General features: G+C 61.1%; 46 protein-coding genes (2 of these 46 only partly in view). 26 read left to right on the forward strand and 20 right to left on the reverse strand.

Annotation, left to right across the window (positions count from 1 at the left end; translation table 11 throughout):
- The 3 genes in view from AB7951_RS16590 to AB7951_RS16600 are tightly spaced (at most 45 nt apart) and all read left to right on the forward strand, a layout consistent with a single transcriptional unit that may run on beyond the window.
- Positions 1-226: the 3' portion of an ATP-binding protein gene (locus tag AB7951_RS16590; RefSeq protein WP_120290984.1), read on the forward strand. Its footprint begins 1,376 nt before the window's first position; only the last 226 of its 1,602 coding nucleotides appear in the window; its start codon lies beyond the left edge, outside the window; the stop codon is at positions 224-226.
- Positions 227-271: 45 nt separating this feature from the next.
- Positions 272-490, forward strand: a complete 219-nt coding sequence (locus tag AB7951_RS16595) for a DUF1289 domain-containing protein (protein ID WP_120290982.1) — start codon at positions 272-274, stop codon at positions 488-490.
- 10 nt (positions 491-500) lie between these two features.
- The gene (locus AB7951_RS16600; protein ID WP_093758931.1) at positions 501-1,013 is read left to right on the forward strand and encodes a TIGR02281 family clan AA aspartic protease; all 513 of its coding nucleotides are present in this window, start codon (positions 501-503) and stop codon (positions 1,011-1,013) included.
- 5 nt (positions 1,014-1,018) lie between these two features.
- Here the strand turns inward: AB7951_RS16600 and dusA are convergent, their stop codons facing one another.
- The 3 genes from dusA to serA form a co-directional block, all read right to left on the reverse strand.
- Positions 1,019-2,008 (reverse strand): tRNA dihydrouridine(20/20a) synthase DusA, encoded by a 990-nt coding sequence (dusA, locus tag AB7951_RS16605; protein WP_120290980.1) that lies wholly within the window; start codon positions 2,006-2,008, stop codon positions 1,019-1,021.
- A 185-nt stretch (positions 2,009-2,193) separates the two neighbouring features.
- Positions 2,194-4,548, reverse strand: coding sequence for a TonB-dependent receptor (locus AB7951_RS16610; protein ID WP_439061382.1), 2,355 nt, complete (start codon positions 4,546-4,548; stop codon positions 2,194-2,196).
- A 622-nt stretch (positions 4,549-5,170) separates the two neighbouring features.
- Positions 5,171-6,433: a phosphoglycerate dehydrogenase gene (gene serA / locus AB7951_RS16615; protein ID WP_089267132.1), complete on the reverse strand. Its 1,263-nt coding sequence runs from the start codon at positions 6,431-6,433 to the stop codon at positions 5,171-5,173.
- A gap of 378 nt (positions 6,434-6,811) precedes the next feature.
- On the opposite strand from serA, the gene AB7951_RS16620 reads away from it, so the two are divergent.
- The 5 genes from AB7951_RS16620 (at position 6,812) to AB7951_RS16640 (ending at position 14,141) form a co-directional block, all read left to right on the forward strand.
- Complete coding sequence (locus tag AB7951_RS16620) at positions 6,812-8,008, forward strand: FAD-dependent oxidoreductase (protein ID WP_439061381.1); 1,197 nt, start codon at positions 6,812-6,814, stop codon at positions 8,006-8,008.
- Positions 8,009-8,165: 157 nt separating this feature from the next.
- Positions 8,166-9,023 carry an FAD binding domain-containing protein gene (locus AB7951_RS16625; RefSeq protein WP_120290976.1) on the forward strand — a complete coding sequence of 286 codons (858 nt, stop codon included), beginning with the start codon at positions 8,166-8,168 and terminating at the stop codon, positions 9,021-9,023.
- On the forward strand, positions 9,020-11,356 hold the full coding sequence (locus AB7951_RS16630) for a xanthine dehydrogenase family protein molybdopterin-binding subunit (protein WP_120290974.1): 2,337 nt from the start codon (positions 9,020-9,022) through the stop codon (positions 11,354-11,356). The genes AB7951_RS16625 and AB7951_RS16630 overlap by 4 nt, the downstream gene beginning before the upstream one ends.
- A complete protein-coding gene (locus AB7951_RS16635; protein ID WP_120290972.1) occupies positions 11,353-11,832 on the forward strand; it encodes a (2Fe-2S)-binding protein in 480 nt (159 codons plus the stop codon). The genes AB7951_RS16630 and AB7951_RS16635 overlap by 4 nt, the downstream gene beginning before the upstream one ends.
- A complete protein-coding gene (locus tag AB7951_RS16640; RefSeq protein ID WP_439061380.1) occupies positions 11,829-14,141 on the forward strand; it encodes a xanthine dehydrogenase family protein molybdopterin-binding subunit in 2,313 nt (770 codons plus the stop codon). Before AB7951_RS16635 ends, AB7951_RS16640 begins: the two co-directional genes overlap by 4 nt.
- On the opposite strand, the gene AB7951_RS16645 is transcribed toward AB7951_RS16640, so the two are convergent.
- From AB7951_RS16645 to AB7951_RS16680, 8 genes are all read right to left on the reverse strand, one after another.
- A complete protein-coding gene (locus tag AB7951_RS16645; RefSeq protein WP_120290968.1) occupies positions 14,142-14,603 on the reverse strand; it encodes a MarR family winged helix-turn-helix transcriptional regulator in 462 nt (153 codons plus the stop codon).
- A 69-nt stretch (positions 14,604-14,672) separates the two neighbouring features.
- A complete protein-coding gene (locus tag AB7951_RS16650) occupies positions 14,673-15,401 on the reverse strand; it encodes an ABC transporter ATP-binding protein (protein WP_092151506.1) in 729 nt (242 codons plus the stop codon).
- Positions 15,401-16,168 (reverse strand): ABC transporter ATP-binding protein, encoded by a 768-nt coding sequence (locus AB7951_RS16655; protein WP_093758939.1) that lies wholly within the window; start codon positions 16,166-16,168, stop codon positions 15,401-15,403. Before AB7951_RS16655 ends, AB7951_RS16650 begins: the two co-directional genes overlap by 1 nt.
- Positions 16,165-18,063, reverse strand: a complete 1,899-nt coding sequence (locus tag AB7951_RS16660) for an ABC transporter permease subunit (protein ID WP_441255922.1) — start codon at positions 18,061-18,063, stop codon at positions 16,165-16,167. The genes AB7951_RS16655 and AB7951_RS16660 overlap by 4 nt, the downstream gene beginning before the upstream one ends.
- A 70-nt stretch (positions 18,064-18,133) precedes the next feature.
- A complete protein-coding gene (locus tag AB7951_RS16665) occupies positions 18,134-19,354 on the reverse strand; it encodes an ABC transporter substrate-binding protein (RefSeq protein ID WP_120291209.1) in 1,221 nt (406 codons plus the stop codon).
- 305 nt (positions 19,355-19,659) lie between these two features.
- Positions 19,660-20,469 (reverse strand): SDR family NAD(P)-dependent oxidoreductase, encoded by an 810-nt coding sequence (locus AB7951_RS16670; protein WP_089267123.1) that lies wholly within the window; start codon positions 20,467-20,469, stop codon positions 19,660-19,662.
- 52 nt (positions 20,470-20,521) lie between these two features.
- Positions 20,522-21,310, reverse strand: coding sequence for an enoyl-CoA hydratase-related protein (locus tag AB7951_RS16675; RefSeq protein WP_120290964.1), 789 nt, complete (start codon positions 21,308-21,310; stop codon positions 20,522-20,524).
- A gap of 3 nt (positions 21,311-21,313) precedes the next feature.
- On the reverse strand, positions 21,314-22,174 hold the full coding sequence (locus AB7951_RS16680) for an alpha/beta fold hydrolase (protein ID WP_120290962.1): 861 nt from the start codon (positions 22,172-22,174) through the stop codon (positions 21,314-21,316).
- Between the two features lie 186 nt (positions 22,175-22,360).
- On the opposite strand from AB7951_RS16680, the gene AB7951_RS16685 reads away from it, so the two are divergent.
- The 3 genes from AB7951_RS16685 (at position 22,361) to AB7951_RS16695 (ending at position 24,925) form a co-directional block, all read left to right on the forward strand.
- Positions 22,361-23,341, forward strand: a complete 981-nt coding sequence (locus tag AB7951_RS16685) for an ABC transporter substrate-binding protein (RefSeq protein WP_120290960.1) — start codon at positions 22,361-22,363, stop codon at positions 23,339-23,341.
- A gap of 61 nt (positions 23,342-23,402) precedes the next feature.
- A complete protein-coding gene (locus tag AB7951_RS16690; protein ID WP_158596829.1) occupies positions 23,403-24,146 on the forward strand; it encodes an ABC transporter permease in 744 nt (247 codons plus the stop codon).
- Complete coding sequence (locus AB7951_RS16695) at positions 24,143-24,925, forward strand: ABC transporter ATP-binding protein (RefSeq protein ID WP_439061379.1); 783 nt, start codon at positions 24,143-24,145, stop codon at positions 24,923-24,925. Before AB7951_RS16690 ends, AB7951_RS16695 begins: the two co-directional genes overlap by 4 nt.
- A 111-nt stretch (positions 24,926-25,036) precedes the next feature.
- On the opposite strand, the gene AB7951_RS16700 is transcribed toward AB7951_RS16695, so the two are convergent.
- Positions 25,037-25,885, reverse strand: coding sequence for a cyclase family protein (locus AB7951_RS16700; RefSeq protein WP_158596828.1), 849 nt, complete (start codon positions 25,883-25,885; stop codon positions 25,037-25,039).
- 295 nt (positions 25,886-26,180) lie between these two features.
- On the opposite strand from AB7951_RS16700, the gene pncB reads away from it, so the two are divergent.
- Positions 26,181-27,482, forward strand: coding sequence for a nicotinate phosphoribosyltransferase (pncB, locus tag AB7951_RS16705; protein WP_089267118.1), 1,302 nt, complete (start codon positions 26,181-26,183; stop codon positions 27,480-27,482).
- 75 nt (positions 27,483-27,557) lie between these two features.
- On the opposite strand, the gene AB7951_RS16710 is transcribed toward pncB, so the two are convergent.
- Positions 27,558-29,720 (reverse strand): acetate--CoA ligase family protein, encoded by a 2,163-nt coding sequence (locus AB7951_RS16710; RefSeq protein WP_093759141.1) that lies wholly within the window; start codon positions 29,718-29,720, stop codon positions 27,558-27,560.
- Positions 29,721-29,907: 187 nt separating this feature from the next.
- Between AB7951_RS16710 and AB7951_RS16715 the strand changes: the two genes are divergently transcribed.
- The 10 genes from AB7951_RS16715 (at position 29,908) to AB7951_RS16760 (ending at position 41,605) form a co-directional block, all read left to right on the forward strand.
- A complete protein-coding gene (locus AB7951_RS16715) occupies positions 29,908-30,639 on the forward strand; it encodes a GntR family transcriptional regulator (RefSeq protein WP_068730533.1) in 732 nt (243 codons plus the stop codon).
- Between the two features lie 85 nt (positions 30,640-30,724).
- Positions 30,725-32,464, forward strand: coding sequence for an oxalyl-CoA decarboxylase (gene oxc / locus AB7951_RS16720; protein WP_120290953.1), 1,740 nt, complete (start codon positions 30,725-30,727; stop codon positions 32,462-32,464).
- 79 nt (positions 32,465-32,543) lie between these two features.
- Positions 32,544-33,821: a formyl-CoA transferase gene (gene frc, locus AB7951_RS16725; protein ID WP_120290951.1), complete on the forward strand. Its 1,278-nt coding sequence runs from the start codon at positions 32,544-32,546 to the stop codon at positions 33,819-33,821.
- 233 nt (positions 33,822-34,054) lie between these two features.
- Positions 34,055-34,192 (forward strand): hypothetical protein, encoded by a 138-nt coding sequence (locus AB7951_RS16730; protein ID WP_199712085.1) that lies wholly within the window; start codon positions 34,055-34,057, stop codon positions 34,190-34,192.
- Positions 34,193-34,689: 497 nt separating this feature from the next.
- Positions 34,690-35,703: a Bug family tripartite tricarboxylate transporter substrate binding protein gene (locus AB7951_RS16735; RefSeq protein WP_120290949.1), complete on the forward strand. Its 1,014-nt coding sequence runs from the start codon at positions 34,690-34,692 to the stop codon at positions 35,701-35,703.
- Positions 35,704-35,793: 90 nt separating this feature from the next.
- Positions 35,794-36,291 (forward strand): tripartite tricarboxylate transporter TctB family protein, encoded by a 498-nt coding sequence (locus AB7951_RS16740; RefSeq protein WP_120290947.1) that lies wholly within the window; start codon positions 35,794-35,796, stop codon positions 36,289-36,291.
- Between the two features lie 57 nt (positions 36,292-36,348).
- Entirely contained in the window at positions 36,349-37,854 is a 1,506-nt protein-coding gene (locus AB7951_RS16745; protein WP_089267113.1) for a tripartite tricarboxylate transporter permease, read from the forward strand.
- A gap of 209 nt (positions 37,855-38,063) precedes the next feature.
- The gene (gene oxlT / locus AB7951_RS16750; RefSeq protein ID WP_089267112.1) at positions 38,064-39,353 is read left to right on the forward strand and encodes an oxalate/formate MFS antiporter; all 1,290 of its coding nucleotides are present in this window, start codon (positions 38,064-38,066) and stop codon (positions 39,351-39,353) included.
- A gap of 231 nt (positions 39,354-39,584) precedes the next feature.
- Positions 39,585-40,895 carry an oxalate/formate MFS antiporter gene (oxlT, locus tag AB7951_RS16755; RefSeq protein ID WP_120290945.1) on the forward strand — a complete coding sequence of 437 codons (1,311 nt, stop codon included), beginning with the start codon at positions 39,585-39,587 and terminating at the stop codon, positions 40,893-40,895.
- A 278-nt stretch (positions 40,896-41,173) separates the two neighbouring features.
- Positions 41,174-41,605, forward strand: a complete 432-nt coding sequence (locus tag AB7951_RS16760; RefSeq protein WP_089267110.1) for a CBS domain-containing protein — start codon at positions 41,174-41,176, stop codon at positions 41,603-41,605.
- Between the two features lie 111 nt (positions 41,606-41,716).
- Here the strand turns inward: AB7951_RS16760 and AB7951_RS16765 are convergent, their stop codons facing one another.
- The 4 genes from AB7951_RS16765 to AB7951_RS16780 form a co-directional block, all read right to left on the reverse strand.
- On the reverse strand, positions 41,717-43,990 hold the full coding sequence (locus AB7951_RS16765; RefSeq protein ID WP_199712092.1) for a xanthine dehydrogenase family protein molybdopterin-binding subunit: 2,274 nt from the start codon (positions 43,988-43,990) through the stop codon (positions 41,717-41,719).
- Between the two features lie 41 nt (positions 43,991-44,031).
- On the reverse strand, positions 44,032-45,018 hold the full coding sequence (locus AB7951_RS16770; RefSeq protein ID WP_120290941.1) for an FAD binding domain-containing protein: 987 nt from the start codon (positions 45,016-45,018) through the stop codon (positions 44,032-44,034).
- Entirely contained in the window at positions 45,015-45,521 is a 507-nt protein-coding gene (locus AB7951_RS16775) for a 2Fe-2S iron-sulfur cluster-binding protein (protein WP_120291205.1), read from the reverse strand. The genes AB7951_RS16770 and AB7951_RS16775 overlap by 4 nt, the downstream gene beginning before the upstream one ends.
- A 67-nt stretch (positions 45,522-45,588) precedes the next feature.
- Positions 45,589-46,263 (reverse strand): MarR family winged helix-turn-helix transcriptional regulator, encoded by a 675-nt coding sequence (locus AB7951_RS16780; protein ID WP_439061378.1) that lies wholly within the window; start codon positions 46,261-46,263, stop codon positions 45,589-45,591.
- Here AB7951_RS16780 and AB7951_RS16785 point away from each other — a divergent pair.
- From AB7951_RS16785 to AB7951_RS16800, 4 genes are all read left to right on the forward strand, one after another.
- A complete protein-coding gene (locus tag AB7951_RS16785) occupies positions 46,222-47,217 on the forward strand; it encodes an NAD(P)H-dependent flavin oxidoreductase (RefSeq protein ID WP_089267106.1) in 996 nt (331 codons plus the stop codon). The two genes, AB7951_RS16780 and AB7951_RS16785, sit on opposite strands and share 42 nt — an antisense overlap.
- 20 nt (positions 47,218-47,237) lie before the next feature.
- Entirely contained in the window at positions 47,238-48,206 is a 969-nt protein-coding gene (locus tag AB7951_RS16790; protein WP_120290939.1) for a zinc-binding dehydrogenase, read from the forward strand.
- A 244-nt stretch (positions 48,207-48,450) separates the two neighbouring features.
- Positions 48,451-50,775 carry a PAS domain-containing sensor histidine kinase gene (locus AB7951_RS16795; RefSeq protein WP_089267104.1) on the forward strand — a complete coding sequence of 775 codons (2,325 nt, stop codon included), beginning with the start codon at positions 48,451-48,453 and terminating at the stop codon, positions 50,773-50,775.
- A 368-nt stretch (positions 50,776-51,143) separates the two neighbouring features.
- Complete coding sequence (locus tag AB7951_RS16800; protein WP_439061377.1) at positions 51,144-52,115, forward strand: Bug family tripartite tricarboxylate transporter substrate binding protein; 972 nt, start codon at positions 51,144-51,146, stop codon at positions 52,113-52,115.
- 126 nt (positions 52,116-52,241) lie between these two features.
- Here AB7951_RS16800 and AB7951_RS16805 read toward each other — a convergent pair whose 3' ends face one another.
- From AB7951_RS16805 to AB7951_RS16815, 3 genes are all read right to left on the reverse strand, one after another.
- Positions 52,242-54,467, reverse strand: a complete 2,226-nt coding sequence (locus AB7951_RS16805; RefSeq protein ID WP_439066617.1) for a TonB-dependent receptor — start codon at positions 54,465-54,467, stop codon at positions 52,242-52,244.
- Between the two features lie 322 nt (positions 54,468-54,789).
- Positions 54,790-55,800 (reverse strand): virginiamycin B lyase family protein, encoded by a 1,011-nt coding sequence (locus AB7951_RS16810; protein ID WP_441255923.1) that lies wholly within the window; start codon positions 55,798-55,800, stop codon positions 54,790-54,792.
- A gap of 245 nt (positions 55,801-56,045) precedes the next feature.
- Positions 56,046-57,671: the 3' portion of a bifunctional [glutamine synthetase] adenylyltransferase/[glutamine synthetase]-adenylyl-L-tyrosine phosphorylase gene (locus AB7951_RS16815; RefSeq protein ID WP_120290933.1), read on the reverse strand. The gene runs 1,338 nt beyond the window's last position; the window shows 1,626 of its 2,964 coding nt (coding positions 1,339-2,964); its start codon lies beyond the right edge, outside the window; its stop codon occupies positions 56,046-56,048.

Consider the following 57,671-nt stretch of genomic DNA (forward strand, 5'->3'; position numbering starts at 1 on the left):
CGCCAAGAGCCTGATCGACATGCATGGCGGCACATTCACGCTGAAATCGAAACTGCGAGTCGGCACCGAGGTGATCATCACTTTCCCGCCGGAGCGTGTGATGTCTGCGCTTGCGCCGATGGCGCCCGATGGGCCACCGCTGCAGCCCGATTACGAGATGAACGTCGCCGACGAAAAGCGTCGGGCCCGTAACAAACCCATCATGAATGCAGGAACAGGGCTGTGATTTCGACGCTTGCGCAAGCGAGCCGATCCGCTTCAATATTACTGGATGAGCAAAGAAACGCCGTGCATCGCAGTCTGCTTCATCGACCCCAAGACCAAGCTCTGCCTCGGCTGCGGACGCACGCTGCCGGAGATCGCGCGCTGGGGAAAAATGGACAGCGCGGAGCGTCTGGATACGATGGCACTACTGCCGGCCCGCATGGCCGACGCGGGGCTGGAGCCTTCGTCGACATACGCGGCGAAGAGGACATCCGCGGCCACCTGAGAGGCTCGCCATGAGTCGGGTCTTTCTTCTCGTCATCGTCATTGTCGCGACGGCAGGCGCCGCCCTCGCCTATGGCGATCCCAAGCAGATCTCCAAGGCCGGCAATCTCGTCACGGAAATCTTGCGCAAGCAGAGTCCTCCGCCACTGCGGCTGGTCGATGTCCCGCGCGGCAACACCGGCGAATTTGGGCTTCAGGCCAAGATCAACGGCGTCAAGACGGCGATGGTGATCGATACCGGCGCCACATCGGTCGTGCTGACTTATGAAACCGCAAAGGCCGCGGGTCTGCCGCTCGAAATGCTCGACTACAATGTCGACGTGGAAACTGCGGGTGGCCGCACCAAGGCAGCACGATTGACGCTGGATCGCCTCGCCGTCGGCAAGCTGGTCGAGCGATCCGTCCCGGCACTGGTGGTGCCGCGCGGCCAGATGAAGACCAACCTGCTCGGCATGAGCTTTCTCGACCGCCTGGAAAGCTGGGAAGTCCGCGCCGACAGACTGATGCTGCGCGGCTATCCGTAACCAGACTATGCCGCTTCTGACACCGCCGGTTCATCCTCGACCAGCGCTATCGCATCGCGCAGTACATTGATGCCAGCGCCGTGCTTGACGCCGTTCTCCGCAAGATGGCGCCGGAACGCGCGCGCACCGCGCACGCCGTGGAATGCGCCGACAAAATGCCGGGTGATCGAATGCAGCCGGGTGCCCTGCGCGAGCTGATCCTCGATATAGGGCATCATCGCTTCGAACGCGTCCTTCATGGTCGCATGCGGCGCCGGCTCGCCGAACAATTCGGGATCGACAGATAGCAAGCGCCAAGGCTCCTGATAGGCCGCGCGGCCGAGCATCGCGCCATCCACATGCGCCAGATGTTCGGCGGCTTCAGTGATGCCGATGATGCCGCCATTGATGACGATCGGCACATCGGGCATTGCCGCCTTGAGCCGATAGACGCGGTCGTAGTTCAGCGGCGGAATGTTGCGGTTCTCTTTCGGCGACAGGCCGTTGAGCCACGCCTTGCGCGCATGCACGATCAGGCCGTCGGCACCGGCGGCGACCACCGCGCGCGCCAGCGTATCGAGAGCGACTTCGGGATCCTGATCGTCGATGCCGATACGGCACTTCACGGTGACGGGCACGTCCACGGCCTGCTTCATCGCGGCCACACCGCGCGCCACCAGATCGGGCTCCGCCATCAGACACGCCCCGAAGCGCCCGTCCTTCACCCGATCCGAGGGACAGCCGACATTGATGTTGATTTCGTCATAGCCGAAATCCGCGCCGATCTTCGCAGCCTCTGCGAGGTGTGCCGGCTCCGAACCACCAAGCTGCAGCGCCACCGGATGTTCGCTGGCGTCGCAGCCAAGCAACCGCGCACGGTCACCATGGATCACGGCGCCCGTCGTCAGCATCTCCGTATAGAGCCGCGCCCGCCGCGACAGCAGTCGATGGAAAACGCGGCAATGCCGGTCGGTCCAGTCCATCATCGGGGCAATGGAAAAGCGGCAGTCTAACATATTGTTTTCATTGAACTTTGTGATTTTAGTCCGTGTATCTGGTTTTTGGGCTGACATATGGTCAGAGCCACAGAGCTAAAGCATTTTCCTTTCTTTTCAACTGCTTGATCAGATCTCAGTCCTGTTCGCGGAGATTTCCCCTCGCCGGCACAGTATTGCGGTACCGGATGACCCAAGAGCAGCGATTACATGTCCACGGTCATCGACAGGAGATACGTACGCGGTGCTCCCAGGAAGAACGTTCCGAATGAGGCCACGCTGGACCAGTAATTCGCACCGGTCACATTCTGAACGTTCGCGCGGAAAACCGTCTTCCTGCCGTTGATTGCCGTCGTGTAACGGGTACCGAGATCGAGTCGCGTCCAGTCCGGAATCGGTTGCTTGTTCGCTGTATCGACGAACTGCTTGCCCGTGTAGATGACTGCCCCATTCAAAGTGAGCCCCCTCACCCACGGGAGATCCCACTCGGCGCCAATATTGGCCTGTACGTTCGGAACGCCGATTGGCGTGTTACCCACGTTAGCCGCGACAGCGGTCTTCGTCAGGGTGCCATCCAGCAGCGACAAGCCTCCGAGGACACGGATATCGGGCATGAGTTCGCCATAGACGTTGAATTCGAGCCCACGGACTTGCTGTTCGGCGGTCGCCGCGAAGCGTCCGCCGGACAGCTCGCCGCTCGCCTTCGATATCTCGAAGGCGCTGAAGGTGGTGGCGAACCGACCGAAGTCCAGCTTGATGCCGGCCTCGTACTGCTTGGCGATGTAGGGCGAGAGTACTTCGCCGAAATTGGAAGCGGTCTGGGGCGCGACGTCGCCTCGGCTTAGACCTTCGATATAGTTCGCGTACAGAGAGACGTTGTCCCGGGGCCGGATGACGAGACCAACCACTGGGGTAGTCGCGCTCCTGTCGTAGGACGACGTGAGCGTTCCGACATTGGAGAGATAGTTGTTCGCCTCGATGCCCTGGCGCCGGACACCCAAAGTCAACAAGACACGCTCATCGAGCACGGACAAGGTGTCAGCAATCGAGAGCCCCGTGAGTTCACTGTCCGAGAGCCGAGGGCGCTCGCTGATCTCGTTCGCGAACTGGGTCGGCGCCACCGTCGGATTATAGATGTTCGACGTGACCAGACTGCCATTGGTGAGTCGCCGGTACAGCGCGTCATGATAGACCGAAGCCTGGAAGGCGACCGCGTGGTGGACGACGCCGGTATCGAAGCGGGCGCGGACGCCACCATCATATGTGGTTCGATCGATGCTAAGCCCGAAAAATTGAGGCGTTGCGGTCGTGTCACCGCTCGTATTGATGATCGTCGGAAGACCGAAGAATCGCTCGACGTTAGTCCGAGATCCGCCCACGTCGGCGAACAGCGTAACCTGATCGCTTACATCGTATTCGGTCCGCAGCAAGGCAGATTGATCGTTGATGTGCGACCATTCCCATGGTTGCGTCATGTTCAACCGACCATCCGGCGCCTTTGATACTTGCAGGCCGGGAGCCATGAGAAAGGGACGTGACGGAGCGTCGAACCGATCGGTCTGGGCGATGAGGTAGAGCCAGGACCTGAACCGTTCGCCCTGATAGTCAAGGGCCAGCGATCCGACACCTGTCGTTTCGGACTGGCGGTCAATGGGCGTATCACCGTCGCGCAGGCTGCCGTTGACGCGCACGCCCCATTCCTTGCTGTCACCGTAACGCCTCGCAATATCCCAGTGGCCACCGAACTGTGCGGCAGAACCGTAACTTGCGGTGAAGCGGGTCAAGTCCTCTCCCGCGCGCTTGGGCACGACATTGATGACGCCGCCGACGCCGCCATTGGGCGCAATGCCCGAGAGCGCGGCTGAGGGGCCCTTGAGCACTTCGATGCGCTCGACGTAATCCGTGAAGATGCGGTATGTCGGCGCGATCCCATAAAGGCCCTCGAAGGCGAACTCACCGCTGTTGCCTTCGTTGACCGGGAAGCCGCGAATGTTGAAGGAATCGAGCACACCGCCCGTTGGGTGGGAACTGCGCACGGAAGGATCCAAGATTAAGGCATCCGCAGCCGTCGCCGCCTGCTGATCCCGGATGAACTTGTCCGTGTAACTCGTCATATTGAACGGCGACTTCATCGTATCGGTGTTTCCGAGCAGTCCCAGCCGTCCGCCTTGAGCGACCTGGCCGCCTGCAAAGGCGGGCACGACACCCGGCTGCGACGGCCGCGATTGCGCCGCGACGATTTGCGTTTGCGGGGCGTCAGACACCGTGGCACGCCGCGAAGTTGATCGGACCCCGGCGACATTTCGTTTGATTGGTGCGCGGCGGACCAACCGCTGCGTCGGAGCATCGACGGTCACAGGAGGAAGAGCGGTGGCGCCTTGCAGTGTTTGGGATTGAGCAGGCGATTCAAACCACGCCACAAACGCCACGCCACCTAGTAGTGTCACGCCAAAGCGAGCCACCGTCCGAACCCCACCTGCAAGTCGCATTCCCAGAAAGTCCTTCATCAACAGCACGTCGGCCGACGCGAAATGGTTCCGCACGTGGCCTGCAACGACCATAGCTCCGAGATCCGCTCTCCGCGTCCGAGCAGGGCCGACACTCAACGTGAATCATTTTCTCCGCAGAATCGCATTCCGCGTTAGCCGCCTGTGCCTCATCGGCAACGTCCGATTGCTCGTGATCTGCAGCGCTTCACTAGAGAGACGCCATCGTCACCGCAACGCTAATGCACGCGCTGCGATTTAGAATGCCTCGATCATCGACGAATCGAGTCAGTTGAAATCGTGTCTGGAAAGATTCCAAAGGTGCTTTGAAAGACTCAAAATCAGTGCCGTTGAAATTTGGCAGGAAGATAGACGCAGCGCTCTCGTCAGCGAGCCATGCTTTTCCTGAACGCGGCAACGTAATAGGCTGCGCTTTTCTGGAACGCTCCAGACATCGTCACGGCCGACTGTTGCGCGCAACCATTTCGTTCCTGTCGCTGTCATTACGACGACAATCTGCAGCAGCTCAAGATGCGCAAATCAAAGGGAACGTGAAGAGCTCTGGCGATGGTTCGATGGGCCGCCGTCGTCTACTAATATGGTCGCCCTGTTTTCATAGCGGCGAGCAGCCTGACTGGCGCCGCGGCCCGTGCAGAGAAATCGACTTTCGATGTCGTTCGTGGAGCCGAATTACAGCTCAGTCCTTGTATTCATACAACAAGCGGGCGCGGATCGTACCTTCCAGCGCCCGAATATCCGCCAGCACCCGCTCGCTATCCGCCGCCGATGCATCAGCATCGAGGACGACATAGCCGATGTCGTTGTTGGTCTCGTAATATTGCGCGGCAATGTTGACCGCATGGCGCGCCAGCACCTCGTTCAGCCGTCCCAGCATGCCCGGAACGTTGCGCTGGACCTGGATGAACCGGGTACCTGACGGGCGTGCCGGCAGTTGTACCTGCGGGAAGTTCACCGTGCCCATAGTCGACCCGCTGTCGCTGTAGTCGATCAGTTTACGTGCGACTTCCGCACCGATGCGCTCCTGAGCTTCTTCGGTGGAGCCGCCGACATGCGGCGTCAGGATGACGTTCTCCAGACCCTGCAGCGGGGTCACGAAGCGCTCCTGATTGGAGCTGGGCTCGACGGGGAATACGTCGACGGCCGCACCGCGCAATTTGCCCTGGCGCAGTGCATCGGCCAGCGCATCGAGATCGACCACGGTGCCGCGGCTGTTGTTGATGAAATAGGCGCCGTCCTTCATGGCGGCGAATTCGTCGCGACCGATCATCCCCTGCGTGGCCGGGGTTTCCGGCACATGCATGCTGACCACATCGCTCTGCGCCAGCAGTTCCTGCAGGCTTCCGACAGGTTCGGTGTTGCCGTGACGCAATCGATCGGTGTGATCGTAGAAGATCACGCGCATGCCCAGCGCTTCCGCCAGGTTCGAGAGCTGCGAGCCGATGCTGCCGTAACCGACGATGCCGAGCGTCTTACCGCGCACTTCATAGCTGTTATTGGCCGATTTCTCCCAACCGCCTTCATGCGCCAGGTTGGAGCGCGAGATGATCCGGCGGAACAGCATGACGATCTCGCCGATCACCAGTTCGGCAACCGAGCGCGTATTCGAGAACGGCGCATTGAACACCGGAATGCCACTACGGCGCGCCGCGTCGATATCCACCTGATTGGTGCCGACGCTGAAGCAACCGATCGCGATCAGCCGGTCCGCGGCATCGAGCACGTCCTGGGTGATCTGCGTGCGCGACCGGATACCGAGAATGTGTACGCCTTTGAGTGCTTCCTTCAGCTCATTGCCACCGAGCGCCTTGGAGAGCCGCGTCACGCTCGAATAGCCCGCTGCCTCGATCAGCTCGACCGCGCTGTCGTTCACGCCTTCGAGCAGAAGGATTTTGATCTTGTCTTTCGGGAGGGAAAGCTGCGGCAAAGGCAGGCTGTTCATGGTCACGGTCGCGGCGTCCTTTGAGCAATGAATGAGATAGAAACCACGCTGGAGCGGTAAAGCCCCGGTTGGTCCGGCTCACATCGTCTGGTTTGGTTTGGCGCCTGTTTAACGTCACCGCGGCGATCTTGCTACGGGTATCTAACCCGTTGAAATCACTTATCTCTAATCCAAGATGATGAGGGACCGGCGCGCGACCCCACCTGAGCCCGCGAGAATCTGGAGCAGTCTGCGCGCCCGCGCGCTCCCCCAGGGAACGGAACAGGACCCGGGAAATTGTCACGTGACTTCAGTACGAGGCGCGGACAGCGCCTTCCTTCCCCAGCCTCATGGTGCCCCATTTCCGATCTCGATCCCGATACCACCGAGCATGCTGATTTGCGCGGCGGACGTTCGCCGTGGTTTGCCGGCCTGCAGCATGCGCCCCGTCAGCCCCTCACCGAAGACATCACGTGCGATGCCCTGATCGTCGGCGGCGGCATCACCGGCGCCTTGATGGCCGAGCAACTGACGCGGCAGGGACTGGATGTGGTCATCGTCGATCGCGAATTGCCTGGGCGCGGCAGTACAGTAGCGAGCACGTCGATGCTGCTGTGGGAGATCGATCGTTCGCTGCAGGAGCTGACACATCTCTATGGCTATGAGCGCGCCGCGCGTGCCTATCGCGCCAGCTATGACGCCGTCCATGGATTGAAGGCGCTGGTCCGGACGCTCAACCTGCGATGTGACATGCGCGCGAAGGACTCGCTCTATCTTGCCGCAGGCGAGAGTGCCAAAGGGCTGATCGAGGAACACGCGCTTCGCGCGCGCGCCGGCCTGCCCGGCACACTCCTCGATCACAAGACCCTCCTGTCCGAATACGACATTGCCCGGGCGGGTGCCATCATCTCGCCGGACTCGGCAGATTCCGATCCGTTGCAACTGGCACTGGGGCTGATGAATGTCGCGACGGCGCGCGGCGCGCGATTATTCGAGGCGGAGACGGCCGCGTTCGACTCCGCAGGCCACGCCGTCAGCGTTCAATTGACTGACGGCCACACCATCGAGGCCCGCCACGTCGTACTGGCCACCGGCTATGTGATGCCCGATATCGTGCACACAACGGTACAGAAACCCTCTTCGAGCTGGGCGATCGCGACGAAGCCGCAGCCGGACAGACTCTGGCGCGACGGCGTGCTGATCTGGGAAGACAGCAAGGATTATCTCTACGCCCGAACCACCGCATCCGGCCGCATCATCATCGGCGGCGAAGACAGCGACGAGATCATCGATCCCGATGCACGCGATGCCCTGATCCCTGCCAAGGCACGTGCGCTGAAGGAGAAGCTCGCAGCACTCTGGCCACGTGCCGAACTTGCCATCGACTATCGCTGGGCCGGCACTTTCGACACCACGCGCGATGGCCTGCCCCTGATCAGCCCTGTCCCCGGCCATCCGCATCTCTATGCCGCCTATGGTTATGGCGGGAACGGCATCACCTTCAGTTATCTCGCAGCGCAACTGATCGGCGGGATGATCGCGGGCAAACGCTCGCCATTGCTGGATGACTTCGCGCTGCAGCGCGATATCGCCTGAAACTTAGCGCGCTCGACTCGGCGAATTCAGCTATCCCCGTGTGATCAAAACGCAGGCGGCGAACGCCCCGTTTTGCGTCAGCGACACTGATTGACTTCCAAAAGACGATTGTTAGCATACAAGTGAATTTTGGCCCTCCTGCCCGGGGTTTTTCCATATGAAGCCGGCGCCGTTCACGCGACACGTCCCACGCACCGTGGATGAAGTTGTGAGTGCATTGGCCGAGTTTGCGCCGCTCGATGGCCGCATTCTGGCGGGCGGCCAGAGCCTGGTGCCGATCATGGCGTTCCGCATGGCGCGGCCAGCACACTTGATCGATATCAATGAGGTCGAAGGGCTCGACCGCCTCGCTGTCGACGGCGACTATCTCTCGATTGGCGCGCGGGTGCGCCACGGCGCATTCCACAAGCCTGTCATCGACGGTCCACTTGGTAAGCTCCTCGCTTTCGTCGTCAGCCACATCGCGCATTATCCGATCCGGATGCGCGGCACGTTTTGCGGCAGCCTCGCCCATGCCGATCCTGCATCGGAATGGTGCCTCGTCGCGGCAACGCTGGACGCTAAGCTGGTCGTGAAGAGTGTGCGCGGCGAACGCATCGTGCCTGTCACCGATTTCCTCGAAGGCATCATGTCGACATCGCTGGCCGAGGACGAATTTCTCGCCGAAGCACGGTTGCCGCTGCTACCCGACGATACCAAATTCGGCTTCTATGAATTCAGCCGCCGTGCCGGCGATTTTGCAATGTCGGCAGCGCTCGTCACCTATCGCCTTGTTGATGGCGTGATCGCCGATGCACATGTCGGCATCGGCGGTGCCGAGGATCGTGCGCGACGCATTCTCGAAGCCGAAGATGTTTTGAACGGTAACGCGCCCTCGCCAGACCTGTTCGTGGCCGCGGGCGAAGCCGCGGCCAATGCAATCGAGCCGCTGGAGGATATCCAGACCACTGCGGAATATCGCTGCGATCTGGTCCGCGCCGTGACGCGGCGCGCGCTGGAGCGGTCGACGCAATGACGATCCACACCAAGGGCACCGGCACGACCTGGGTTGGGCGCTCGATCCGCCGGCTCGAGGATCCCGCCCTCGTCACCGGCCGCGGCCGCTTCACCGCGGATATGCCGGCCACACACTGGGTGCGCTTCGTCCGCAGCAGCGTGGCTGCCGGAACGATCGAGAATATTACTGCACCGGAGGGCGCAGGCATCGTCACGGCCAAGGACCTCGCAAAGCTGAAGCCGATCCGGCCGATGCTGAGCAAGTTCAATTATGTCGCCGTGGGTCAGCCGATCCTTGCCGATGGAGTCGTGCGGTTCACAGGTGAGTCCATCGCGGCCGTCTACGCACCGAGCAAGGATCAGGCGGAGGACATCGCCGATCAGGTCGAGGTCGAGATATCCGAAGGGGCACCGCTAATCGATGCGATGGATGCGCTTGCCGAAGACGCTCCGCTGGTTCACGCCGACACCAAGCACAACGTCATCGTCGAGGGTCGCATCGCGACACCCGGCTTCGAGGACGTCTGGAAGACCGCACACAAGGTGCTGCATGTTGAAGCGCGCTCGCACCGTCAGAATGCGACGCCGATGGAGGCCCGCGCAGGTCATGCCTCCTATGACGGATCGACCGGTCGCGTGACACTGACCTGCACCACGCAGATGCCGCATCTAACACGCACGGCGGTGTGCGACATTCTCGGCATTCCCGAATCCGATCTGCGCGTCGTCGCCCCCGATGTCGGTGGCGGCTTCGGCCAGAAGATGTCGCTCGCGCCGGAATATGTGCTGCTGGTCTGGCTGGCGCGCAAACTGCGCAGCTCGGTGGCATGGACCGAGGATCGCCGCGAAAACCTGATTGCCAGCTTCCACAGCCGCGACCAGCACGTGCAGCTCGAAGGCGCATTCGACAAGAACGGCAAGCTGCTCGCTTTGCGCGGCGATATCGCCGCCAATATCGGCGCCTATTCCTGTTTCCCGACGACCTGCGGCGTCGAGCCCTTGATGGCGCTGGCCGAACTCCCCGGCCCCTATGACGTCCGCGCCTATGATTGTCGCTCGCGCGGCGTGATGACCAATACCTGTCCGATGGCGCCCTATCGCGGCGTCTCGCGGCCGGTCATCACCTTCGTGCTCGAACGCTTGATGGACAAGGCTGCCGCCGCTTTCGGCATCGAGCCGACCGAATTGCGTCGCCGAAACCTCATCGACAAATTTCCCTATACATCAGCGACCGGTCTCGTCTTCGACGACGGCAGCTACAAGGAAACCATGGAGATGGCCATCAAGGCCATCGACCTCGACGCGTTCCGCAAGCGCCAGAAGATCGCGCGCGATTCCGGCCGCTATCTCGGTATCGGCTTTGCCACCTTCTCCGAGCGTACTGGCTATGGCAGCCCGGCTTTCGCGGCACGCGGGATGGAGATCACTCCGGGCTTCGAGACCGTGTATCTGACCATCGATCCCTCGGGCTTCGTCGAAGCGCGGATCGGCTCGTCGCCGCATGGCCAGGGACTGCGCACATCACTGGCGCAGATCATCGCAGACGAGATCGGCATCGATCCGGAATTCATCAAGGTGGTTCACGGCGACACCGATCGCTCGCCCTATGGTTGGGGCACGTTTGCCAGCCGTTCGTTGGTGCTGTCGGGCGGCGCCAGCCTGCTGGCCGCGCAAAAGATCCGCGCCAAACTGCTGAAGATGGCGAGCCATTTCCTTGAAGCCGCGCCCGAAGACATCACGCTGCAGTCCGGCTCGGCGCATGTCATCGGGACCGATCGCTCCGTCACCATCGCATCGATGGCGCGTGCGGCCTATCACCAGACCCACATCTTCAAGGGCGAGATCGAACCGGGCCTCACCGAGACCGGCACCTACGATCCGTCGGGCACCTTCTCCAACGCCTGCCATGTCGCGATTGTCGAGGTCGATATCGAGACCGGCCGCGTCGAGATGGAGAAGTTTCTGGTCGCGGAGGATGCCGGGCTGATCATCAATCCGATGATCGCCGACGGCCAGGTGCATGGCGGCGTGGCGCAGGGCATCGGCAACGCGTTGCTGGAAGAGATCATCTATGACGAGACCGGCAACATCCTGACCAGCACGCTGGCGGATTTCCTGCCGCCGACGACGCACGAAATTCCCGAAATCGAGCTGCATCACGTCGAGACCCTAACCGGTAACTCCATCACCAAGGCCAAGGGCCTCGGCGAAGGCGGCGCCATCGGCGCGCCGGCAGCGGTGATCTCCGCAATCAACGATGCGCTCTCGCCATTCGGAATCTCCATCGACGAAATGCCGGCAACGCCGCAGCGCATTCGTGCGGCCCTGCGCAGCAGCGGGAAACTCTCATGAGCGACAAGACCGACATCACCCTCACCATCAACGGCCAAGCCCACAAGATCAACGTCGAATCCCGCCGCACGCTGGCCGACGCGATCCGCGAGGATTGCGGTCAAACGGGTACGCATATCGGCTGCGAGCACGGCGTGTGCGGCGCCTGCACCGTGCTGGTGAATGGCGAACCGGTGCGCTCGTGCCTGATGTTCGCGCAGCAGGCGGACGGCAAGCAAATCCGCACCGTCGAAGGCCTCGCCGATGGCGACAAGATGCACCCGATGCAGCGCGCCTTCATGGAGAACCACGGCCTGCAATGCGGCTTCTGCACACCCGGCTTCCTGATGCTCGCCGTCGGCGTGCTGGAGCGCGAGCCGGATATTTCCGACCATGATCTGGTCGACGTGCTGTCGTCGAACCTGTGCCGCTGCACCGGCTATCAGAACATCATCAAGGCGGTCCGCGCCGCCGCGGTGGAGATGCGCCAGTCGTGACGGCTGCCGCCAAACCGGGACTGGTTGGCCAATCCGTCACTCGCAAGGAAGACGGCCCGCTGCTGCGCGGCCAGGGCAAGTTTGCCGCCGATATCAATTTCCCGAACCAACTCTATATGCGTGTGGTGCGCTCGACCTACGCGCACGGCAATATCGTCTCGGTCGATCTCGCGCCGGCTCTGGCGATTCCGGGCGTGGTCGCCGCCTGGAGCTTTGCCGATGTCTCCGAGATTCCGCCGATTGATTTCCGTCTGACGCGGCTAGAGCAACTCGCCGCCTATCGCCAGACCATTCTGGCCAAGGACAAGGTGCGCTATGTCGGCGATCCCGTCGCCGTCGTGTTCGCCGAAGACCCCTATCTTGCCGAAGATGCCGCCGAGCATGTCGAGGTCGAGATCGAGGAACTGCCGGTGATCCTGCAGGCCGATGGCGAGATCGGCGAGTTCCGCGACGGACTACCGACCGAGACCGCGCTGATCGAGAAAGGTTATGGCGACGTCGATGGAGCGTTCGCCAAAGCGCATGCCGTAGTCAGCCTTTCGCTCTCCATCGGTCGTCATTCCGGCGTTCCTCTGGAGACGCGCGGGGCCATTGGCCGTTACATCGCCGAGACAGACATGCTGGAAATGTACGGCGCTGCGAAAGTGCCGCACTGGAATCGCGACCAGCTCGCCAAGATGTTTGGCCGCACCGCTGCCAACACCAATCTGTTCGAAGGCCATGTCGGCGGCGGCTTCGGCATTCGCGGCGAGATGTATCCCGAGGACGTACTGGTGTGTCTGGCCGCGCTGCGCCTCGGCCGCCCGGTAAAATGGATCGAGGATCGCCGCGAGCATCTGATCGCGGCCAATCACTCGCGGCAGCAGACCCATCACATCCGCGCGGCGATCGATCGCGACGGCAATATTCTGGCGATCGACAACGAGTTCTTCCACGATCAGGGCGGCTATATGCGCACGCATGCCGCCACCGTGCCCGACCTCGCCGCTGCGATGCTGCCCGGTCCCTATCGCATTCCCGCCTATCGCGTGCTCGGCCATATCCGCCTGACCAACAAGACGCCTGGCGGCACCTATCGCGCGCCTGGCCGCTATGAGAGCACTTTCGTGCGCGAACGCTTGCTGGATGCGGTCGCGGCCAAAGTGGGGATCAGCGGCGTCGAGGTCCGCCGCCGCAACCTCATCGCGACCAGCGAGATGCCGGTCACGCGTGCATTGGAAACGCTCGGCACCGACATCGTGCTGGATTCAGGCGATTATCCGAAGCTGCTGGACAAGGCTCTGAATGGCATCGGCTGGGACGACCTGCAGACGCAGATTACGTCGCGTCGCATGGCGGGCGAACTGGTCGGCTCCGGTGTCGCCATGTTTGTCGAGAAAAGCGGTCTTGGCCCGTTCGACGATGTGCGGATCAATGTCGGGACCGACGGGCTCGTGGAAGTCGTCACCGGCGCCGCTTCGGTCGGCCAGGGCGTTGAAACTGTCATCGCTCAAATTTGCGCAGAGAAACTCGGCGCCAGCTATGACAATGTCAGCGTGATCCACGGCCAGACCAACCGTATCGCCAGAGGCCTCGGCGCCTTCGCCTCGCGCGTCTCCGTGATGACGGGCGAAGCGACGCGGCAGGCCGCGCTGAAACTGCGCGATAAGGCTCTGGCTGCGGCAGCCGAATTGATGCAATTGTCCGCAGATCAACTCGACATTGTCGACGGTCACATCGTCCGTCTCGATGGCAGCACCGGCCCGTCCATGACGCTTGCCGAGATCGCGAAAGCGCTCGAGCCGGGAAGCAATCTGCTCGGCGAGGACGAACCGGGCCTGTTCGCCGAAGCATCGTTCGAATCCAAGCATATGACCTACCCATACGGCGTCCATATCGCCGTCGTCTCGCTGGCGCGCGATACAGGCGGCATCAGCGTCGAGCGGTATCTTGTCGCCTATGACATCGGCAAAGCGATCAACCCGATGCTGGTCGATGGCCAAATCGTTGGCGGCGTGGCCCAAGGCATCGGTGGTGCGCTTTATGAAGAGTTCACCTATGACGACCGCGGCGAACCGCTGGCGGTAACCTTCGCCGACTATTTGATGCCGACGGCCCGCGAAGTACCTGATGTCGAAGTGATCATTTCCGAGGATGCGCCGAGCCCGCTCAATCCGATGGGGCTCAAGGGCGCCGGCGAAGGCGGCACCAATGCCGTCGGCGCGGCGATTGCAGCGGCCATCGACGACGCGCTCGGCCAGCCCGGCGCCATCACGCAGCTGCCGGTCTCGCCGCAACGGATCAAGGCGCTGCTCAATAGCAAAATGTGATCAGGTAATCTTCTTCAGCAACCGCGTCAGCGTGCGCTGCTCTTCGGCCGTCAACGGTCGCAGCGTCTTGGCGCTGACCTCCGCTGCAACGCGGATTGCCGCATCGACCACACGGGCGCCCTTCTCGGTCAGCGACACTGCACGGCGACGGCGATCCGTAGGGTCGCTACCGGTGGTGATGAATCCGCGCAGGCCCAGCCGATCCACAACCCCCTTGATGGTCGCGGCATCGAGATAGACCAGCCGCCCCAGATGGTTCTGTGAACTCGGGCCGACCTCATGCAGCTTCGCCAGCACGGCGAATTGCGTCTGGGTCAGATCCTCGATCATGTTGGACATGAAGATGGAGGTGTGGCGCTGCATCGCCACGCGCATCAGGAAGCCGACCTGGGAGTCGAGGACATAGTCCGGCGATGGCTCCGCGGTCGGAAGGGCCTTCAGCTTGGTCGGTTTCTGCGCCATGTCGTCCCCGATGATCTCTTGCTAGTTATGAACGATCTTCGGTTGCCGCGACAGTTGAAGTTTTGGTCGTTACACCGTCAAATAAGCGCGTTGAATGTCAATATTCTCCGCAAGCTCGGCCATCGTGCCATTCCATTGGATCTGGCCCTTTTCGAGGACATAGGCCCTGTCCGAGACCAGCTCGGCGAAATGCACGTTCTGCTCCGACAGCAGGATCGACACCCCGGCCTTCTTGAGCTCGAGAATGGTATTGGCCATCAGTTCGACGATCAGGGGGGCAACGCCCTCGGACGGCTCGTCCAGCAGGATCAGCAGCGGATTGCCCATCAGCGTCCGCGCCACGGTGAGCATCTGCTGTTCGCCACCGCTCATCCGCCCTCCCGGACGGTTCGGCATTTCGCCCAAGTTCGGGAACAGCGCCAGCAACTTCTCCTCGGTCCAGACCGGCGCCGGAACGCCGTCGCTGAACTTGCGCGGCGGCTGGCGGCCGATATCGAGATTTTCCAGCACCGTCAGATCGGAGAAGATACGACGGTCTTCCGGCGTGAAACCGAGGCCGAGCCGCGCAATCTCGTAAGGCTGCCGGCCGGAGATATCGTGGCCATCGAACCGGATCTTGCCGGTAGACTGCGCCATCAGGCCCATGATGGCCTTCATGGTCGTGGTCTTGCCGGCGCCGTTGCGGCCCATCAGTGCCACGACCTCGCCGCGCCCGACATTGAGGCTGAGGTCGTAAAGGATCTGCGCGGCTCCGTAGGACGCACCGAGATTTTCGACCGAGAGCATCGGGGCACTCATCAGTGAGCCTCCGATTTCTGGAAGGTCTTGCCGGTGCCGAAATACACTTCCCTCACCTGCGGATTGTCGCGGATCGATTTCGCATCGCCATCGGCAATCAGCCGTCCGCGCGCCAACACGATGATGCGATCGGCGAAGGCAAAGACAACATCCATCGAATGTTCGGTGAACAGCACGGAGATGCCCTTCTCGATCACCAGACGCTTCACCAGCGCAATCAGGTCGTTGCGCTCCTTGGGCGCCATGCCGGCAGTCGGCTCGTCCATGAGCAGCAGCCGTGGATCGTTGGCGAGCGCAATCGCCAGTTCGACGCGCTTGACGTCGCCATAAGCCAGCTCGCGGCTCGGCCGATCGGCGGCGTCCTGCATGCCGACCTGGGCCAGCAGCTCCAGCGCGCGTTCACGATGCAGCGAGGATGCCGGCTTCCACAGCCGATAGACCTGATTGGCGTGGGAGATCAGCGCCATCTGCACATTCTCGATGACCGTCATCGAATTGAAGGTGGCGGCTACCTGAAAGGTACGACCGATACCAAGGCGCCAGATATCGCGTGGCTTCTTGCCGTTGAGCTTCGCCCCTTCGAACCAGATCTCGCCGGAATCCGGCGGCAACTGGCCGTTGATCATGTTGAAGCAGGTCGACTTGCCGGCGCCATTCGGGCCGATCAGCGCAAGAAACTCGCCGCGCTTGATGTCGAACGACACTTCGTTGACGGCACGCACACCACCGAAGGATTTCGAGAGCGAACGAATGGCGAGGTCGCTCATGATGCGGCCTTCGATGTTGTCTTTCGTCGCGAGATCAGCTTGACGAGGCCGCCGACGATGCCACTCGGGAACGCAAGCACCAGCAGCAGAATGATGCCGCCGAGCAAGGCCCGCCAGTATTCTGTGGAACGCATCATGAAATCCTGCAGCACCGCATAGACCGACGCACCGACAATCGGGCCGGTCAGCGTCTGGATGCCGCCGAGAAGCACCATGACGAGACCATCAATGGAGCGGCTGACGCCGATGGTCTCCGGCGAGATCGAGCCCTTGGCGAAGGCGAACAATCCACCGGCGATGCCGCAGATGCCGCCAGCAATGGCGAAGGCCAGCCAGTGCACACGCTTGACATCAAGACCGATCGCTTCGGCGCGCAAGGGAGAGTCACGCCCTGCCCGCATCGCGTAACCGAATGGCGCGAACAGGAATTTGCGGAGCAACAATACGCCGAGCGCGGCCAGTGCGAGTGTCAGGAAATAGAATGCCCCACGGCTGTCGAATGGCGCAGTGGGCCAGACGCCGAGAACGCCGTTGGAGCCACCGGTGAGTGTCTCCCACTGGAACACAGCGGCCCAGACGATCTGGGCGAAGGCGAGCGTGAGCATCGCTAGATAGACACCAGACAGACGCACGGCGAACCAGCCGAACAGCAGCGCGCCGACCAACGCCAGCACTGGCGCGGCTGCCAGTGCGAGCCCCATCGGCGCAGCAAACCATTTCACCAGCAGCGCTGCGCCGTAAGCACCGAGGCCGAAATAGGCCGCATGGCCGAAGGAATGCATGCCACCCGGCCCCATGATGAAATGCAGGCTGGTTGCAAACAGCACGGCAATCAACACGTCGATGCCGAGCACGAGCGTATAGGGCGAGTTCTTGGCGATCAGTGGCAGGCACACGAGAACGACAAGAAGGATGAGGCCCGCGATCTTCGTGGCCGGTGTCGCAGGACGCAGCGGCTCTTCGGGCTCAGCCACGCTGCGCACAGCCACCTGCTCCCGACCGAGCAAGCCGTAGGGCCGTGCGATCAGCACCGCGGCCATCACGAGAAATTCGGCCACCAGCGTCAGTTTGGAGAAATTCACCGTGAAGCCGCCAAAATTCACGACGCCGAGGCCGATGCACAACGCCTTCACCTCGGCGATGATGACCGCCGCAAGATAGGCGCCGGAGATCGAGCCCATGCCGCCGACCACAACGACGACGAAGGCGTCGCCGATCACGATCAGGTCGGTCGCCAGCGTCGCCGGCTCGCGCGCAATCTGCAGCGCGCCGCCAAGGCCAGCGAGCAAAGCGCCGAGCGCGAACACGCCCGTGAACAGCATGGCCTGGTTGACGCCGAGCGCGCCCACCATCTCACGGTCCTGCGTGGCTGCGCGCATCAACCGGCCGAAGCGGGTCTTGGCCAGCGCCAGATGCAGCATCCACAGTACGAAGGGGCCGACGAAAATCAGGAAGATATCGTAAGTGGGCAGCCGGCGGCCGAGCACCTCGATGGAGCCGGTCAGGCCTGGCGCGCGCGGGCCAAGCAGATCCTCAGGACCCCAGATCCACAGCGTCGCGTCGTTGATAACGAGCACCAGCGCGAAAGTAGCGAGCAATTGAAACAGCTCAGGCGCGCGATAAATCCGCCGCAGCAGAAGGATCTCGATCGCACCGCCGATCAGGGCCACCAGCAATGCGGTCAGAACAATGCCGCCCCAGAAGCCGACGGCACCGCCGACCTTGGTGGCGATGCTGTAGGCGATATAGGTCCCGATCATATAGAGGGACCCGTGAGCGATATTGACGATCCGGGTGACGCCGAAAATCAGCGACAACCCGGCCGCCACGAAGAACAGGCCGGAGGCGGCCGACAGGCCGTTTAGTGCCTGAAACAGAAACGCGTTGAAACTCATCGGAGGAATCCCCCTCCCCGCGTTGAACGTGCGAGGAGAGTATCAACGGCGATCATCGTCGTACTTCCTGTTACTCGGTCGCGGGACGGAGCTTCTTAACTTCGGCGTCGCTGGGCAGCACCGATGCACCATCGACATATTTGAAGTCGGCCATGGTGCCCTTGCCGCCTTCAAGCGCGATCTTGCCCACGTAAGCGCCCATGGTCGCCTGGTGATCGCTGGCGCGATACATGAACGGACCGAACGGGCTGTCGAGCTTCAGACCTTCGAAGGCCGTAATCAGCTTGTCGGTGTCAGTCGAACCTGCCTTGGCGATACCGGCAGCCAGAGAAGTCATCGTGACATAGCCGACGATCGAACCAAGACGCGGATAGTCGTTGTACTTCTTCTGATAGGCCGTCAGGAAAGCCAGGTATTCCGGGGTCTTGATCTTGTCCCAGGGATAGCCGGTGACGATCCAGCCGACCGGCGCTTCTTCCTTCACCGGATCGAGATATTCCGGTTCGCCCGACAGAAGGCTTACGACGGTGCGATCCTTGAACACGCCACGTGTGGTGCCTTCACGGACCAGCTTGGAGAAGTCCGCGCCGAACAGCACGTTAAAGATCGCGTCCGGCTTGGCATCGTCGATGGCCTGCACCACGGCGCCGGCATCGACCTTGCCGAGCGGCGGTGCCTGCTCGGTGACGAATTCGATGTCAGGCTGCTTGGCCTTCATCATTTCCTTGAAGGTCGCGACCGCGGCCTGGCCGTATTCGAAGTTCGGATAGACCAGCGCCCAGCGCTTCTTCTTGGCAGCCAGCGCATCCGGCAGCAGCATTGCGACCTGCATATAGGTCGTGGCGCGCAGGCGGAACGTATACTTGTTGCCGTTCTGCCAGGTGATCTTGTCGGTCAGCGGCTCGGCAGCGAGGAAGAACACTTTCTTCTTGCCGGCGAATTCGGTCACCGCGAGACCGATATGCGAGAGGAACGTTCCGGCGATGATGTTGACGCCTTCGCGCGTCACCAGCTCATCGGCCACGCGCACTGCATCGCCCGGCGTCGAGCCATCGTCGCGCGAAATAACTTCAAGCTTCTTGCCAAGCACGCCGCCCTTGGCATTGATCTGTTCGATCGCCAGCTCCCAGCCCTTCTTGTAGGGATCGAGGAACGCGGTCTGTGTCTTGTAGCTGTTGAGCTCACCGATCTTGATCGTGTCCTGCGCGAGAACCGCGTGGCCGAACGACAATGTCAGTGCGCCGGCCATTGTGCCGGCAATCGCGAGTGAGTGAAGGGAACGAGCCGTCATCATGATCGAACTCCGTTGTGATCGACGTTTGCGATAGAAGTGATTCTCGCCGAAGCCTTCGCAAGAAACGGATCGACCGTTCGCCCTTGCGTCGCTTGCAGCCCCATGTTTGCAACGTGAATTAGTTTGTACGCAAATAGTCCGGCGCACTCACTTTGTTGTCAAGACTGGTCTTGGTGCAACATGCCTAGCACACCGCTGAAGTTTTGATCATCCAATGTCAGCAGATTGCGTGCGCAACTGCGGCGTAATTTCGCAGAGCCGCGCGGCGGGGTATTCCGCCGCCGCGCGTCCTGTTTTGACGACTACCGATCGCGGAAACGGTCCATCAGCGCCTTGTCCTGACCGCCATCGATTTCGATCATCGTGCCGTTGGCCATCTGCACCAGAGGCGACGCGAGCATGACAACAAGGTTTGCAACTTCCTCGACTTCGGCGATGCGGCCGAGCGGGATCGAGGCCGGCGCCAGCTTGTCGGCTTCCTCGTAGGAGATCTTCATGTCGCGCGACATGGCGTTGACGAGGCCGGCCCAGCGCTCGGTACGAACCGGACCCGGATTGACGGCGCAGAACGAGATGTTGTGACGGCCGTACTGACCGGCGAGCGACAGGGTCATGTTCTGACCAGCAGCGTTCGCAGCACCCGGTGCGATTTCCCAATAGGATGGCTTGACGCCGTCATTGCCGATCAGATTGACCACGCGGCCACCACCCTGCTTGACCATGATGGGCAGCGCGTAGCGCAAGCAGCGCACATAGCCCATGAATTTGAGCTGCAGCGCCTGTTCCCAGTCGGCTTCGGTGAGCGTCTCGATCACGCCGCCCGGCGCCGAACCGGCATTGTTGATCATCAGATCGATGCTGCCGAGTTCCTTGGCGGCCTTCTCGACGAAAGCCTTGGCATCCGCATCCTTGGTGAGGTCGGCGGTAATCGCGACCACCGTCACCCCGTAGGCGTTGCGGATTTCTTCAGCCGTTTTCTCCAGCGGCTCCATGCGACGGGCGCAGATGGCGACATTGACGCCCTCCTTTGCCAGCGTCATGGCAATCGCCTTGCCGATACCTTCGCTGCCGCCGGTGACGAGAGCGCATTTGCCTTTGAGTTGGAGATCCATGTGCGTGTCCTTCTGAGGTTGGCGGAAATGAAAACGAAAATTCTTAGGTCAATCAGCTTCCTGTAAAGCGCGGGGGTCGTTTCTCGGCAAAGGCCTTGCGGCCTTCGGCGTAGTCGGCGCTGGCGTCCGCCGCGGCATAGAACTGCTCGGCTTCAGCCAGGAGTTCGGCATTACTCGTGCTCAGCGCACGAATGGCAGCCTTGGCCGCCTTGATGGTCAGCGGCGCATTGCCCGCGATCTTCCTTGCAAGCTCGCCGGCCAGCGATTCAATGTCAGCCTTCGGTGCGATGATATGCACAGCGCCCAGCGCATGAGCGCGTATGGCAGGCAGACGATCCGCCGTGAACAAGACTTGCCGCGTCGCACCGGCGCCGAACACGCGGATAAAGCGCGCGATACCGCGCGGATCGTAGCCCAGACCAAGCTTGGCGGCGGGTACTGCGAAGAAGGCATCATCCGCAGCAACGCGCATGTCGCAACTCGCAGCAACGGATGACCCGGCACCCATGCAGCCGCCATAGATCAGGCCGATGGTCGGCTGCGGGATCGCCTCGATCGCCAGACAGGTATTCTCGACCAGATCGTCATAGGCCCGGGCATTGCCCTCGCCTGATCGAGCCGTGGCAAAGTCGGAAATGTCTGCGCCTGCGGAAAACATCAGGTCGCCCTCGCCGCGGATGACCACGACACGGATATCCTTGCGGGTGGCGACGTCGCCGGCAAAGGCGGCGATCTTGTTCCACATCGCCGTGGAGATCGCGTTACGTCGTGCCGGATTGGCCAGACGCAGCGTCGCGATGCCGTCCGCAATATCAATGACGATATCGCCGGGCGTGCTCATCGCTCAGGCCGCCGGCTTGTGCGACATCCAGCGACCGGACTCGGCCGCCGGGAAAAGCTCAGCCAGCGCTGCATTGAATGCCGCCGGCTCTTCGCTGGTGATGGTATGGCTGGCACGCGGCAATACCAGAAGACCTGCTGTCGGCACCGTACGCTTGAGAAAGATGCTGGGATCGAGGCACCAATCGTCCTCGTCGCCAACGATGATCAGCAGTGGCGGCGTGAATGTCTCGAGTTGCGGCTTCATCTCCCACAGCATCGGCCGCTTGGCCTGCAACTCGCGCATGGTCAGCGCGTGCCCGACCGGAGAATGATCTGCCAGCATGCGCGCAAACTCGGCAAAGCCGCGCGGGTCCTTGTTCTTGTGGGTCTGACGCGTTGCACCATCGGCATAGCGCGCTGCAGCGGTCGGAAAATCGACCGTCTCGAACATTTTTGCGGTTTCGCGCGAGGCTGCACGGCCCTGCTCCACAAAGGCAGGATCGGGACTGGAGCCGTAACCGCAGCTTGCAGCGGTTACCGACAAACAGCGATCCGGATAGTGAATGCCGACATGTAGCGCCGTCGACGCGCCCATGGAATGACCGACGATATGCGCCTTGTCGATCTTCAGTGCATCCATCAATGCGATGACGTCATCGCGTGCAATATCCTGGCCGTAACGCGCTGGATCGGTCGGTACATCCGATGGCGGATAACCGCGCTGACTATAAGTAACGCAGCGATAGGAGCGTGAGAAGTAACGAAGCTGCGGCTCCCAGGTGCGGTAATCTCCCGCATACTCATGAACGAAAACCACAGGACTCCCGGTACCGACTTCCTCATAATAGAGTTGCGTCCCGTCGGGCGTCGTCACGTGCGGCATCGTCGCCTCCTGCAGTCAGAGCAGATTTCATTTGCACACAAACGAAATGCTAGTAGCGTTATTTCACGACTGCAAGAGGATTTAGTGGATTCAATTTTGGCATATCATTTGCTTACAAACAAATATCGCAACGCCGCATAAACCGATCGAAAAGCCACGCGCCACAACGTTTCTTGAGGAGATGTCATGACCGGACTTTCGCGACGCGCCTTCACAATGGGCACAGCTGCTACGCTGATGAGCAGCGCGCTCGCAACAAATTCGCAGGCGCAGGCGCCGACAAAAATCCGCGTGGGTAGTCTGACACTTCCCGTCTTCGCGCCGATCATCGTCAACATCATGAAGGCGCAGAAGTTCGATACCAAGAACGGTTTCGAGGCCGAAGTTCAGGTCTACCCTTCTTTCTCCTCTTATTATGCAGGCCTCGCCACCGGCGAAATCGACACGCTGATCGGCGGCCCGACCTACTTCCAGAAGCTGCGCCTCGAAGGCGTGCCGCTGCAAATCGTCGCAACAGGTGCCACGCTCGCCGATCTCGTCATCATCACCAAGGACCCGGCCATCAAGTCGCTGGCCGACCTCAAAGGCAAGCAACTCGCCGCCGACATGGGCAGCGGGCAATTCCAGATCCTGTCGATCTACGCGAAATCCAAAAAGATGGACCTCGCCAAGGACATGACATTGGTCAACGCGAACTTCGCTGTAGCGCGTGCGCAGCTTGCCGCCGGCCGCGTCGATGCCGCGATGATCATCGAGCCGATCGCCACCATGATGATGAAGGACGATCCGTCGCTGAAGATCATCTTCAACGCCAATGACGGATGGAAAGAGATTGCGGGCACAACCGGCTGGGAGCTGGTCTATGCCATGCGCGAGGATACCATCAAGAAAGCCCCGGATGCGCCGAAGAAGTTCGTCGCGGCGCTTGCGGACGTCACCAAATATCTGCGCAGCGATCCGGATGGTGCCGACAAGATCGCAGTCGAGACCGTGAAGCTGCCGCCCGGCATCTTGAAGGAAGCCGTGCTCGCCAAGCGCTGGGACTTCGACGCCAAGCCAGCCTGGGACGCCACCGAACGCAAGAGCATCTGGGATACGTTCGAGCGCGCCGTCGCCGCCGGCTTCCATCCAAAGCTGCCTGACGAAGCGATCATCTATGCCCCCTGACGAGCCGAGACCTGCCACGCCATTCGAGGAACCGATCTTCGCAAGGTCACCGCGAAGCCTGATGATCTCCAGCCTGCCGCGCGAGACGATCATATCGATCGTGCTCTTCGCGATGGTCTGGCAGGTCATGTCCTATCTGGCACCGTCGCTGGGCATTCCCGCTTTCGCGATCCCGGGCCTCGGCCGCATTGCGCAGAGCCTTGCCAAGATCACGCCTCTCGACGTCGCGGTGACGCTCGGCCGCGTGCTGCTGTCGCTGGTCGTCTCCTTCGTCATCGGACTGCTGGTGGCAGTGCTGATGTATCTGTCCGAAAGCATCGAGAAATATCTGCGGCCGATGGTGCGGATCCTGATGGCGGTACCGGTCGTCTCCTGGATCCTGTTCGCGGTGCTGTGGTTCAAGGGCGTCGAATTCCGCATCGTCTTCGTGCTGGTTGTGGTCTGCGCACCGGTTTTCACGGTCGACGCCCTCGACAACATGCGCGAGGTGTCGCGTGACCTGAAGCAGATGATCCGCTCATTCAGGCCGACGCCGTTGCAGTTCTTTCACAAGCTGATGCTCCCGGCGATCACACCAGGGATCATCACGAGCTGGAAGATCACGCTCAGCCTCGCCATCCGCGTCGTCACCATCGCCGAACTGGTAGGTGCGGTAACCGGCATCGGGCATCAGCTCTCGGTCGCGCAGGAATTATTCTCGGTGGCCGACGTGTTTGCCTGGACGCTGGTGCTGGTCGTGCTGCTGTTCTTCCTCGAGGCATTGCTCGTCAGGCTCGAAACGCACGTATTGCGGTGGCGGGCATGACGGCAGCTTCAGCGCCCATCGAGATCGCGCAGTTGCGCAAGGTGTTTCGCCAGACCACATCCGGCCAGTCGATCACAGCCATCGACCAGTTGTCGCTGCGGATCGAGCCTGGCGAACTCATCGCCATCGTGGGCAAGACCGGTTGCGGAAAATCGACCCTGTTCGACCTGTTGATCGGGCTCGAACATCCCACCGCCGGCAGCATCACCATCGGCGGCAAGACGCCCTATGACGACTTCAATGCCTTTCGCGGCAAGATCGCGACGATCTTCCAGCAGGATAGGCTGTTTCCGTGGCGCTCCGCGCTTGATAACGTCAAGCTCCCGCTCGAACTGATCGGCATCACCGAAGATGTTCAGCAGGAGCGCGCGATGACGTGGCTGAAGCGGCTGGGGCTGGAGAAATTCGCCAATGCCTATCCGCGCGAACTTTCCGGCGGCATGCGCCAGCGTGTTGCGATTGCCCGTGCTTTCGCCGTGCAGCCGGAAATTCTGCTGGCGGATGAGTCCTTCAGCGCGTTGGATGAAGTCACCGCCAATGAGCTGCGAAAAACCTTCGTCGATCTGGCACGGGAGTTTAAATCGACCGCGATCCTGATTACGCATCAGCTCGAGGAAGCGATGGCCGTGGGTGACCGCATCGTGGTGTTCGGAAAATCAGCGACATTGCTCGCCGACATCCGGATGGCGGATTGGGACCGCGCGGACTATCCCCTGCTCCGCGAAGGCATCCAGAATACGCTGCAGGCAAACGCGCCGGATGCGCGGTTGAAACGTTGACCTCTCAGCCGTCATTGTGAGCGCAGCGAAGCAATCCAGTCATTCATTAAGAAAGAACTGGATTGCCGCGTCGCTTCGCTCCTCGCAATGACGTGGATAGGCCTTACGCCCTCACCCCATGATCGCCTTCGCCGCGTTCCCCATGGCTTCCACCGAGGCATCGCCCGTATCTGTGAAGCACAGGATACGACACGGGCATGACTCCAGCCCGTCATAGCGCCATGGGAAGGCGCCGATCAGGCAACGCTGGTTCAGCATTAGCTCGATGTCGCCGCCGATATTTTCGGCATGCAGCAAGCCTTCCTGGAAGGCGTAATTGTGGAACGGGAACATGTCGGCAGAGACATGCCGGCCCGAGAGCTTGTGTGTGTATTCGAAAGTGCCGAAGAATTCCGCCGGCGTCTTGCCGTTCTTCTTGGTGAACTGCGCCGCGATGTCCGGCCGCATATTACGGATCGAGGTGTTCATCGAGTGGTCGCAGGAGCCCGTGTCCATGCCGAACCATTTGATCTTCTTCTCCAGCATCCAGTGCAGCGTGTCGAGATTCGGACCGGGGTGATAGCAGAAGTACTTCACCAGATCCTGCTGCGCCTGACCTTCGTAATATTTATGCCAGCCGGTGTGCAGGATCAGAATGTCACCTTCGCGGATATCCGCGCCGGACTTCTCAAGCATCTCAGGCGTGATCACCGCCCAGTCGTGCATCTGGCTTGAGATGTCGACGACGACGCCGCGATTGAACAGGTAGTCCAGCGGCAGCGAGGCCATGTCGCCCTTGCGCCCGTCGGTGGCGTGCATCGCGCCGTCGAAATGCGTGCCGGCATGCAGCGCCGTCTCGATCCGCTGCGCCACGATCATCTGCGTCTGCAGGTTCTGCGCATAATACATCTTGTTGCCGGCATAGCCGACCCAGCCGGGCGTGTGGATGTTCATGACGTGGGAGAGATCGACGACTTTCATGGTGCTGTCCTTCATCGTTTCGGGGCGCCCACCGGCAGGTGGAAATCGTAAGCATGCAAACAATTCTGCGCAATGCCCGCAGATGCAGGATCAGGGCCAAAAACAGATGGACAAACGCTGGGCTGCCACGACAATCCTCGATTGTGAAAGCGCCGTTCAGCGCTTGCGTTGACATCGATAAACCCGGCGGATACGCCAATTTAATGAACTGCTGCAAAGACAGCGTCAGCGATGCGGCCACTGCCGTTTCGGTGCAGGTGCCACGATCAGGCACGTTACCAGGAGTGGCGTTGCCATGATGGATTTCGCCACCCGGGTCCACAATCACAACTACCGGCTTGATCCGATCATCCGGTCGCTGCTGGACACCGACTTCTACAAATTCCTGATGCATCAATTCATCTGGATGCTTTATCCGAAGGTGCCCGTGACCTTCGGCCTGATCAATCGGACCAAAACCGTCCGCCTTGCCGAGATCATTCCGGAAGCGGTGCTGCGCGCGCAGCTCGATCATGCCCGCACGCTTTCATTCCGAGAGAACGAACTGATCTGGCTGGCCGGCAACCGCTTCTATGGCCGCCGCGACATTTTCCGTCCGGAATATATCGAGTATCTGCGCAGCTTCAGGTTGCCTGACTACAAGCTTGAGACCATCGATGGTCAATATGTCCTCACCTTCGAAGGTGACTGGGCCGAAGTCACGATGTGGGAGATCTACGCCCTCGCCATCGTCAGCGAATTGCGGTCGCGGATCGCCATGGCCACGCTGGACAAGTTCGAGCTGGATATTCTCTACGCCCAGACCAAGACCAAGATCTGGAACAAGATCAAGAAGCTGAAATCCTATCCGGACATGCGGCTCGCGGAATTCGGCACCCGTCGCCGCCACGGCTTCCTGTGGCAGGAATGGGTGACGGACGCGATGGCCAACGAGCTTGGCCGCAGCTTCGTCGGAACGTCGAACGCCCTGCTCGCCTTCAAGCATTCATTCGAAGCCATCGGCACCAATTCGCACGAACTGCCGATGGTGTTCGCCTGCCTCGCCGAAAACGACGACCAGCTGAAGACCGCGCAATATGACGTGCTGGCGAAATGGCAGGAGGTCTATGACGGCGAATTGCTGATCATTCTGCCCGATACGTTCGGCATGACGCAGTTCCTGCGCGACGCACCGCCCTGGGCCTCACAATGGACCGGCATGCGCATGGACAGCAAGGAGCCGGTTGCGGCGGGCGAAGAGATGATCGCCTGGTACGCGATGCGCGGCGAGGATCCGCGCAAGAAGCGCGCGATGTTCAGCGACGGTCTCGAAGTCGATCTGATGATCGATCTGCATCAGCGCTTCCGCGGCCGCATCCGCGAGAGCTTCGGCTGGGGCACCATGGCCACCAACGACTTCCGAGGCGCCCATCCGCGCGGGCTCGATTCACTCGACCCGATCAGCCTGGTCTGCAAGGTCACCTATGCCAACGGCCGCTCGGCCGTGAAGCTGTCGGACAATCCGGCCAAGACCACCGGCAGCAGCCCTGCGGAGATCGAACGCTATCTGCGCATCTTCGGCCGCGAGGGCGTCGCCGAGCAGCCGGTGATCGTCTAGCCAGAACCGCAAACGCAAAAAGCGCCGCCCGGTTTCCCGGACGGCGCTTTGTTTTTGTGTATAGGTCGAAGCTGCTTACAGCAGGCCCGCTCCGCGTGCCCACTTGTACTTGGCACCAAGCACCTCGACCGGGAGTTCGGTCGAATAAGCGTAAGCCGGAATGCCGTTCTGGTAGAGATATTCGGCGGCTTCCTCGACTTCCACGTCGCCCGCAAGCGAAGCCACCATCGGCTTCTCGATGCCCTTGGCCTTCATCTCGTTCTTGATCTCGACCATGTTGCGCGCGAACACCATCGGCGGCGTCACGATCGTGTGCCAGTAGCCGAGGATCAGCGAGTGGATGCGATCATCGGTGAGACCCAGCTTCACGGTGTTGACGTAAGTGATCGGCGGTTCGCCACCGGTGATGTCGACCGGGTTGCCGGCGGCACCGAACGGCGGAATGAACTTGCGGAACGCCGCATCCAGATCCGGCGGCATCGCCATCAGCGACATGCCGTTATCGACCACCGCATCCGACAGCAGCACGCCCGACCCACCGGCACCGGTGATAATCAGCACGTTCTCGCCCTTCGGCGTCGGCAGCACGGGAATGCCACGAGCGAATTCGAGCAGCTGGCGCAGCGAGCGGGCGCGAATGACCCCCGACTGCTTCAGCACGTCCTCATAGATCTTGTCGTTGCCGGCAAGTGCGCCGGTATGCGACGAGGCCGCCTTGGCGCCGGCCGAGGTGCGGCCGGCCTTCAGGACGACAACCGGCTTGATCTTGGAGACGCGCTTGGCGGCTTCGGCGAAGGCACGGCCATCCTTCAGATCCTCGCAGTGCTGCGCGATGATCGTGGTGTTGGGATCCTGCTCGAAGAAGGCGAGCAGATCGTCCTCGTCGATATCCGACTTGTTGCCGAGACCGACGATCGCCGACACGCCCATCTTGGCAGAGCGCGAGAAGCCAATGATCGCCATACCGATGCCGCCGGACTGCGACGACAATGCCGCCGAACCCTTCACGTCATAGGCCGTACAGAAAGTCGCGCAGAGATTGGCCGGCGTATAATAGAAGCCATAGATATTCGGCCCCATCAGACGGACGTCATATTTCTTGCCGATTTCGACGATCTCTTCCTGCAATGCAGGCTCGTTGGCTTCGGCAAAGCCCGACGGGATCAGCACCGCGCCCGGAATTTTCTTCTCGCCGCATTCGATCAGCGCGCCGGCCACGAACTTGGCAGGAATCGCGAATACCGCGGTGTCGATCACGCCCGGAACATCCTTGACGCTCTTATAGGCCTTGCGGCCCATGATCTCTTCGGCCTTCGGATGGATCGGGTAGATGTCGCCCTTGTAGCCGCCGTTGATGAGGTTCTTCATCACCGAATTACCGATCTTGCCATCTTCGGCGGAAGCGCCGATCACAGCGACGGCCTTCGGCATCATGATGCGGTTCATCGCCGTGACGATTTCGGCGTTGGAGCGCGGCGCGGGGCGCGGTTTGTAGTCGAAGTCGACGACGATGCGCACGTCGGCGGCAATGGCGTCTTTCTTGGTGGCGAAGACCGGGTTGAGATCGAGTTCGACCATTTCCGGGAAATCGCTGACGAGCTGCGATACCTTGACGATGATGTCAGCCAGCGCCTCGCGGTTGGCGGGATCGCCGCCGCGCACGCCGTGCAGCATCTCTGCGGCCTGAATGCCATCGAGCATCGACAGCGCGTCATCATTGGTCGCGGGCGCGAGACGGAAAGTGACGTCCTTCAGCACTTCGACGAGCACGCCGCCGAGGCCGAAGGCCACCAGCTTGCCGAACGAACCATCGGTGATCGAACCGATGATCACTTCGGTCCCGCCCATCAGCATCTGCTGAACCTGGATACCTTCTATCTTCGCATCGGCCTTGTACTTCTTGGCATTGGCCAGAATGGTGTCGTAAGCTTTCTGCGCGTCTTCGGCGGTCTTGACGCCGACAATGACACCGCCCGCTTCGGTCTTGTGGAGAATGTCCGGCGACACGATCTTCATCACGACCGGGAAGCCCATGCCGCTTGCCATCTTGGCAGCGTCAGCGGCTGAGGTGGCCACGCCTTCTTTCGGCACGGGAATGCCGTATGCGTCACACACAAGCTTGCCCTCGGGGGCGGTCAGGCTGGTGCGCTTGTCGGCTTTGACCGCATCTAGAACTTTGCGGACGGCCTGTTTCGCCGATGGTGTTGCTTCTTTGACGGCAAGATTCGATTGGGACATGGCTTCCTCCTTCACGTCTTTTCCAATAGACGGATTGATGGCATTTGGTATGCCAGAAACTTGATTGTCAAGGCGCGTTGCAGCGCAAAATTGCTGAAATAGCTGTCATCTTGACATGCTGGCATCTGGTATGCCAAAAATTCTTGACGTTATTTCTGTGGTAGGACATCTCGACTGGAGATGATTCATGCCCACGCGAAAACAAACCAAGGCGCCGTCCGTCATGTCTGAAGCCGATATCGCGATCGTTCGGATTGCACCGGAGACCAGCTTCAAGACCAAGGCCTATGAAGCCTTGAAAGAAGCCATTCTTAAGATGGACATCTACACCTCACCCGATCCGGTGATGCTTGACGAGCGCGCTCTGTCGGAACGGCTCGGTGTCAGCCGCACACCTATCCGCGAAGCCATTGCGATGCTGGAGCAGGATGGCTTCGTAAAGACTGTGCCACGCCGCGGCATCGTCGTTGTCAGAAAGACCAAGGTCGAGATCGTCGACATGATCCGCGCCTGGGCGGCGCTGGAAAGCATGGCCGCGCGTCTGATCACGACCACCGCACGCAAAAAAGATATCTCGGCGCTGCGCGACTTCTTCAAGGACTTCAACAAGGACCGTCTGCCACAGGATCACGTTGAGGAATATTCGAAAGCGAATATCGCTTTCCACCAGGCACTGATCTCGCTCAGCGAGTCGCCAGTGCTGGTCGATATGACCAACGATATTCTGCTGCATGTGCGTGGCTATCGTCAGCTGACCATCGGACGCACGGACCGTACCGCGACGTCCCTGCCCGAACATCTGGCCATCATCGAAGCGCTTGAGGAGCGCAACACCGAGCTCGCGGAAAAGCGCGCGCGCGATCACACGCTCGGTCTGGCTTCTTATGTCGAAGCCCACGGCCAGGAATTGTTTACGTAAGCGCCGTCTCGCGACGGTTCACCACTCCGCACCACGTCCAATTGAGCAACGACCAACAGTCACAAGAAAAGTCAGGGAGAGCGGGATGTCCGCAGTAGTCCAGAGCATCGATACCAACGCAGCCGCCGAGCAGGAATTGACCGATGGCTTCCATCTGATCATCGATGCGCTCAAGCTCAATGGCCTCAACACGATCTATGGCGTGCCGGGCATTCCGATTACCGACTTCGGCCGCATGGCGCAGGCCGAGGGCATCCGGGTGCTGTCGTTCCGTCACGAACAGGCCGCCGGCTATGCCGCATCGATCGCCGGCTATCTCACCAAGAAGCCTGGCGTCTGTTTGACCGTGTCGGCACCCGGCTTCCTCAACGGCCTTACGGCGCTGGCCCATGCCACCACCAACTGCTTCCCGATGATCCTGATCTCCGGCTCGTCCGAGCGTGAGATCGTCGATCTGCAGCAGGGCGACTACGAGGAAATGGATCAGCTCGCGATCGCCAAGCCGCTGTGCAAGGCCGCGTTCCGCGTGCTGCACGCGGCCGACATCGGCATCGGCCTCGCGCGCGCGATCCGCGCCGCGGTGTCCGGCCGTCCGGGCGGCGTCTATCTCGATCTGCCCGCCAAACTGTTCGGTCAGGTGATGAATGCCGATGCGGGCAAGAAATCGCTGGTGAAGGTGATCGACGCCGCGCCGGCGCAGATCCCTGCCCCGGATTCGATCAAGCGCGCACTCGACGTGCTGAAATCGGCGAAGAAGCCGCTGATCATTCTCGGCAAAGGCGCAGCCTATGCGCAGGCCGACGATGCCGTGAAGGCACTCGTCGAGACATCCGGCATTCCGTTCCTACCCATGAGCATGGCCAAGGGGCTCCTCCCCGACACGCATCCGCAGTGCGCGGGCGCTGCGCGCTCCACCGTGCTGAAGGACTCGGACGTCGTCATGCTGATCGGCGCACGCCTCAACTGGCTGCTGTCGCACGGCAAGGGCAAGGCCTGGGGCAGCGCGCCCAAGAAGTTCATCCAGATCGACATCGAGCCGAAGGAAATGGATTCCAACGTCGAGATCGTCGCGCCCGTCGTTGGCGATATCGGCTCCTGCGTCACCGCCCTGCTCGATGGCATGGGCAAGAGCTGGCAGAAGGCATCGTCCGACTGGACATCAGCAGTCACCACGAAGCGCGACGAGAACGTCGCGAAGATGGCGCCAAAGCTGATGAACAACAACTCGCCGATGGATTACCACGGCGCGCTTGGTGTTCTGCGCACCATCATCGCCGAACGTCCCGACGCGATGCTCGTCAATGAAGGCGCCAACACGCTCGATCTCGCCCGCGGCATCGTCGACATGTATCAGCCGCGCAAGCGCATCGATGTCGGCACCTGGGGCATCATGGGCATCGGCATGGGCTATTGCATCGCCGCTGCGGTCGAGACCGGCAAGCCCGTGCTCGCGATCGAAGGCGACAGCGCCTTCGGTTTCTCCGGCATGGAGGTCGAGACGATCTGCCGCTACAATCTGCCGGTCTGCATCGTCGTCTTCAACAATGACGGCATCTATCGCGGCACCGATGTCAATCCGACCGGCGGCTCCGACGTGGCGCCCACGGTCTTCGTCAAGGGCTCACGCTACGACAAGATGATGGAAGCCTTCGGCGGCGTCGGCATCAATGCGACCTCGCCCGACGAACTCAAGCGCGCCGTCAATGCGGCGATGGATTCCGGCAAGCCGACGCTCATCAATGCGGTGATAGATCCGGCGGCCGGCAGCGAGAGCGGCCGTATCGGCAACCTCAATCCGCAGAGCGTGCTCAGCAAGAAGAAATAACACATCAGGCGGGGTCGCGAGACCCCGTCTCCTTTTCTCATATGCCGAGGCGGCAAAACTAGTTTACGGGAGCAAAACAATGACACAGGCGCTCAAAGGCGTTCGCATTCTGGACTTCACCCACGTTCAATCTGGCCCGACCTGCACGCAGTTGCTGGCATGGTTCGGCGCCGATGTGATCAAGGTCGAACGCCCCGGCGTTGGCGACATCACCCGCGGCCAATTGCAGGACGTGCCGAATGTGGACAGCCTGTATTTCACCATGCTGAACCACAACAAGCGTTCGATCACCCTCGACACCAAGAACCCGAAGGGCAAGGAAGTCCTCACCGCGCTGATGAAAGAGTGCGATGTTCTCGTCGAGAACTTCGGACCCGGCGTGCTCGACCGCATGGGCTTCCCGTTCGAAAAGATTCAGCAGATCAACCCGAAGATGATCGTCGCCTCGATCAAGGGGTTTGGTCCCGGTCCCTATGAGGACTGCAAGGTCTATGAGAACGTCGCGCAGTGCACCGGTGGCGCCGCTTCCACCACCGGCTTCCGCGATGGTCTGCCGCTCGTCACCGGCGCGCAGATCGGCGATAGCGGCACTGGCCTGCATCTCGCACTCGGCATCGTCACCGCGCTGTATCAGCGCACGCAAACCGGCAAAGGCCAGAAGGTCACCGCCGCGATGCAGGACGGCGTGCTCAACCTGTCGCGCGTCAAGCTGCGCGACCAGCAGCGCCTCGCTCACGGTCCGCTCAAGGAATACAGCCAGTTCGGCGAAGGCATTCCGTTCGGCGATGCCGTGCCCCGCGCGGGCAACGACTCCGGCGGTGGTCAGCCCGGCCGCATCCTGAAGTGCAAGGGCTGGGAAACCGACCCGAACGCCTACATCTACTTCATCACTCAGGCGCCGGTGTGGGAGAAGATCTGCGACGTGATCGGCGAACCGACCTGGAAGACCGACCCGGCCTATGCCAAGCCGGCGGTGCGCCTGCCCAAGCTCAACGCGATCTTCGCGCGCATCGAACAGTGGACGATGACCAAGACCAAGTTCGAGGCGATGGAAATCCTAAACCAGGACGACATCCCGTGCGGCCCGATCCTGTCCATGAAGGAACTGGCCGAAGACCAGTCATTGCGTGCGACCGGCACCGTGGTCGAGGTCGATCACCCCGAGCGCGGCAAGTATCTGTCGGTTGGTAATCCGATTAAGCTATCGGAAAGCCCCACCGAAGTAACCCGCTCGCCCCTGCTCGGCGAACATACCGACGAAATCCTCAGGCAGGTGCTGGGTTTCAGCGATCATCAGGTGGCCGAAATCCACGACTCCGGCGCACTCGATCCGCCGCGCAAGGTCGCCGCTGAGTAATTTTTGCAGCGATTTCATACAATTAGATGCGAAAGGCCGCCGATTGGCGGCCTTTTTCATTTGTGGTGACCAAGGCGGAACCTTAATAAGAAAATCAAATCGATCCATATCGCACTGCAAAATCCTCATGCTGCCATGCAAACAAGACAATTGTCCTTGGCATCTGGTATACGTAAATTGATCCCAGATGACGAGCCGCCAAGACGGGGCGGCCTCCAGCAAAGGATCAAATCATGTCGAAGACTGCTTCTCTCGACCTCGCGACATCCACCAGCTTCTTCGCTCGTTTCATGGCCTCGCTCGATCGCGCGCTGATGGCCAGCGCACGCATCTCGGCCCGCAACGGCGACCTGCCCCGCTTCGGCCTGTAAGGCTGCGACGTCACTACTTTTGCGCGGCTAGCCCGCGCAAAATTCTCTGCGTTCCTCCCGACGACTGGCCCCGGATTTCCGGGGCCTTTTTTTGTTTGTGTAGTTGCATCGCAGCGACGTCTCGCGTTCCCTGCGACATTTCAGCCTCCCCGGCTTTTAACGGCTCTAATCGCTTGCCGCTTGGCATATCGCATACCAAAATGCGCGAACGGTAATGCTTCACGTCTGAATAGAAAGCATACCTGGGGAGGACAAAGGCTGCGCTGCCTTCGCGGGCAAGCAATGCCGTATGCGCAATGACAGAGCGATCCAGACCCACTCATCCTTTTTGCAGGCGAGCCGCTTCGATGCTCGACAGTCTGACGTGCGCATATGGCGCATGCAAGGGCGCGTTTGAACACCTGCAGTCAGGACATTCGAAGGAAGAGCCGACCACGCACTGACGATTTCAAAGTCGACGAACGATCGACGCTATCAAAACGAATGGGAGAGAAACAATGAAACGCCTTGGTTCATGTCTCACGCTGGCCGCCGCTGCATCCATTCTCTGCCTGGGAGCGTCTCTCCCGGCATCTGCTGCATGGGAGCCGACGCGCCCCGTCGAATTGATCGTTCCCGCGGGCACCGGCGGCGGCGCCGATCAGATGGCGCGCACCATTCAGGGCATCATCACCAAGCACAGTCTGATGAAACAGCCGCTTGTCGTCATCAACAAGTCGGGAGGCGCGGGCGGTGAAGGTTTCCTCGACGTGAAGTCGGCGAACAACAATCCGCACAAGATCATCATCACGTTGTCGAACCTGTTCACGACACCGCTCGCCACCGGCATTCCCTTCAACTGGAAGGATCTCACGCCGGTCGCGATGCTGGCACTCGACGAGTTCGTACTGTGGGTGAATGCCGACAAGCCCTACAAGACCGTGAAGGACTATATCGACGCCGTGAAGGCCGCACCAGCCGGCACGATCAAGATGGGCGGCACGGGCTCGAAGCAGGAAGACCAGATCATCACGGTCGCAGTCGAGAAAGCGATCGGCAGCAAGTTCACTTACATCCCTTACAAGGGCGGCGGTGAAGTCGCAGTGCAGCTCGTTGGTCAGCACGTCGACTCAACCGTGAACAATCCGATCGAGGCAGTCGCGCAGTGGCGCGGCGGCAAGGTGCGTCCGCTCTGCGTCTTCGACAGCAAGCCGATGGCCTATGACGAGCAGGTCGCCGACGGCAAGGGCTGGAAGGACATTCCGACCTGCAAGTCACAGGGGCTCGACATCGAATATGTGATGCTGCGCGGCATCTTCATGGGGCCGAAAGCGACGAAGGATCAGATCGATTATTATGTCGAACTGTTCAAGAAGGTCCGCGCGACGCCCGAGTGGCAGGACCTGATGAAGAGCGGCGCCTTCAACACGACCTTCATGACCGGTGGTGACTACGCCAGCTGGGTTGGCACCGAAGAGAAGCGCCACGAGACGCTGATGAAGGAAGCCGGCTTCCTCGCGCAAGGCAACTGACGCGGGCACCATGACGCCGGACCTGATCGCACATCAAGTCCGGCGCATGCGACACGTTGATCGACACAGATCTCTCACACAGAGTTGTCCATGACCACGCAGCAATCTCACAACGCAGGCCCGTCTCACAAATCGGCCGAAGCCGGCGTCACCACCGTCATCGGCCTGTTCGGCGCCATTGTCGTCTATGGCAGCGTCAAGGCCGGCATCAACTGGGGCGCAGAGGGACCGAAAGCCGGATTCTTTCCGTTCTATATCGGGCTGTTCATCATCATCTCCAGCCTCGTCAATATCTGGAACACGCTGCGCGAGGACGACGGCAGCCTTTTCGCCGAATGGGGCCAGTTGCGCCAGGTTTTCAGCGTCGTCATTCCCACCGGCATCTATGTCGGCGTCCTGCCGTTCATCGGACTCTACGTGTCGTCGATGATCTTCATCGCATGGTTCATGCGCTGGCTCGGCAAATATGAGTGGCCGATCATCGCCGCTATCTCTCTTGGCATGCCTGTCGTTACCTACCTGATCTTCGAACGCTGGTTTCTCGTGCCGCTCCCCAAGGGGCCCCTCGAGGATCTGCTCGGTCTCTGATTTCCGCGATCTTTAATTCCGTTGCGTCTGCCGGTCTCTTTCTGAGGACTACTCGAAATGGAAGAAATTGCTAATCTGTTCCAGGGCTTTGCGGTCGCGCTGCAGCCATTCAACATCGCGGTGATGGTGCTCGGCATCGTGCTTGGTGTCATCATCGGCGTGCTGCCCGGCCTTGGCGGCGCCAATGGCGTTGCGATCCTGCTGCCCCTCACCTTCAGCATGCCGCCGACATCGGCCATCATCATGCTGTCCTGCATCTATTGGGGCGCATTGTTCGGAGGTGCGATCACCTCGATCCTGTTCAACATACCCGGAGAGCCATGGTCGGTGGCCACGACATTCGACGGCTATCCGATGGCCCAGCAGGGCAAGGCTGCCGAAGCACTGACCGCCGCCTTCACGTCCTCTTTCGTTGGTGCGCTGTTCGCCGTCGTCATGATCACCCTGGTCGCGCCGCTGGTCGCAGGCTTCGCCTTACGATTCGGACCCGCGGAGAAATTCGCGGTCTATTTCCTGGCGTTCTGCAGTTTCGTCGGGCTGAGTAAGGAGCCCCCTTTCAAGACCATTGCGGCGATGATGATCGGTTTTGCCCTCGCCGCGGTCGGCCTCGATTCCATTACCGGACAACTGCGACTCACGTTTGGCTCGACCGAACTTCTCAATGGCTTCGACTTCCTGATCGCAGTCATCGGCCTGTTCGGCCTCGGCGAAATCTTCCTCACCATGGAGGAAGGACTGCGCTTCCAGGGCGGCAAGGCGAAGATCGATCTTCGCGTCGTGCTCCGTACCTGGATGAGCTTGCCGCAATACTGGATGACCTCGCTGCGCTCCTGCGTCATCGGCTGCTGGATGGGTGTTACGCCCGCAGGCGCGACACCCGCGTCGTTCATGAGTTACGGGATCGCCAAGCGCGTCTCCAAGAACGGCAATAACTTCGGCAAGGGCGAGATCGAAGGCGTCATCGCTCCGGAAACGGCCGCGCATGCCGCCGGTACCGCAGCCCTGCTTCCGATGCTCTCACTCGGCGTCCCCGGTTCGCCAACTGCCGCTGTGCTTCTTGGTGGTCTGCTGATCTGGGGCCTGCAGCCCGGCCCGATGCTATTCGTCGAGCAGAAAGAGTTCGTCTGGGGCCTGATCGCCTCGATGTATCTCGGCAACCTCGTCGGCCTGATCATCGTGCTGACCTGCGTACCGATCTTCGCAGCGATCCTGCGGGTTCCATTCAGCATCATTGCACCGCTCATCCTGGTGCTCTGTGCGATCGGAGCCTATTCCGTCCACAACTCGACCTTCGACGTGGTGATGATGCTGGTATTCGGAATCATCGGTTACGCACTGAAGAAGTGTAACTATCCCCTCGCCCCGCTGGTGCTCGCCATCGTACTTGGCGACAAGGCCGAGGAAGCCTTCCGGCAGTCATTGCTGGGCTCACAGGGATCGCTTGGGATCTTCTTCTCGAACACACTGGTCAGCAGCATCATGATCCTCGGCCTGATCGCGCTGTTCTGGTCGGTGATCCAGAACGGCTTCACCCGGCTGCGTACTCGCACTGCAGCAGCGTAAGTAACGATACAAATAACTGTTCAAACCCAAAAGCCGGCGGTCTGGACCGCCGGCTTTGTGCTGTCTTGTAGTATCGCAGTACAGCATTCAGTCATGCGAAACTTGCAGCGGCAAATTGGCAAGATTTCGCTTGTTAGTTGGCATATCATATACCAAACTATCCTTCGCAGCTGTCGAGCTCTCAATAGAACAGCGCTTTAGGAGGAACTATGACTGATGCAGTTCACGGGGTGGCGCCAGCTGCCGCACGTGTCAGCGATGCCTACCGCTGGACACAACTCGCCATCGGCGTTGGCGCGATGGTGATGATCGCCAACTATCAATACGGCTGGACGTTCTTCGTCCCCGACATCCAGAAGAAGTTCGGCTGGGATCGTGCGTCGATCCAGTGGGCCTTCACCCTCTTCGTTCTGTTCGAGACCTGGCTGGTGCCGGTCGAAGGATGGTTCGTCGATAAATACGGCCCGAAGCTCGTCGTCCTTATCGGCGGCATTCTCTGCGGCATCGGCTGGGCGATCAATGCACAGGCGGAAACGCTCAACGGCTTCTATCTCGGCATGATCGTTGCGGGCATCGGCGCTGGCGGCGTCTACGGTACCTGCGTCGGCAATGCCCTGAAGTGGTTTCCTGACAAGCGCGGCCTCGCGGCTGGCATCACCGCTGCAGGCTTTGGTGCCGGCTCCGCCCTCACGGTCGCGCCGATCCAGGCCATGATCCAGGATTCCGGCTTCCAGACTGCATTTCTGTATTTCGGTCTCGGACAAGGCATCATCATCGTGATCCTCTCCTTCTTCCTGTTCGCGCCAAAGGCTGGGCAGGTACCGGCGGTCACGCAGAACGCCAACGTGATCCAGACCCGCCGCAACTACGCGCCGACAGAAGTCATCCGCCATCCGATCTTCTGGCTGATGTACTTCATGTTCGTGATCGTCGGTGCCGGCGGCCTGATGGTGACGGCCAACCTGAAGCCCATTGCGGCCGACTGGAAGATCGACAACGTACCCGTCACGCTGATGGCCATGACGATGACGGCGGTCACCTTCGCAGCCACCATCGACCGCGTACTCAACGGTCTCACGCGTCCGTTCTTCGGCTGGATCTCCGACATGATCGGTCGCGAGAACACCATGTTCATTGCCTTCGGCATGGAAGGCGTGGGCATCTGGGCGCTGTATATGTGGGGCCACGATCCCCTGTGGTTCGTGCTGCTGTCGGGCTTCGTGTTCTTCGCATGGGGTGAGATCTACTCGCTCTTCCCATCGACGTGTACGGACACCTTCGGCTCCAAGTTCGCAACGACCAATGCCGGCCTGCTCTATACCGCAAAGGGGACGGCAGCACTTCTGGTGCCGGTCGCGAACTACATGCAGCAGTCGTCGGGCACGTGGGACAGCGTGTTCCTGATCGCCGCCGGTGCCAATATCCTGGCATCACTGCTCGCGATCGCGGTGCTGAAGCCTTGGCGTAAGGTCGTCGTCAGCAAGGCGCTTGCGACCTAAAACGCAAAAAGCCTCAAGAAAACAACGCGCTCAGCCCTGGCTGGGCGCGTTTTGCGTGGGCGATGCGCTGCTCGCCAAGGCGTGATCGTCTTCACGCAACAATTGGCCAAGACCACCTTGCATCGTGGAATATAATATACCAGTCTCCGACCAAGCGACGCCTGCGGCAATACGCCACAACCTTAGCGACACCACGCCGCAAGGGAAAAAGCGCGCATTGGAGGAAACACGATGGCTCATCCAGACTTCACCACCGCGTCCAACCCACCCGGCAGCTTCCGCTGGATTCAACTCGTGATGGGCATCGTCTGCATGGCGATGATCGCCAATCTGCAATACGGATGGACGCTGTTCGTCGATCCGATCGACGCCAAGTATCACTGGGGTCGCGCCGCGATCCAGCTCGCCTTCACGCTGTTCGTCGTCGTCGAAACCTGGCTGGTGCCGGTCGAAGCGTGGTTCGTCGACAAATACGGTCCCCGCGTCGTCATCATGTTCGGCGGAGCCATGATCAGCCTCGCCTGGGTGCTGAACTCCTATGCGGACTCACTGGTGATGCTTTACGCCGGCGCCGTCGTCGGCGGCATCGGCGCCGGTTCGGTCTACGGCACCTGCGTCGGCAATGCTCTGAAGTGGTTTCCCGATCGCCGCGGCCTCGCTGCGGGCGCCACGGCGGCAGGCTTCGGCGCTGGCGCTGCGATCACCGTCGTGCCGATTGCGCATATGATTGCCGAGAGCGGCTATCAGCACGCCTTCTTCACCTTCGGCATCGGCCAGGGCGTGATCGTGTTCATGCTCGCCTTCTTCATGCGTCCGCCTGGGCAGGCTGTGCCGGTGACGAGGAAACAACTCAATCTGCCGCAGACAAAGACGGATTTCACACCGCCGCAAGTGCTGCGCAGCCCGATCTTCTGGGTCATGTATCTGGTCTTCGTGATGGTCGCCGCCGGTGGCTTGATGACCGCAGCGCAGATCGCGCCGATCGCCCACGACTACAACATTGCGAATTCTCCGGTGACACTGGCCGGCTTCCAGATGGCAGCACTGACCTTCGCCATCTCGCTCGATCGCATCTTTGACGGGTTCGGCCGCCCGCTCTTCGGTTGGTTGTCCGATCAGATCGGTCGTGAACACACCATGTTCATCGCCTTCGGCACCGCCGCGCTGATGCTGCTGACACTATCGGCCTATGGCCACAACCCACTCGTCTTCGTGCTGGCGACGGCCGTCTACTTCGGCGTGTTCGGCGAGATCTACAGTCTGTTTCCGGCAACATCAGGCGATACGTTCGGTGCCAAATATGCCGCGACGAATAACGGCATGCTCTACACCGCGAAGGGCACGGCGGCATTGTTGGTACCGCTCGCGAGCCTGATCGCAGCGAGCTATGGATGGCAGGCCGTGTTTGTGATCGCCGTTGCGCTCAATGCCACGGCTGCGTTGCTCGCTTTGTTCGTTATCAAGCCGATGCGACGTGCATTCATTCTGGGGAGCGAGCCTGCCGTACCGGAAGCCGCGGCGCACAGCGCCAAGACCGCCTGATCAATCGAAGCTCGTTCAAGATTTCAGGGGCGCACGCGAGTGCGCCCCTTTTTCATGCCCAACTGGCATACCAGAGCTCCGACTGGATATCGCCAATGCGCTAGAAGCACATAGGAAACGCACGCCGTGCAGCAAATAAACGTCAGAAACACTGACTTTCTTTCTTGATCCACCGCCCCTCGATATGCTGGTTTCTGCGTTGACAACTGGCATACCGTATACCAATCTTGCGCCTACAAGATCGATCCTCAGCCGATCAGCCAAGGGAGGTTATTGCCATGCAAGTCGGAGATATCCTGCGTAGGAAGAGCACCCGTATCGCCACTGTCCGCATGAACGAGACCGTCGCCATCGCGGCGCAGTTGCTCCGGACGGGCAATATCAGCGCACTGGTCGTGAAGGACGTGTGCCGCACCGAGGGCAACACCGCGGTCGGCATGTTCTCGGAACGCGACGTGGTGCGCGCGATCGCCGAACACGGTGCTGCCGGCGTCAATCGCAAGGTCTCGGATATGATCTCGGTCCAGGAATTGATTTCCTGCCACTCGACCGACACGCTCGAACATGTGCGACACCTGATGAACAAGCATCACATTCGGCACGTCCCGGTCATCGACGATCACACGCTGATCGGCGTGATCAGCATCCGTGACATCAGCAGGGCGCTCGATCATGAGGATGCACCGCAAGCGCATGCAGCGGTCGCCTGAGGCCTAGCCTCAAGCTCACTTCGCGTTTCCATACCGGTATCGACACGGACCGCCAGCGGTCCGTGATTCCAGTTCTTTTGCCTTGTCCGCGCTGCACGCGATCGAGATCCTTCAATCGCCGAACAGCTTGTCCGGCGTCAGCGGCAGATCGCGGACACGTTTTCCGGTCGCGTTGAACACCGCATTGGCGATGGCGGCGGCAACACCGGCGATGCCGATCTCGCCGATCCCGCGCGCGCCCATCGGCGTGCGAGGGTCCGGAATGTCGGTCCACAACACGTCGATCTCCGGCACGTCGAGATGCACGGGCACGTGATAGTCCGTCATCGACGCACTCATGATCCGCCCGTTACGTTTGTCGAGTAGCGTCTCTTCGGTGAGCGCCATACCAAGCCCCATGATCATGCCGCCGCGAAACTGGCTGGTCGCCGTCTTGGGATTGAGGATGCGGCCGCAATCGAACGCTCCAACAAGACGGGTGACCCGGACCTCGCCGGTCACCTCGCTAACGCGGAGTTCACAAAAGATGGCCGATCGGCTGTGCATGGAGAATTTCAGGATTTCGAGCGGTGCCCCGCTCTCTCCCATCGCGCTGATCTCGCTGCGCGACGCGCGCTCGAGGATCGACGCGAAGCTCTCGTAGCGCGATGGCTCGCCGACCTTGCGCAGGCCGTGATTGGCGAATTCGATCTCGTTCGCCCGCAATCCCGCCAGCGGCGTGTCGTTACCAGCCAGCCGCAGCAGATCCCCGGCCAGTTTCACGCTGGCCGCGTTGATCGCAGCGCCGAGCGAAGCTGTCTGCGATGAGCCGCCCGCAAAGCTGCCGAAAGGCAGATCGGTGTCGCCAATCCGCACGGTGACGTGATCGAGCGGCAAACCGAGACGATCCGCAGCATGCTGTCGCTGCACCGTCGCAGTGCCCATGCCCATCTCATGCGCGGCACTCGACACCGTGGCGTGGCCATTGCTGTCGATCGTGATCCGCGCCGACATGCCGGGCATGCGCACATAGGGGAAAGAGCCGGTGGCACAGCCCATGCCGATCAGCCATTCGCCGTCCTGATGCGACTTTGGTGTCGCCGCGCGGCGATCCCAACCAAACTTTTTCGCGCCGAGCTCATAGGCCAGCGTCAGGTCACTTTGGGAATGCGGCGCACCGCTGACCGGATCGGTATCGCCGATATTGCGCAGCCTCAATGCAATCGGATCGATGCCGAGATCATGCGCGAGCTCGTCCATCGCGCTCTCGATGGCAAAGGTACCGACCGCCTCGCCGGGCGCGCGCATGAATGTGTTGGCCAGCAGATCGAGATCGAGCGTGTGCTGCACGATATCGTAGCTCTCCGATTCATAAAGCGAGCGGCCTGACAGGGTGAAGGCCTCGTCGCAGACGCTATGCGGGGGTTTGACGGAAAAACCTTGATGCAACAGTGCCTTCAGCTTTCCGGTCACATCGGCGGCCAGCGCCACGCGCTGCTCGGTCTGGCTCCGGCCGCCGATCAATCGATGCATGCTGGCACGCGACAATGCGATCCGCACCGGCCGGCCGGCGAGTTTCGATGCTGCAGCGCCCAGGATCTGGTGATCCCACAGCGCCTTGCCGCCGAAAGCGCCGCCGACGAAGGGGGAGCTGACAAAGACCTGCGTATCCTTGATGCCGAACACTTTTGCGAGCGAACCCGCGGTGCCATTGAGCATCTGCGTCGCGTCATGCACGATCAGGCGGTCGCCTTGCCAGGCGATCGTCGCGGCATTGGGCTCGATCGGATTGTGATTATGCCAAGGCGTTCGATAAACTGCATCGACACTGCCCGCGGCGTTTCGAAATGCCGCGTCGGTATCGCCGCGCTTCAGTCGGTTGCGCTCGATCATCAGCGAGTCGGGCGTCGTCGCGTCAGCTTTTGCATCCTCGAACCGGGTGCGTGCCGCGGCTTGCTCGTAACGAACCACGATCAGCGACGCCGCATAATTCGCCTGCTCCTGGGTCTCGGCCAACACCAGCGCCACCGTCTGCCCATTCCAGCGGATCTCTGCGTCCTGCATGATCAGGAGAATGTTGTTGCCCGCGGCCTTGAGGTTGGTCATGCCGATCGGCGGCGGCAGCGCCAGTTTCGGCGCATTGCGATGGGTCATCACCAACACCACGCCCGGTGCGGCTTCCGCGGCAGCAAGATCGAGTTCGGTGATCTTGCCGCGCGCGATGGTCGAATGCACGCAGGCCGCATAGACCAGCCCGTCCATTCGCACTTCCGCAGCAAAGCGTGCAACGCCCTGCACTTTGTCGGGACCATCGACCCGCGACTGCTGCGTGCCGAGGGTAACGCGCTTATCGATCAGCGGATCGCGCGTGCCACCCGGCAGCCAGCTCGATGGCACATAGCCCATCGCCGTGCGAACACCACCGACGATCGCATTTTGCAGCTTGCTCATGCGCCTGCTCCTGTCAGATCGCCGAGAACGGCGGCCATGGTTCGCTTTGCGAGTTCGATCTTGAAAGCGTTGGCTTCGGTGGGTTTAGCCGCAGCGAGTTCGACATCGGCGGCGCGCAGAAAGTTCTCCCGGGTCGGCACCTCGCCGCGCAGGACGTCTTCAGCCTGCACAGCGCGCCATGGCTTTGCGGCGATACCGCCCAGAGCTATCCGTACGTCCCTGATCCGGCCGTCGGCGACATCCAGCCCCGCGGCGACGGACACCAGCGCGAAAGCGTAGCTCGAACGATCGCGGACCTTGCGATAGCGCGAATTGGCTGCGGCAGCGCTGGGGGATATCGCGATTGCGGTGACGAGCTCGCCTGGCCGCAAAACGGTCTCGATGTGCGGCGTTGTCCCCGGCAGTTGATGGAAGTCCGTCAGCCGCACATTGCGTGGTCCCATCGGACCGTCGAGATGCACAGTGGCATCCAGCGCCGCAAAGGCCACACTCATGTCCGATGGAAGTGTCGCGATACAATGCTCGGACGTCCCGAGGATCGCGTGATTGCGGCTGAGGCCACCGATGGCATCGCAGCCCGCACCGGGATCGCGCTTGTTGCAGCGTGATCCTGCCGCGTCATAGAAATAGCTGCAACGCGTTCGCTGCAGCAAATTGCCGCCGACGGTGGCCATGTTGCGAATCTGTGCCGACGCGCCGGCCAGCAGCGCACGGGACAGCATCGGATAATGCGCACGCACGACGGGATGCGCGGCCGCCGCACTGTTGCGAACGGCGGCGCCGATGATCAGGCCGCCTTCGGAGGTCTCATCGATAGTAGCAGGCAATCGGCTGACATCGACCAGCGCCGCGGGCGCTTCGATATTCTGCCGCATCAGATCGACGAGATTGGTGCCACCGCCGAGAAAGCGGCAGTGCCTGGCTGCAGCGAACGACAGGGCTTCAGTCTGGTCGGCGGCGCGCCTATAATCGAACGGCGTCATGCGGCGTCTCCAACCAGCTGTTCTTCGATCGCTTCGACAATGCCGTGATGGGCGCCACAGCGGCACAGATTGCCGCTCATGCGCTCGCGGATTTCCTCGCGGGTGGTGCTGTCCTGCCCCGCAACCAGATCGGCGGTGACATAACTGGGATCGCCGCGGCGTATCTCGCCGAGCATCGCGACCGCTGAGCAGATCTGCCCGGGCGTGCAATAGCCGCACTGCAAGCCATCGTGCTCGATGAATGCGCGCTGCAGGGGATGCAGGTCACCCTGCTTGCTCAGGCCTTCGATGGTGGTTACCGCGCTCCCGTCCGCCTGCACCGCAAGTGTCAGACAGGACAGCACTCGCTCGCCATCGAGAATGACGGTGCAGGCGCCGCAGGCGCCCTGATTGCAGCCCAGCTTGGTGCCGGTCAGGCCGATCCGTTCACGCAGAAGGTCGAGCAGCGAAACCCGGGGATCGTCGGGCAACGAGTAGTCCGTACCATTGATGGCGATGGCCATGAGCGCCTCCGTCAGGAACCGGCTTACGGCCGGCGGCACGCTCAAGATAGTACGAACTTCGTAATGTTCAAGTTTCGTTGTCGGCGATTTTTTCCGTCAACCGGATCAATTCGTTACGTTCGATCGGGTCGAGCGACCGCAGCATCATCTGACAGGCCGCGCGATAGCCGGCGACCTGTTCTTCCACCACCTGCTTGCCCTTCTCGGTCGCGGTCAGTGCCACGGACCGGCGATTGTCTTCGGGCCGGCGACGCTCGACCAGGGCCTTTTTGACGAGCCGGTCGATGGCAGAGGACATGGTGGTCATAGCAACATTGAGATAGCGGGCGACGTCGCCTATCAGGCAGCCAGGATTGTCACCGACAAACACCAGCGTCTGCGCGTCAAGCGCATTGAGCGCGTTGTCGGCGGCAGCGGCTGCCTCCGCGACTTTGAATTTGCGCGTAAAACGTTCGAAGGCGCGCGTGAGTTGTTCGATCTGTTGCGGGGTCGGCTCGGTCATGCGCGGGAGAAAAGCATGTTCGCGCCGCGAGTTCCAGCGATCACGACGGCGCGCCTCACGCATCAGACCTGCATCGGCGGCGCATGGGGCCGTATCCCGTGGCGGTAGACATTGCTGCGCCCCACCGGCATCCTTCGCCCCGAACAAGCAAGAACCATTCGGCGCCAAGCGCGTCTCCGGGGAAACAAGAGGACCATCATGATCAAGACGCGCTTCACCGAGCTCGTGGGTGTCGAACACCCGATCGTCCAGGGCGGCATGCAGTGGGTCGGCCGCGCCGAGCTCGTCGCCGCAGTGGCCAATGCCGGTGCGCTCGGCCTGATCACCGCACTGACCCAGCCGACGCCGGAAGACCTCACCAAGGAAATCGCGCGCTGCCGCGACATGACCGACAAGCCGTTCGGCGTGAACCTGACCATTCTGCCAACCATCAAGCCGCCACCCTATGCGGAATATCGCCAGGCCATCATCGAGGCCGGAATCAAAGTGGTCGAGACCGCCGGCAACAAGCCGCAGGAACACGTCACCGAATTCAAGAAGCACGGCATCAAGGTCATCCATAAATGCACCAGCGTACGCCACGGCCTCTCCGCCGAGCGTATGGGCGTCGATGCGATCTCCATCGACGGCTTCGAATGCGCCGGCCATCCCGGTGAGGACGACACCCCCGGCCTGATCCTGATCCCGGCCGCGGCCGACAAGATCAAGATCCCGATGATCGCCTCGGGCGGCTTCGGCGACGGCCGCGGCCTTGTCGCCGCGCTGGCGCTCGGTGCCGAAGGCATCAACATGGGCACGCGCTTCATGTGCACCAAGGAAAGCCCGATCCATCAGCTGGTGAAGGAACGCATCGTCGCCAATGACGAACGCGAGACCGACCTGATCTTCCGCACCATGCGCAACACCTCGCGCGTCGCCAGGAACGCGGTGAGCAAGCAGGTGGTCGCCATGGAGAAGGAAGGCGCCACTTTCGAGCAGATCAAGGAACTCGTCGCCGGTGCGCGCGGCAAGCTGGTCTATTCGCACGGCGATGCCGAAGATGGCATCTGGTCGGCCGGCCAGGTCCAGGGCCTGATCCACGACATTCCGAGCTGCCAGGAACTCGTGTCGCGCATCATGCATGATGCCGAGACGATTATCCGCGCACGCTTCGAAGCCATGCTTGATGGCAGCCAGCGCCAGGCCGCTGAATAGACGGAACGGAAAGCAGAGCCATGAAAGCTTATGTCTACGGCGCCAATGGCGCTGCGATCGGTGATGCCCCGAAACCCTCACCCACGGGCACGCAGGTGCTGGTCAAGGTGAAGGCCTGCGGCCTCAACCGCGCCGACCTCGGCATGACCAAAGGCCATGTCCACGGTGCTGCCGGCGGCGTCGGCACGGTGCTGGGAATGGAATGGGCGGGCGAGATCGCCGAACTCGGCCCGGAGGCCAAGGGCGTCAAGGTCGGGGATCGCGTGATGGGTTCCGGCGGTGCGGCCTTTGCCGAATTCGCCGTCACCGATCACGGCCGGCTGTTCCACATGCCAGCCAGCATGAGCTTCGAGGATGCCTGCACCCTGCCCGTCGCCATCACCACGATGCACAATGCTCTGGTGACCAATGGCGGACTGCAGCCCGGCCAATCCGTCCTGATCCAGGGCGCCAGCTCCGGCGTCGGCCTGATGGCGCTGCAGATCGCCAGGCTCAAGGGCGCAAAGACGGTGATCGGTTCATCCACCGACGCCGCACGTCGCGCCCGGCTGAAGGACTTCGGCGCTGACCTCGCCATCGATTCGAAGGATGCCGGCTGGGTCGATCAGGTGCTCAAGGCCACGGACGGCGACGGCGTCGATCTGATCGTCGACCAGATCTCGGGGCCCGTCGCCAATCAGAACCTGAAAGCCACGAAGGTGATGGGACGCATCGTCAATGTCGGCCGGCTCGGCGGCACGCATGGCGATTTCAATTTCGATCTCCATGCCGCCCGCCGCATCACCTATATCGGCGTGACCTTCCGCACGAGGTCACTGCAGGAGATTCGTGACATCTTCAGTGCGGTGCGTGCGGACATCTGGCCCGCCGTCGAAGCCGGCCAACTAAAACTGCCGATCGACAAGATCTACGCATTCGACGACATCGGAACGGCGTTCGACCACATGGAAGCAAACAAGCATCTCGGCAAGATCGTGGTCACGTTGTAACGCGCGTTCTGCGAGTCATTGATTTCAACGCCGCGCGTGATTCTCATGCGCGGCGTTCCTGTTTCGGACTCATGCAAGTACCGAACAGTGATGAAATTCTCCGGTGGATACGATTTATTTCACGTTAACGTTTCGTTGACTCTCGACAGCCCTGGCAAAGTGGATTCTTATTGGTCTTGCGATTCGAAGTGGCGGGGCAGTTGTTTCGAGCGACGCGGGCGAGATTCTTCGAGGGGGCTTAGGTATGGCGCGTGCGCATGCGGACAACGCATGCGTCCAATCCGATTCGATCAAAGGATTGGCGCAGTCTATCGCGAAACCGGCCTATCACAGGCTGCTGATCGCAGAGCCGGCACTTCGCCGGGCCGTCCCTACACTCATCATCGCTTTTCTCATCACGATCTTCTTCGGCGCCTTCGTTCAGGTGGTCGATCAGAGCCGGCAGAAGCAGGCATCGATGAAGCGCGATCTCGCGGCGCTTGCCGATCTGCTCGCCGAGCGTCTCGAACGCAACGGCACCATCCGTCAGGATCGTTCTGCTGCCGTCGAGCGCCTGCAGAGCCTTCTGCCCAGTCTGATTCCATCCTGGGGGATCGCAGGGGGACGCCACGTCATCGTGCTGGGCGCCGATCAGAGCATTCTCGCGCGCGTGCCGATCGACCTGCCACCGGGCGACGCCAATCGCATCCTCGACGTCCTCAGTGCGACACAGGCCATGGCTGCGCAGGGTCAACGCACTGACGTTGTCGATGTGAAGTTGCCCGACAACAGCCATGCATTGGCCACCCGCCGCATCGTCAAGGCGCTGCCGGGTCAGGTGGTCGTCATTCAGGAGAACAACGAGCCGATCTGGCGCTCGGACTCCGCGCTGTCGATCACGCTCTCGGCCACCACCGGCTTCGTGGTGCTGATCCTCGGTTTCGCCTTCCACTGGCAATCGACCCGCGCCCGCGAAGGCGACGCCATCAACGACGCCGTGCGTGGCCGCATCGACACTGCCCTCAACCGCGGCCGCTGCGGATTGTGGGACTGGGATCTGTCGCGCGGCCGCATCTTCTGGTCGCAGTCGATGTTCACCATGCTGGGCCTCGACAGCCGCAGCGACCTGCTGACCTTCGGCGAAGTCAATGCGCTGGTACAATCCGACGACATCAACCTGTTCGAGATCGCCGATCAGCTGATTTCGTTCAAGATCGATCACATCGACCAGACCTTCCGCATGCAGCACAGCAACGGCCACTGGATCTGGCTGCAATTGCGCTGCGAACTCGCGCAGGGCCAGAACGATGGCAGCCAGCACCTGATCGGCATCGCCATCGACGTCACCGAACAGAAGAGCCTCGCCGAGAAGACCGTCGAGGCCGACGTCCGGCTGCGCGACGCCATCGAGACCATTCCCGAAGCCTTCGTGCTGTGGGACGCGGAAGATCGCCTGGTGCTCTGCAACTCGCATTTCCAGCGCCTGCACAAGCTGCCGGACTCGGCGGTGTCGCCCGGGACGTCCTACGAGACCGTGCTCGAAGTCGGCAGCATGCCCGAGGTCCGCTCGCGTCTCGCGGAATCCGGCGCTGCGGCGCCTGGCGCGCGTACCTTCGAAGCGCAGATCGAGGACGGCAGCTGGCTGCATATCAGCGAGCGCCGTACCAAGGATGGCGGCTACGTCTCCGTCGGCACCGACATCACCCGCATCAAGGAGCACGAGCACAAGCTCGTCGACAACGATCTGCGCCTTCGCGCCAGCGTCATCGATCTCAAGCACTCCCAGGCCGCGCTGGAGAAACAGGCGCTCGAACTCGCCGACCTCGCGCAGAAATACTCCGACGAGAAGAACCGCGCCGAGGAAGCCAACCAGACCAAGTCGAAATTCCTGGCCAATATGAGCCACGAACTGCGCACGCCGCTGAACGCCATTATCGGCTTCTCGGAAATCATGGGCAGCGGCATGTTCGGCAATCTCGGCTCCGACAAATATGCCGAATACTGCCACGACATTCTCACCAGCGGTCACTATCTGCTCGAAGTCATCAATGACATTCTCGATATGTCGAAGATCGAGGCGGGTCGTATGCAGCTGGACCTTGAGCCGCTCGATCTCGGACAGACGCTATCCGAAGCGCTGCGTGTCGTCTCCGGCCGTGCCGACGACAAGAATCTGACACTCAGTGCCGACATCGCGGCTGATGCACCGGTGGTGGCCGACCGCCGCGCCATCAAGCAGATCCTCGTCAATCTGCTCTCGAATGCCGTGAAGTTCACACCCGATGGCGGCCGTGTCACCGTGCGCAGCCGCGTGCTGCGCGACTCCGTCGCTCTGATGATCGCCGATAGTGGCATCGGCATCGCCCCGCAGTCGCTGAAGCGTCTGGGACGCCCGTTCGAACAGGTCGAGAGCCAGCTCGCCAAGACCTATCACGGCTCGGGCCTCGGCCTCGCTATCGCCAAATCGCTGACCAACCTGCATGGCGGATCGATGAAGCTGCGCTCCAAGCTCGGCACCGGCACCGTGGTCTGCGTCACCATCCCGCTCCGCGGCAGACACAGGCCAGCGGAAATCTCCGAGGCCGCCTAGGCGTCGATTGCTTCCCCACTCAACCTAACCGGCCGAGCCAACTCCCATGGCATGACACTCAAGCGTCAAATGGCCGCTTGGGAGGCCCCCGCTCGCACCTATACTAAAGGTTGTAGGTCGCTATATTGGCGCGTCGATAGGGCGGTCTGGACTGGGACCGCGATTCTTTCTCGTGTGACCTATCAATTTTCAAAGCCACCATCTGCGAAGTATTTGCCAACAAGACTGCAGCGGTTGCTGATTGAAGGGAATTCCTGAACTCACGAACCACACTGCTCTTCAGCGCATGGAGGAGCCGTCCAGACAAGAGCGACACGGAGATTGTCGCCTGTTCAATAAACAAAAGCATTCCAGTGGAGGAAACGACGATGAAACTGAGCCATCTCGCCGCGGCGGCATTCTGTCTGACAGTGCCAGGCATAGCAGTCGCGCAAGACTATCCCTCGAAATCCGTCACGGTGATCGTGCCTTTCACCGCCGGCGGAGCAAGCGATACGACAGCGCGCATGACCACGCAAAAGATGCAGGAAAGCTTCGGGCAGTCCTTCATCATCGAGAACAAGCCCGGCGCCAACGGCTCCATCGGCGCGACACAACTCGCTCGTTCAAAGCCGGATGGCTACACACTGATGGTGGGCTCGATCGGGGTCATCGCGATCAATCCGGTGCTTTACAAGGACCCGGGCTATCACCCGCTCCAGAATTTCGATCTGCTCAGTGTCGCTGTGCGCAATCCCAACGTGCTGATCACGCGCCCCGATTTCCCGGCCAATACCGTCCAGGAACTCATCGACTATCTCAAGAAGAATCCCGACAAGGTCACGTTCGCCTCATCGGGCGTGGGCTCGTCCGACCATCTGACGGCCGTGTTGTTCTGGCAGAAGACGGGGACCACCGGTATCCATACGCCCTACAAGGGCGGCTCGCAGGCTCATACGGACCTGATGGGCGGACATGTCGACGTCTCCTTCCAGAATCTCGGCGCAGTCGCCAACTACATCCGAGGCGGCAAGATGAAAATTCTGGCCGTTACCAGCGACACGCGCTCCGATTCATTCCCGCAGACCCCAACGATGAAGGAAGTCGGCGTCGACGATCTCAATATCTATTCGTGGCAGGCCTTCGTCGCGCCCAAGGGCCTGCCGGCCGATGTGAAGACCAAGCTTGAGACATCGATCACCACCGCCCTCACCTCGCCCGATCTCAGGAAGCGGCTGACCGATAGCGGCTTCGAGGTGGTCGCCAATACGAGCGCGGAATTTCAGAGCTTCCTGGAAAAAGAACTCGCCCGCTGGAAGACGGTTGTCGAGATCGGCAAGGTCAAGCCGGAACAGCAATAACCGCGTCGCGAAACGCCACCCACACCTGATCGGGTGAATGCGTGCGCTCAAAAAACGCTGCGGCCGCCGTGATGACATCACGGCGGCCGCTCATCAGACCGATCTGACGGCAGATGATCGGCGATATCAGAAGTTGAACGTCGTCGAGACCATGTAGGTTCGCGGCGCGGCAAGGATGATGTAGCCGTCGTTGGTCGAGGCCTGCCAATAGTTGGTATCGAGCAGATTTTCGACCGAGAAGCGCACGACGATCGGCTTGGCATTCCACGGCGATGCGAACGTGTAGCGCGCTCCGGCATCGTAGCGGGTCCAGCTCGGGCCGTAGACCGTGTTGGCCTGGTCCGACCAGTATGAGCCCGTATAGAGCGCACGGCCCGTCAGGGTTAGCCCCGAAACGAACGGCACGTCCCATTCGCCGCCTAGAGTGAACTGTGTGTCAGGAACGTTGAAGGTATGCTTTCCATCATAAGTAGCGTTCTCGGTCTTCTGCTGGCGCGCATCGATGAACATGACGCCGCCGAGCAGCCGGACACCATCCGTGACCTCGCCGAATGTATTGATCTCGACGCCGCGATTGCGTGACTCGCCGGACTGCGTGAGCACAGGGAGCGTACCCGAGCGCTCGACGCGCTGTATCGGCTTCATAATGTCGAAGGCACTGACCGTGGTCGTGATCCGTCCCCAATCGACCTTCACGCCCATTTCGTGCTGCGTAGTGCGATAGGGTGGAAGAACCGCGCCAGTATTTGCATATCCCGCACCCACGACGGTCCCAGCTTCCAGCGCCTCGATATAATTGGCGTAGACCGAGACATTCTCCAGCGGCTTGATCACCAGTGCATAGGCGGGCGTCGTCGCCGACGACTCGTAGCCGCCCGACCTCACGCCAGTGCCCATGGCGAAGGACTCAGATTCCACATATTGATGCCGGACGCCGGCGGTCAATTGAATGCGGCCATTCCAGACCGACATCGTATCAGCGATGCCGACGCTCGTCAGATCGAACAGACTGGTTGTCCGCGGAGCGCCCACATCGCGAATTGAAACAGGGCCCGAGCGCGGATTGTACAAGTTCGAAAAGAAGTTCGTGGCTCCGGAGACATTGATGAGCGCGACATCGGCCTCTGATGCACCTGCGTTGACATTGATGGCATGGTTGATCGGCCCGGTATCAACATTGCCCCGCAATCCGACCTGCGCCGCGGTTCTCTCATGCCTCTGGTTGTTTCGACGCGACAGTCCGTTGAACTCTCCGTCGAGGCTAGTCACGCGGATGTCGGAATAGAGATAGCGCGTGTTGCTGGTGCCGATACCTGCCTGCGCATAGGCCGTGAGATTATTGGTGATATCCACCTCGCCCTGCACGATCGCATAGCGCGACTCCGAGTCCCAGAAGCCCCAGCTCGGCATGTAGTTCGCGCGCGCATCAGGTGCCGCCGGAACGGACGGCAGGCCCGCAATATCGACGAAACGCGTCATCGCCGTGACCCGGTTGTGCTCGTAACCAATATCGGCTGACAGTCGCACGTTCTCGCCGCGATAGTCCAAGCCAAGAAAGGCGCTTCCAACTTCCTGACTCTGATAGGCGAGCTCGGTGCTGCCGCCTTTGTAGGTGCCGTTGAAGCGAACGCCGAACTCCTTGAATTCACCGAACCGCTGGCCGACATCCAGATGCGTGCCGAAATTCGAAATCGACGAATAGGTGTTGGTGAGCTGCGCGAACGGCACCTCGCCTGCACGCTTGGTTACGAGATTCACGCTGCCGCCGACACCACCGCCGCTCGGCGGCATGCCGTTGAGCAGTGCCGCTGGCCCTTTCAGCACTTCGACCCGCTCGAACGCACCGAGCGACGCCAGCGAAAACGATGACGCGATGCCGTACAGGCCGTTGATCCCGTATCCCTCACTGCCAACGCTGAAGCCACGGATATTGACCCGATCGAAGCCGCTGAGACGCGGCACGGTGACAGTCACCGACGGATCGTTGGCGAATACGTCGTCGAGCTTGCGTGCCTGCTGATCCTGTATTGTCTTCGCGGTGTAGCTTGTCTGATTGAATGGCGTATCCATCACGCCGCGATTGCCGAGCAGACCGACCTGCGCGCCCGATGCCACCTGACCGCCCGCATAGGCCGGCGGGAGGGAACCGATCATTCCGGTCGCCGGCGTCGTCGGTGTGCGGCGCTCCACCGGCCGCGGCGTCGCCCGCGGCGTGACTGCGGCATTTCGGCGCGGCGCGACACGACGGACCGCACGCGGCGTTGGCGCATGTACTTCAACGGCGGGCAGCGCTTGCGAGGTCTGCGCAACAACCGTTGCGTCGGCATCAAGCAATAACGCGAATGCGCTCACAGCAGCCAAAAGGGTTTTCTTGTGAAGTGTAGTTCTGCGCGTCATTGAATCAGTCGCCCCAAAAAACTTCGTCGACTTCTGTCGACTAACTCAATGGGGCCTACAGGATGACATGGTGCGGTCACAATGCGGCGCGTCTAGATTCTATCTAATGCTTCACGCCGCTTCATACGCGGAATGCCGCATGCAACTCGCTACCGCGCGCATGCGATTTGACACAGACGATTAATTCTGCAGGACCTCATTTTACTCTGGAACCCTGCACATTATCAGCTTGGATAGAAGCGCGCTCGCGCGCCCTTGCGGCGCGCTATCACGATCATCACTGACGCTTCGCCTTGATGTCAACGTGTCCGACCTGATTGGCCTGAGACGTGAACCAGACCACGCCGTTCGGCCCTTTCGTCATGCCGAAGGGCTGTGCGTTCTCCGTCTTGAGATCGAAGAACGAAACTTCACCTGTCGGCGTGATGCGGCCGATCTTGTGAGATTTGAAAGCGGTGAACCAGACATTGCCATCGGCTCCCGCGGCTATACCAATGGGGCGCGTCTCTGCCGGCAATGGAAATTCCTTGATCTCCCCAGCCATAGAAATTCTGCCGATGTGATCGGAGCCATTCATCGAAAACCAGAGATGACCATCCGGCCCGACCGTAATGTCGCGCGGGCGCGACTTCGGATTGCCGAGCGGAAATTCCGTGATCTTTCCTGTCTTGACGTCGAGTCGTCCGATCTTTCCGGCACCGCTTTCCGTGAACCACAAATTCTGATCGGGGCCTGTCACCACACCATAGGCTTCGGCATTTTCCGTCGGGATTGCGAACTCCGAAAACTCACCGGTCAGCGTCACGCGGCCGATTTTGTTCGCCGCCATTTCCGCAAACCAAATCTGACCGTCCGGACCGACCGTAATGCCGCGCGGCCATGATCCCGTGTTGAATTTCGTGGGTGTCGTGGCCTGTGAGGGGATCGCAAATGTCCCGTTGAATTCCCCTTTGGTCGAGATCCGGCGAATGGCGTTCTCTTCGCGTGACGTGAACCAAAGATTGCCGTCAGGGCCAGACGTGATCCCCTGAATAACTCCGACCTGATCGCCCGGAACGCGAAAGGAACTCATCTCACCGTTTGGCGTGACCCGAAAAATCTGGTGCTTGATGACTTCCGTCACCCACAAATTTCCATCCGGGCCGACAACGATCGCCTGCGGGCGCTGCCCCTCTCCGGGAAGTGACTTCTCGATCAGAGAGATTTCATCCGCCTTGGTCCCGTTCGGAGCAAATGCAGCGGCCAAGGCAAAAACAACGGTAGCGGCGCGGAAGCCTAGAACCTGCATGTCGACTCCATATCGGCGGTTTCATTTCAGTGTGCATGACGGCATCGCCGACACTGCGACATTCGGGCGCAGGCAGCTGCAACATCTCAAGCCGCATGTCATCGGCAAACGAGATGCGGACCTACAGGACGTCAGGGTGCGGTCACAATGCGGCGGGTTTAGAATCTATCCAGCCGTTCACGCGAGATCATGCGCAGCCGGTCATACACAACTCGCATGCCCGCCGCACGGCGCGGCAGATACGTCTATGTCTGACCTTCGACAACAGCGCGGAACACCTGCCGCACGTCGGCTTGCATATCGCGCACCCGCGCTTGCAGCGAGGAGAAGTCGGGCTCGTTGCTCACGCGTGCGAGTATGCGCAACAGATCCGTGCCTGCCGTCTCCGGCTTGAACTTATCGCTCACACACAGCCGCAGCACCTGCGTGAGGTCGTGATAGAGCCGCACCGCCGGACGCAGCACATCGGCGGCGGCTGGCGACAGAATGCCCAGTCGCGCCGCATTCTCCAGCACCTGCTGCGTGCTGATGCTGAGGATCTCGGGCTTCTCTGCGGCATGCACCAGCTGCAAATATTGCGCGATGAATTCGATATCGACCATGCCGCCGGCAGCATGTTTCAGGTCCCAGATATCGTCTTCGCCCTTCTCCTCGGCGATGGCCTGACGCATCTCGGCAACGTCATTGGCGATGATCGTCGTTTCACGCGGACGCGTCAGCACGTCGCGGATGACCCGTTCGATCTTCTCGCGGAACGCGGGCGTCGCCGAAATCACCCGCGCGCGCGTCAGTGCCATGTGCTCCCAGGTCCAGGCCTCGGTCTCCTGATATTCAGCGAAGGAATCGATGCGCGACGCCAGCGGTCCTGCCCGGCCCGACGGGCGAAGCCGCATATCGACCTCGTAGAGCACGCCATAATTGGTGCGCGTGGTGAAGGCGCTGATCAGGCGCTGCGTCAGCCGGGCGAAATATTGCGCGCCGTGCAGCGGGCGCGGTCCATCGGAATCCGGGGCATCATGATCGAAGTCGTAAATCAAAATCAGATCGAGATCGGACGCCGCCGTCATCTCGCGGCTGCCAAGCTTGCCCATGGCCACGATCGCGGTCTGCTGATCCTTGATGCGGCCGTGCTGGGCTACGAACTGATCGAGCACGAGCCCATGCAGCGTATGTGCGATGCCTTCGGCGACGTCGGCGAATGCAATCCCGGCCTGCTGCGCCGACACGGTCCCCGACAGAATGCGCGTGCCGATCAGGAACAGGCTTTCCTGCCCGAACAGCCTGAGACGATCGAGAAACTCTTCATAGGAATTGGCGTCTTCGAGGGTCGCCGCAAGCCGCGTCGACAGCTCGCGCTGGTCCGGCATGGCGCCGAAGAAGCGCGGATCGATGAGCCCATCCATGATCTGCGGCTGCCGCGCCAGCATGTCACCCAGACGCGGCGCCGCGCCAAGTACAAGCGCCACCAGCGCGACGAGATCGCGGTTCTGGCTGAGCAGCGAGATCAGCCGGCCGCCGCGCTGTAACGCCTGCAGAAAGCGGTCGAACGCAACGACCGCAAGGTCGGGCTCTTCGGCATCGGCCAGCCCGACGATCAGCGAAGGCACGAATTCCATGAATGCCTGCCGCGTGCCCTCATATTTGAGCGCGCGATAATCATCCGTCATCCAGTGCTGCACCGTCTCCGCCACCATCGCGGGCTTCCGGAAACCGAGCTTGGTGAAATGTTCGAGCAGCCGCTGGTCCGTTGCGCCTCCTTTGTAGTCGACAGCCGGCAGATGGACGTTGTCGGTCGGATCTCCCTCGAACAGGCGGCCATAATGCCCCTGCACGCAATTGAGATGCCCGAGCAGATCACTGGCAAATGCCTC

The sequence above is a fragment of the Tardiphaga sp. 285_C5_N1_2 genome (assembly GCF_052076065.1).
Taxonomy (GTDB): Bacteria; Pseudomonadota; Alphaproteobacteria; order Rhizobiales; family Xanthobacteraceae; genus Tardiphaga; species Tardiphaga robiniae.

Excerpts from the sequence above, each read along its gene's own strand:
- AB7951_RS16595 (WP_120290982.1), top strand. The coding sequence starts at position 272 with ATGAGCAAAGAAACGCCGTGCATCGCAGTCTGCTTCATCGACCCCAAG.
- AB7951_RS16600 (WP_093758931.1), top strand. The coding sequence starts at position 501 with ATGAGTCGGGTCTTTCTTCTCGTCATCGTCATTGTCGCGACGGCAGGC.
- dusA (WP_120290980.1), bottom strand. The coding sequence starts at position 2,008 with ATGTTAGACTGCCGCTTTTCCATTGCCCCGATGATGGACTGGACCGAC.
- AB7951_RS16610 (WP_439061382.1), bottom strand. The coding sequence starts at position 4,548 with ATGGTCGTTGCAGGCCACGTGCGGAACCATTTCGCGTCGGCCGACGTG.
- serA (WP_089267132.1), bottom strand. The coding sequence starts at position 6,433 with ATGAACAGCCTGCCTTTGCCGCAGCTTTCCCTCCCGAAAGACAAGATC.
- AB7951_RS16625 (WP_120290976.1), top strand. The coding sequence starts at position 8,166 with ATGAAGCCGGCGCCGTTCACGCGACACGTCCCACGCACCGTGGATGAA.
- AB7951_RS16630 (WP_120290974.1), top strand. The coding sequence starts at position 9,020 with ATGACGATCCACACCAAGGGCACCGGCACGACCTGGGTTGGGCGCTCG.
- AB7951_RS16635 (WP_120290972.1), top strand. The coding sequence starts at position 11,353 with ATGAGCGACAAGACCGACATCACCCTCACCATCAACGGCCAAGCCCAC.
- AB7951_RS16645 (WP_120290968.1), bottom strand. The coding sequence starts at position 14,603 with ATGGCGCAGAAACCGACCAAGCTGAAGGCCCTTCCGACCGCGGAGCCA.
- AB7951_RS16650 (WP_092151506.1), bottom strand. The coding sequence starts at position 15,401 with ATGAGTGCCCCGATGCTCTCGGTCGAAAATCTCGGTGCGTCCTACGGA.
- AB7951_RS16655 (WP_093758939.1), bottom strand. The coding sequence starts at position 16,168 with ATGAGCGACCTCGCCATTCGTTCGCTCTCGAAATCCTTCGGTGGTGTG.
- AB7951_RS16660 (WP_441255922.1), bottom strand. The coding sequence starts at position 18,063 with ATGAGTTTCAACGCGTTTCTGTTTCAGGCACTAAACGGCCTGTCGGCC.
- AB7951_RS16665 (WP_120291209.1), bottom strand. The coding sequence starts at position 19,354 with ATGACGGCTCGTTCCCTTCACTCACTCGCGATTGCCGGCACAATGGCC.
- AB7951_RS16670 (WP_089267123.1), bottom strand. The coding sequence starts at position 20,469 with ATGGATCTCCAACTCAAAGGCAAATGCGCTCTCGTCACCGGCGGCAGC.
- AB7951_RS16675 (WP_120290964.1), bottom strand. The coding sequence starts at position 21,310 with ATGAGCACGCCCGGCGATATCGTCATTGATATTGCGGACGGCATCGCG.
- AB7951_RS16680 (WP_120290962.1), bottom strand. The coding sequence starts at position 22,174 with ATGCCGCACGTGACGACGCCCGACGGGACGCAACTCTATTATGAGGAA.
- AB7951_RS16685 (WP_120290960.1), top strand. The coding sequence starts at position 22,361 with ATGACCGGACTTTCGCGACGCGCCTTCACAATGGGCACAGCTGCTACG.
- AB7951_RS16690 (WP_158596829.1), top strand. The coding sequence starts at position 23,403 with ATGATCTCCAGCCTGCCGCGCGAGACGATCATATCGATCGTGCTCTTC.
- AB7951_RS16695 (WP_439061379.1), top strand. The coding sequence starts at position 24,143 with ATGACGGCAGCTTCAGCGCCCATCGAGATCGCGCAGTTGCGCAAGGTG.
- AB7951_RS16700 (WP_158596828.1), bottom strand. The coding sequence starts at position 25,885 with ATGAAAGTCGTCGATCTCTCCCACGTCATGAACATCCACACGCCCGGC.
- pncB (WP_089267118.1), top strand. The coding sequence starts at position 26,181 with ATGATGGATTTCGCCACCCGGGTCCACAATCACAACTACCGGCTTGAT.
- AB7951_RS16710 (WP_093759141.1), bottom strand. The coding sequence starts at position 29,720 with ATGTCCCAATCGAATCTTGCCGTCAAAGAAGCAACACCATCGGCGAAA.
- AB7951_RS16715 (WP_068730533.1), top strand. The coding sequence starts at position 29,908 with ATGCCCACGCGAAAACAAACCAAGGCGCCGTCCGTCATGTCTGAAGCC.
- oxc (WP_120290953.1), top strand. The coding sequence starts at position 30,725 with ATGTCCGCAGTAGTCCAGAGCATCGATACCAACGCAGCCGCCGAGCAG.
- frc (WP_120290951.1), top strand. The coding sequence starts at position 32,544 with ATGACACAGGCGCTCAAAGGCGTTCGCATTCTGGACTTCACCCACGTT.
- AB7951_RS16730 (WP_199712085.1), top strand. The coding sequence starts at position 34,055 with ATGTCGAAGACTGCTTCTCTCGACCTCGCGACATCCACCAGCTTCTTC.
- AB7951_RS16735 (WP_120290949.1), top strand. The coding sequence starts at position 34,690 with ATGAAACGCCTTGGTTCATGTCTCACGCTGGCCGCCGCTGCATCCATT.
- AB7951_RS16740 (WP_120290947.1), top strand. The coding sequence starts at position 35,794 with ATGACCACGCAGCAATCTCACAACGCAGGCCCGTCTCACAAATCGGCC.
- AB7951_RS16745 (WP_089267113.1), top strand. The coding sequence starts at position 36,349 with ATGGAAGAAATTGCTAATCTGTTCCAGGGCTTTGCGGTCGCGCTGCAG.
- oxlT (WP_089267112.1), top strand. The coding sequence starts at position 38,064 with ATGACTGATGCAGTTCACGGGGTGGCGCCAGCTGCCGCACGTGTCAGC.
- oxlT (WP_120290945.1), top strand. The coding sequence starts at position 39,585 with ATGGCTCATCCAGACTTCACCACCGCGTCCAACCCACCCGGCAGCTTC.
- AB7951_RS16760 (WP_089267110.1), top strand. The coding sequence starts at position 41,174 with ATGCAAGTCGGAGATATCCTGCGTAGGAAGAGCACCCGTATCGCCACT.
- AB7951_RS16765 (WP_199712092.1), bottom strand. The coding sequence starts at position 43,990 with ATGGGCTATGTGCCATCGAGCTGGCTGCCGGGTGGCACGCGCGATCCG.
- AB7951_RS16770 (WP_120290941.1), bottom strand. The coding sequence starts at position 45,018 with ATGACGCCGTTCGATTATAGGCGCGCCGCCGACCAGACTGAAGCCCTG.
- AB7951_RS16775 (WP_120291205.1), bottom strand. The coding sequence starts at position 45,521 with ATGGCCATCGCCATCAATGGTACGGACTACTCGTTGCCCGACGATCCC.
- AB7951_RS16785 (WP_089267106.1), top strand. The coding sequence starts at position 46,222 with ATGATCAAGACGCGCTTCACCGAGCTCGTGGGTGTCGAACACCCGATC.
- AB7951_RS16790 (WP_120290939.1), top strand. The coding sequence starts at position 47,238 with ATGAAAGCTTATGTCTACGGCGCCAATGGCGCTGCGATCGGTGATGCC.
- AB7951_RS16795 (WP_089267104.1), top strand. The coding sequence starts at position 48,451 with ATGGCGCGTGCGCATGCGGACAACGCATGCGTCCAATCCGATTCGATC.
- AB7951_RS16800 (WP_439061377.1), top strand. The coding sequence starts at position 51,144 with ATGAAACTGAGCCATCTCGCCGCGGCGGCATTCTGTCTGACAGTGCCA.
- AB7951_RS16810 (WP_441255923.1), bottom strand. The coding sequence starts at position 55,800 with ATGCAGGTTCTAGGCTTCCGCGCCGCTACCGTTGTTTTTGCCTTGGCC.